Genomic DNA, 48,193 nt, shown 5'->3' with positions numbered 1-48,193 from the left:
CGGGGGGCGGGCCCCCCGGCCGTCCGTAGTTGCGGTCCATCCCGTACCTTCCCCCCGTTGATCACCCGGGCGCCCGGCGGAGGTCACGATACGCACGGCCGCCGCGTCGCCCTTCCTCGACTCGACGTGCGGGGGTGCGCCGGAAGTTCCGGTCGTCACCAAGTCGACGCGAACCCGCCACCGGGACCGGGGTCACGGGGTGTAGGCGAACCCGCCCGCGATCAGGCGTCGAGCAGCGGCTCGCCCTCGAACCGCCCCAGCTCCTCGCGGTAGAACTCGACGCCCAGCCCGTTCGGGTCGCGGAAGTAGAGGCTGTTGTGCACGCCGCGGTCGGGACCCAGGTACTCGATGCCCTTCGCGTCCAGGGTGGCGCGCATGGCGTCGAAGTGCTCGGCGGTCACCGAGAGCGCCAGGTGCTGCAGTGCGCCGATCGTCTCCACCCAGTCGGGGTGGTCGTGGCCGGGGAAGTCGAAGAAGCCGAGCAGGTTCTGGTGGCCGATGTCGAAGAAGAAGTGGCTCGACCCGGCGTAGTCGCGGTTCTCCACCAGCTCGACCAGCGGGAAGCCCAGCGTCTCCTGCCAGAACTCGATCGTCTTCTCGACGTCGCGGGCGACGAACGCGGCGTGGTGCACGCCCTGCGTGGGCGGTGCGGGCCGCTCCCCCACCGGACGCAGGTACTTCCCCTTCAGCGCGGCGCGACGCTCCCGGACGGCGTCCAGCTCGGCACCCTGTGGCTGCGGCATCGCATCCTCCTGTCGACGGTTCCTACGCGCGGCAACGGTAGTTGCACACGCAACATTCCTTCCCGCTCCCTCCCGCGAGAGGGCGGCGGAGGGGCGAGGGCGGGCGGTCAGAGCCAGGGGGGTGGGGTGGGGAGGGGGCCGCCGGTGGCGGTCAGGTCGGAGCCGTCGGTCCGGCCGATCAGCCAGCCCATCACGGCCGCGGCGGGCCCGCTGACCGCGACCGGGCTGCCGGGCTCGCCCAGCTGCCAGCGCTGCTCCCGGTCGGTCGGCGCGAGCACCGCCGACGGGCAGCCGTCGCGGGAGGACAGGGTGACGGAGGCGTCGTCGAGGAGGGCATCGACCACCTCGGCCGGGAGGTCGGTCAGCTCGGCGCCCGCGTCGAGGTCGACGGCGTGCAGCCAGACCTCGCGGATCCGCATCCACGGCACCTCGGCCGCGGGCAGCGGTCGACCCAGCGCACTGCGCACCGTGGACTGCCAGGTGGTCGCGTCGAGGGCGGCGAGGGCGGCGTCGAGGTCGCGGGCGGTGGAGACGAGCTCCCGGCGCAGGGTCTCGGCCGGGGCCTTGGCCGAGGCCTCGATCTCGGCGGCGCGGGTCTCCCGGTCGGGGTACATGGGCGTCTCGACGCCGGTGCGCGCCCAGGTCGCCAGCCGGGTGAGCGCTTCGGCGTTGCGGGCCAGGTGGGCGACGAGGTGCGCCCTCGTCCAGCCGGGCAGCGCGCAGGGCTCGCGCAGGGCGTCGTCGGGCAGGGCGTCGACGGCCCGGCCGAGGAACTCCGTGCCCGCACCCATCAACGGCAGCGTCTGGCCGATGTCCCGGCGGTCCACCACTGCTCCCCCTCCCGTCGTCCCGTCAGGGGTGACGGTAGCCGCCGGCACGCGGCCCGACACAGACGTCGGGTGGCGCGTCGAGCCCGCGGTCCGCCGCGACCTCCCCCTCGGACCGGGCCGCCGTGCCGCCGCGTTGACGGCCACCACCCGGCCGCACCATGATCCAGCCGTCGATCAGCCCGACCTGCGAAGGAGCAGCCGTGGCCCGCACCTTTGTCCTGATCACCGGCGCGTGGCACGGCGGGTGGGCGTGGCGCCCGGTCGCCGAACGGCTGCGCGCCCAGGGGCACCGCGTGCTGGCCCCCACGCTGCCCGGCCTCGCCGACGGCGACGACCCCACCGCCCACCAGCTGGGCGACGTCGTCGACTTCGTGGTCGACTTCGTCGAGTCGCGCGACCTGCGGGACGTGGCGCTCGTCGGGCACAGCTGGGGCGGGTACGTGATCACCGGCGCGGCGCCGCGGCTGGCGTCCCGGCTCGACCGCCTCGTCTACTGGAGCGCGTTCGTGCCGGCCGAGGGACGCCCGCTCGTCGACGAGGTCCCGCCGCCCTACCAGGAGCTGTTCCGCGACCTGGCCGCCGCCTCGGGCAGCAACTCGGTCGCGATGCCGTTCGAGGTGTTCGCCGGCGCCTTCATCCAGGACGCCCCGGAGCCGGTGCAGCGCACGGTGCACTCACTGCTCGTGCCGCATCCGTTCCAGTACTTCACGACGCCGGTGGCCCCGCTCGACCCCGCCGCGCTCGGTGTGCCGGCGACGTACCTGCTCAGCGTCGACGACATCGCCCTCCCGCCCGGCGAGTACGCGTGGGCGCCGCGGTTCCCCGAGCGCCTCGGCGTCGCGGCCGTGCCGATCCCGGGCAGCCACGAGGCCCTGCTCACCGACCCCGACGCCCTCGCCGCGGCCGTCCTCAAGGCCTGACACCTCCGAGGTCGAACCCCGGGCGGCGTCAGGCGCCGCGCGGCTGGGAGCCGGCGGAGCGGCGCAACGGGGCCCAGCGCCGGCGGGAGGCGCGGCGGGCGGCGGAGCGGCGGGTCTCGATGAGCGCCATGGTCGAGCGCAGGGCGCTCGCGGCGTCCAGCGTCGCGTCGCGGGCCGCCGCGCTGATCGCGGTGAAGCTCGCGTAGCCGTGCACCAGCCCGGTGAACCGGCGCGCCACCACCGGCACCCCGGCCGCCCGCAGCCGCTCGACCAGCTCCTCGCCCTCGTCGCGCAGCGGGTCGAAGCCCGCGGTGGCGATGTAGGTCGGGGGCATGGCGCTCAGGTCGTCGGCGCGCAGGATCGCGCCGCGGACGTCGCCGTCGGGGACGCCGTCGGGCAGGTAGAGGCGTTCGAGCTCGGCGAGCTGCTCGGCGGTGAGCCCGAACCCGCTGCCGAAGGCCTCCCGGGAGCCGCCCGTGCGCTCGGCGTCGGTGACCGGGTACAGCGCCAGCACGAACGCCGGGACGGCGCCCTCCTCCTGCTGGTGGGCGACGACGAGGGCGAGGTTGGCGCCGGCGCTGTCGCCGCCGACGGCGATCAGCTCGGGCTCGGCGCCGAGCGAGCGCGCCGTGGACCGGGCCCAGCGGTACGCGGCCAGCGCGTCGTCGACGGCGGCCGGGTACGGGTGCTCCGGGGCGAGGCGGTAGTCGACCGACAGCACGCGGACCCCGGACTGGGCGGCCAGCAGCCGGCACAGCGGGTCGGTGGAGGCCAGGCTGCCCACGACGAACCCGCCGCCGTGGAAGTAGACCAGCAGCGCGCGGCTCTCCGGCTCCGACGGCGGGACGTAGAGCCGGGCCAGCAGCGGGCCGTCGGCCCCGGGGACCTCCCAGTCGGTGGTGACCACGTCGTCGAGGCCGGGGTCGGCGACGGCCTCGGCGGCGATGTCGGCCTGCCGGCGCTGCTCGGCGACGGCCGCGGCGTCGAGCGCGTCGGAGCCGGACCCGGAGAGGACCTCGCTGACCCGGCCGAGGAGCTGGAGGTCCTGGTCGAGGGTCTGGCCGTCGTGCTGGACGGGGCGCCCGGCGAGCAGCCGCTTCATCCCGCGGGGGAGCCCGAACAAGGTGCGGATGCCCACTCGCATCAGCCGCACCCGCGCCTTCGCGCCGATCACGGCACCGAGGTTACCCCGGGGCGGGCGCCCCGGGCCGGGACCGGCGGAGCACATCACCTGCGGTGCTACTCATCGGTGGAGAGCACCGCCCACCCGTGTCCGGGCACCGCCACCCGACCACCCGGCAGCACCGTCGCCGCGCCGGCCAGCGGCGCACCGGCTCCGGGTGCGGGCAGCTCGGCCGGGTCGTCGCCGAGGTTCAGCGCGACCAGCAGGGCGCGGTCGCCGTCGCGGACCTCGTAGCAGAGCCGCTCGTTCGCCAGCTCGACGGCGCGGGTGCGGGCCCGGTGCATCCAGGGATGCCGGCGGCGCAGGCCGATGAGGTCCTGGTGCAGCCGGTAGGTCGGCCAGCCGAAGGGCGCCAGGTCGTCGGGCGAGTCGGGGAAGGCGGGGCGCACGGCCTCGTCGCCGCCCTCCCGGTCCTCCTTGACGCCGCGGAAGGCCTGTTCGTCGCCCGCGTAGACCGACGGCGTGCCGCCCACCGTGAACAGCACCGCGAGCGCGTGCGGCAGGTGGCGCTCGTCGGTGAGCCGGCTGGCGATCCGGGTGACGTCGTGGTTGCCCAGGAAGGTCAGCGGCACGAACGAGTCGAGCAGCTCGTTGTGCCGGTCGAGCGCCCAGGACAGCTCGAACAGGTTGGCGTCGTTGAGCGAGCTCCAGACCGCCTTCCACAGCTCGTACTGGGTCACCGAGTCGATGCCGCTCTCCGCGACGAACCCGGCGTAGTCGCCGTGGATCACCTCGCCCACCAGGTAGGCGTCGGGGTGCGCGGCTCGCACGCGTGGCACGACCCGCGCCCAGAACGACGTCGGCACCGCGTAGGCCGCGTCCAGCCGCCAGCCGGCCGCGCCCCGGTCGAGCCAGTGGTTCATCACCGCGGCGACGTGGTCGGCGACGGCGGGCTCGGCGTGGTCCAGGGCGACCAGCTGCCGATGGCCCTCGAAGGTCGCGTACTCCGGCTCGGCGCCCGGCCCGTCCGGCCAGCTCAGCCGGAACCAGGACGCCGTCGGCGCCGTCGGGCCCTCCTCCAGCACCTGGCGGAAGGCCGGGAACCCCCGCCCGACGTGGTTGAACACACCGTCGAGCAGGACGCGCAGCCCGCGCTCGCCCGCCGCGGCGACCAGCGCGTCGAAGTCCTCGTCGGTGCCCAGGCGCGGGTCGATGCGGAAGTGGTCGACGGTGTCGTAGCCGTGGGTGCCGGAGTCGAACACCGGGCCCAGCGCCAGGCCGGACGCGCCGAGGTCGCGGGCGTAGTCGAGCCAGTCGACGAGGCGGCGCAGGCGGTGCACCGGCGGGCCGTCCGTGGCCTGCTGCTCGGCCCCCAGGAAGCCCAGCGGGTAGACGTGCCACCAGATGGCGTGCCGCTCGCGATCGGTCATTCCGGGCCTCCTACTGAGTCGAGCTCAATAAGAGGGTAGCGTTCGCCGGGTGACCCGCGCCGACCGCCGTCCCCGCCGCCGCCTCGACGTCGAGCAGCGCCGGGCGGCGATCCTGGCCGCGGCCCAGGACGCGTTCGGCGCCGCGGCGTACCAGCAGGTCGCGCTGAGCCGGGTGGCCGAGGCGGCGGGCGCGTCCGAGGCGCTCGTGCTGCGCTACTACGGCAGCAAGGCCACGCTCTACGTCGAGGTCGTGCGGTCGGCGATCGCGCTGCTGCTGCAGCGCCAGCGCGCCGCCGACGCCGCGCTGCCCGCCGGCACCGCGCCCCTGGACCGGGTGGCCGCGTCGGCGCGGACCTACCTCGGGTTCGTCGCCGAGTTCCGGCACGGCTGGGCCGGACCGCTGCGGACGCCGTGGGGCGAGCCCCCCGAGGCCGAGGCCCTGCGCGTCGAACTGCGCACCCACTACGTTGACCTGCTGCGCGCGCTGCTCGGCCCGGGCCCCGACCACGCCTTCCGCGGCTACCTCGGCTTCCTCGACGCCGCGTGCCTGGCCTGGGTCGAGGCCGGCTGCCCCGATGACGAGCGGGAGCCGCTGGTGGCCGCCGCCGTCGGCGCCCTGCGCGGCGCGCTCACCGATTGAACCACCACTGGCTTATATAACCGCAGGCTGCAACGCTGGGGGGCGTGCACGCCTTCGACGTCCTCGGCGACCCGGTCCGGCGCCGGATCCTCGAACTGCTCACCGACGGCGAACTGCCCGCCGGCGAGGTGAGCGCGGTCGTGCAGCGCGAGTTCGGCATCTCCCAGCCGGGGGTCTCCCAGCACCTGCGGGTGCTGCGGGAGAACGGCTTCGCGACCGTCCGCGCCGACGGCGCCCGCCGGCTGTACTCGGTCGACCCCGAACCGCTGCGCGAGATCGACGCCTGGCTCGACCGCTACCGCCGGTTCTGGCAGCAGCCGCTCGACGCGCTGGCCACCGAGCTGGCCCGGGGCAGGCGGGAGCGGCGCGCCGCGGAGTGAGCGGTCAGCGGCCGAGGCGCAGCTCCGTCACCCGCAGACCGGGCTCCGGCTCGAACGTGCCCGTCTCGGCGAACCCCAGCGAGCGGTACAACCGCAGCGCCGGCTCGTTCGCCGCCCCGGTGGAGACCAGCACGTCACCGGTGGGCTCGGCGGCCAGGACGTGGCCGAGCAGCCGGCGGGCGATGCCGCGGCGGAACCACCGCGGGTCGACGCAGAGCCGCACGAGGTCGAGCTCGTCGGCCGGACTGCGGATCCAGGCCAGGAAGCCGACCGGGCGGCTGCCGTGCACGGCGCCGAGCCAGCGCAGCGGCGACGCGCGCATCTCGTCGAGCGACTCGGTGAGGGCGGGGATGCCCGGATGGCCGATGAGCTCGGCCTCGACGGCGTACGCGCGCAGCCCGATCCCGTGCACCTCCCGCGCGGTGCGGTCGTCGCCCAGGTCGAGTTCGCGCAGCTGCCACACCGGGTGAGCCAAGCACACGTGGCGAGGGGCCCGCGCCGTCCGACGCGGGCCCCTCGCACCCCCCTCAGGTGCGCCGCGTCACCAGCAGCAGCACCCCGGCCGTCACGACCGCGGCCGCGACGAAGACCAATCCCCCGGGCACCGACCGGGTGACGGCCAGCAGCGTCAGCGACATGTTCCCGGCGGTGTGCACCACGACCGCCGCGGGCACCCCGCCGCGCAGCCGCTCGGACACGAACCAGTACCCGACCGACAGCGGCAGCATCGCCGCGAAGAACAGCAGCGCGGAGGGCGAGAACAGGCCCATCGCCGACTGGCTCGTCCCGATCAGCAGGAACAGCGGGACGTGCCAGAGCGCCCAGAACGCGCCGACCACCGCGGACGTCGCGGCGGGCGACAGCGCGCGACGCAGCCGCGGCTGCAGGTGCCCGCGCCAGCCGAACTCCTCGGCCAGCGGCCCGGTGATCAGGAACAGGCCGAGCATGGGGAGCAGGCCCCCGACGCTCGCGGCCAGGTCGCCGAGCGCGGACGGATCGACCGGCGCCGCGCCGAACAGGGGTGCCACCGCGGCCGCCAGCACGGCGGGCCCGGCCCCGACCAGCAGCGCCACCGGCAGCCACCTGGCCGCCGCTGCCCACTCGACCCGCCGCCCGGTGCCGCGGCCGAGCAGCGCGAGCACGCCCGCGGCGAGGGTCGGGCCGAACCCGCCGAAGCCGTAGAGCGCGTACACCAGCGGGTCGGCGATGTCGCCGCCGAGGGCGACGGCCACCGCCCACGGCACCCAGCTCAGCCCGAACGCCAACGCCAGGAACGGGCCGATCTCCCGGACAAGGGACCCGCTCCCCGCGGTGCGGGGGCGGCCCGGAGTCGTCGTCGTCATGGGGGCCAGCCAACCGGCGCGACCCCCGCCGGACAGCCCGGTCCACCTCCGCGCTCGGGGTGGGGTTCTCCCTACCCGGGCTCCGTCGAGAACGAGGTTGCGGCCGATGTGGACCGGTCCAAAGAACGGCAACGTCGTTCTCGACGGGGTTGTCAGGCGAGGGTGCGGACGGAGAGGTCCCAGAGCCGGGCGGCCGCCTCCGGGTCGAGGGCGTGCGCCGCGACGCCGGTGCGGGTGCCCGGCTCGTGCGGGCCGGCCTCGACGCAGTCCTCGAAGTAGCGCCCGCTCACCCCGTCCACCAGCGGCGACGCGGCCAGCAGCACCGAGGTCGCGGCGCCCTGCTGCGGGGTCTTCCAGGCGGCGCCGCTGCCGCCGATCGCGGTCCGCAGGCGGGCCGGCCCCACCCGGTCGGCACGGCGTCGGACGTCGGTGCGGACCAGGCCGGGCGTCAGGGCGTTCGCCACGATCCCCTCGTGGCCCCACCGCCGCGTCGCCTCCACCGCGAACAGCACGTTCGCCGTCTTCGACTGGCCGTGGGCCAGCCACGGGTCGTACGCGCGGCGCTCGAAGTGGATGTCGTCGAAGTCGACGCCGGCGCGCAGGTGGGCGCAGGAGCTGACGGACACGATCCGCGCCCCGTCGGCGGCGACCAGGTTGCGGTGCAGCCCGCAGGCCAGCTCGAAGTGGCCCAGGTGGTTGGTGGCGAACTGCATCTCCCAGCCGGCGGGCGTGCGCGCCAGCGGCAGAGCGGTGGCGCCGGCGTTGTCGACCAGGATGTGCAGCGGCCCGCTCCACGCGGCCACGAACGCCGAGACCGACGACCGGTCGGCCAGGTCGAGCGGGGTCATGGTGATCTCCCGGCCCGTGTCGAGCGCGATGTCGGTGGCGGTGCGCTCGCCCGCGGTCATGTCGCGCACGGCGATGGTCACGTCGGCGCCCGCGCCGGCCAGCGCGCGGGCCGTCTCGGCGCCGATGCCGGACGCGCCGCCGGTGACGATGGCGCGGCGGCCGGTGAGGTCGATGCCGGAGATCACGTCGGCCGCGGTCGACGCGGCGGTGAACGGGGTGCTGGTGAGGGTTGAGCCGGTCATGTCGTCCTCTCCGTCCAAGCGGAGGAACCTCCGCGTATGCCCCGACACAACCGGAGGTGCATCCGGTTCATTCCGGCCTACGCTGGCACCGACGACGATGGTCCGACGACGAGCGGGAGGGGCGATGGTGACCGGCGAACGGCCGTTGCGCGCCGACGCGCGCCGCAACCGCGACAGCCTGCTCGCCGCCGCCGTCCAGGCCTTCTCCGCACCGGACAGCGCCGAGGTCACCCTGGAGGCCATCGCCAGAGCGGCCGGCGTCGGCATCGGAACGCTCTACCGGCACTTCCCGACCCGCGAGGCGCTCGTCGAGGCCGCCTACCGCAGCGAGCTCACCCGGCTCTGCGACGCCGTCCCCGGCCTGCTCGCCGACCAGCCCCCCGACCAGGCGCTGCGCACCTGGATGGACCGCTTCGTCGACTACATGACGACCAAGCGCGGCATGGCCGACGCGCTGCGCGCCGTCATCGCCTCCGGCACCAACCCCTACGAGCAGAGCCGAGCGCGCCTGCTCGACGCGATCACCACCCTGATCGACGCGGCCGCGGCGGCCGGTGCCGTGCGCCCCGACGTCGACCCGGGCGACGTGCTGACCGCGCTGAGCGGGGTCTCGCTCGCGGCCGGGGCGCCCGAGCAGCGCGAGCAGGCCGGCCGCCTGCTCGATCTGATCATGGACGCCCTCCGCTACCGCCCCGCCTGACCGCCCCGCCGTCCTCCGGGAGCGCGGCGACGAGAACGGCTTCGACCACCCGGGCCGAGACGGCGGCCACCTCGTCGGGGGTGCGGCCGAAGTCGCCGGCCAGCGACTGGGTGCAGAAGCTCGACAGCTGCACCGCGACCGCGTCGACCAGCCACTCCGGCGGCTCTCCCGGCCCGCCGCGGGCCTGCCACACCCGCGCGGTCACCTTCGACGCGAACTGCTTGCGGCTGGCCCGCCGCTCCGCCGCGGCCTCGGCCAGCTCCCCCGAGAGGTCCTCGGGCGGGAGCACCGCCAGCTCCCAGTAGACGCGGCCGTTGCGGGCGTTGAGCCGGTGCGTGACCTGCAGCAGGTCGAGCAGCCACGCGCGCAGGTCGCCGTCCGCGGGGGCGGGCGGGATCTGCTGGGCGTAGCGGCGCACGCCCTCCCGGATCGCCGCGGTGAACAGGGCGTCGCGGGTGGTGAAGTGGCGGAAGACGGTGCGCCGGTTGACCCCGGCCGCGTCGGCGACGTCGTCGACGGTGGCGGCGAGGCCGCGGTCGGCCAGCACCACGCGGGCGGCGTGCAGGATCCGGGCGCGGGCGGCGTCGCGGTGCTCCACGGCGAGCGGGGTCGTGGTGGCGTCCGGCACCGGGGGATCGTAGCGGCGGTCCTTGTCCGATGTCACTGATGAGTGACATGCTGGCACTCATCAGAGGCGACAGGGCGACCAGCGGAGCGTGCATGAGCGTCACGGAGGGTCCGACCAGGCCGGACGGCACCGCCATCGACACCGCCATCGACACCGCCATCGACAAGGAGGCGATCCGCAGGCGGTACCTCCAGGAGCGCGACAAGCGACTGCGCGCCGACGGGAACGACCAGTACGTCCGGCTCGCCGACGGACCGTTCGCGCACTACCTGGACGATCCGCACACGCCCTTCGTCGAGCGCGAGCCGCTGACCGACCACGTGACGGTCGCCTTCATCGGCGGCGGCTTCGCCGGGCTCGTCACCGGGGCGCGGCTGAAGGAGGCCCGCGTCACCGACGTCCGGATCGTCGAGAAGGGCGGCGGCTTCGGCGGCACCTGGTACTGGAACCGCTACCCCGGCGCCCAGTGCGACACCGCGTCGATGGTCTACATGCCGCTGCTCGAGGAGACCGGGCACATGCCGTCGGAGAAGTACGCCCACGGCCCGGAGATCCTCGACCACTGCGGGCGGATCGCCGACCGGTTCGGGCTGCACGACGGTGCCCTCTTCCACACCGAGGTCACCGACCTCACCTGGGACGACGACGCGTCCCGCTGGGTCGTCGGCACCAACCGGGGCGACCGGTTCACCGCGCAGTTCGTGGCGATGGGCATCGGGCCGCTGCACGTGGCCAAGCTGCCCGGCATCCCGGGCATCGCCGACTTCGCCGGCCACTCGTTCCACACCAGCCGCTGGGACTACGACTACACCGGCGGCGACCACCGCGGCACGCCGATGGACCGGCTGGCCGACAAGCGGGTGGCGATCATCGGCACCGGGGCGACGGCCGTGCAGGCCGTGCCGCACCTGGCCCGGGCCTGCCGCGAGCTGCTCGTCTTCCAGCGCACGCCGTCGTCGATCGACGTGCGCGACAACGGGCCGATCGACCCGGAGTGGTTCGCCGGGATCGCCACGCCCGGCTGGCAGCAGCGCTGGCTGGACAACTTCACGCTGAACCAGGCCGGCGGCACCGCCGACGTCGACCTGGTGATGGACGGCTGGACCGAGATCTCCCGGCGGATGCGCTCGAAGTTCGCGTCCCTGCCCCGCGAGGAGCGCACGCCGCTGGCGATGCTGACCGCGTTCGAGGACGCCGACTTCGAGAAGATGGAGCAGATCCGGGCCAGGGTCGACGCGATCGTCGCCGACCCGGCGACCGCGGCCCGCCTCAAGGCCTGGTACCGCCAGCTGTGCAAGCGGCCCTGCTTCCACGACGAGTACCTGCAGGCCTTCAACGAACCCGGCGTGCGGCTCGTCGACACCGACGGCCGGGGCGTCGAGCGGATCACCGAACGGGGCGTGGTCGCGGCCGGCGTCGAGCACGAGGTCGACCTGATCATCTACGCGTCCGGGTTCGAGGTGGGCACCGAGTGGACCCGCCGCGCCGGCTACGAGGTCACCGGCCGCGGTGGCGTGCGGATCTCCGACTACTGGGCCGACGGCATGCGCACGCTGCACGGCCTGCACGTGCACGGCTTCCCCAACATGTTCGTCGTGCAGCCCACCCAGGCCGCCAACCTGATCTCCAACGTGCCCAGCAACCTCACCGACCACGGCCGCACCGTGGCCGCGGTGATCGCCCACGCGCTGGAGGTGGGCGCCACCGAGGTGGAGAGCACCGAGGAGGCCGAGAACGCCTGGGTCGAACTGCTGCTCACCGGGCCGGGCCGGATGATGGCGGGCGCGCTGGACTGCACGCCGGGCTACTACAACAACGAGGGCCAGGACCCCGGCCCGCGCGCCCGGCTCAACGTCGGCCACCCGCAGGGCCCCGCCGCGTACTTCTCCCACATCGAGAGGTGGCGGCGGTCGGGGACGTTCGACGGCCTGGTGTTCAGGTAGCCGTCCCCGCCGCCTTGCGCGCGCGCCGGGTGGCGAGGCTGCAGCGCAGCAGGTAGGCGGGGCTCGGCGGGACCCAGCCGAGCTGCAGCGCCAGCGACTGGTCGTCGCGCACGGCCCAGTGCTCGACGACCATGCCGTCGCGGAAGCCCAGGAAGTGCGCCTGGTGCACCTCGAAGCGCTTGCCGGTGGGCGCGAACGCGCGCTCCACCGTCGCCTGCGGCGTCCAGATGACCATGTCGCCGGTGTGCCGGCCGGTCATCGTGCCGTGGGTGACGGCCAGGTCGCCCTCGACCACGACGGTGGTGACCGGGAACGCCATGTCGCGGAACGCCGAGCGCAGCCACTGGGCGGTGCCCCAGAAGGCCCGCGGGCCGCGGCCCCGGCAGTTCGGCGGCTCCGAGGAGGCCTCCCGGTTGATCGCGTCGGGGTGCACGACCCGGCGGAAGTCGTCGAGGGTGCCGTCGACCATCAGGCGGATGAAGCGGGTGGCCGTGTCGGCCATCGCGGTGCGGTCGGTGGTGGTCGTCATGCCGTCCTCCAGTTCGGTACAGCTTGCTGTATCGAGTTGATACAGTAAGCTGTATCGAAATTCCCCGCAAGCCCTGGAGCCCGATGACCTACGACAACAGCACCCGCGCGGCCGCCGCCGCGGCGACCCGGACCAAGGTCCTGGCCGCCGCCCGCGACGCCTTCCTCGCGCGCGGCTACGCCGCCACCACCATCCGCGGGATCGCCCGGACGGCCGGGGTGTCCCAGGAGACGGTCTACAAGCGGTTCGGGAACAAGGCCCGGCTGCTCAAGGACGTCTACGACGTGGCGATGGCCGGCGACGAGGAGGCCGCACCGGTCAGCGCCCGACCCGAGGCCGTCGCCGTCCGCGACGCCGACAGCCCCGCGGAGGCCGTCGCCGCGTACGCGGCGCTGTGCCGCGGGCTCACCGCCCGGGCCGGCGGCCTCATGCGGATCGTGGCCGGCGCCCGGGGCGGCGACCCCGACCTCGACGCCTTCGTCGCCGCCGTCGACGCGGAGCGCCTGAAGGGCGCCGACCTGGTCGCCCGGCTGTGGGCCGACCGCGGCTGGCTGCGGCCCGGGCTGGACTCCCAGCACGCCCGCGACGTCATCTGGACGCTCAACTCGCCCGACGTCTGGCTGCTGCTCACCCAGCGCGGCTGGTCGTTGGCGGACTACGAGTCCTGGATCGCGACCGGCCTGCGCTCGATGGTCCTGCGCCTGGACCGGTGATCCGCTAGGCCGGCCCGGTCTTGTCCAGGATCTCCAGGTAGTGCGGGTTGTACATGATCCCCAGGACGTTGCCGAACGGGTCGACGACCGAGGCCGTCACGAAGCTCGCGCTGCGCTTGGTGACCGGCTCGTACTCGGTGGCGCCGAGTTCGAGCAGCCGGGCGAAGGCGGCCTCGATGTCGTCGACGTGCCAATTGGCGAGCGCGCCGCCGGCCGGGTTCCCCGCCCCGGGCGGGGCGAAGCGGCGGTCGATGAAGCCCAGCTCGTGCTGGTAGTCGCCCAGCCGGAACTCGACGTAGGCCGGCTTCCCGTCGGGGCCGGGCACCGAGTAGTACGGCTCGACGCCGAGCAGGTCGGCGTACCAGCGGGCCGCCTCGGTGACGTCGTCGGCGTAGAAGTTGACGGTCGCGAGTCCTCGCAGCATCGGTGTTGCCCTTCCGGTCGATTCGCTGTTGGAGCCATCATGCCGAGGTGAAGTGCTCATCGAATGAGCACTTTTCCGGGCAGAATCGGCGATATGCGCGCAGACCGCCTCGTGGCCGCCCTCCTGCTGATGCAGGCCCGCGGCCGGGTGACCGCCGCCGAGCTGGCCGCCGAGTTGGAGGTGTCGGTCGCGACCGCCCGCCGCGACCTGGAGGCGCTCTCGGCCGCCGGGGTGCCGGTCTACCCGCAACCCGGCCGGGGCGGGGGCTGGCAGCTGATCGGCGGCGCGCGCACCGACCTCACCGGGCTCACCGCCGGCGAGGCGCAGGCGCTGTTCCTGCTGCTCGGACCCACCACCGGCAACGCGGGCGCCCCCGCGCGGTCGGCGCTGCGCAAGCTCGTGCGCGCCCTGCCCGACACCTTCCGCGCCGACGCCGAGGCCGCCGCGGACGCCGTCGTCGTCGACCCGACGCGCTGGGGCGAGCACGGGCGCGAGCGCTCCGAGCTGGTCGAGCTGCTGCAGTCGGCCGTCGTCCGGCGGCGGCGCGTCGAGCTGGCCTACGCGCGACCCGGCCGGGAACCGACCACCCGCCGCGTCGACCCGCTCGGCCTCGTCGACAAGGACGACATCTGGTACCTGGTCGCCGGCACCGACGCCGGGCGGCGCACGTTCCGCGTCGACCGCGTCGTCCGGGCGACCGTCACCGACGAGCCCGCCGACCGCCCGGACGACTTCGACCTGGCCGCCGAGTGGGAGCGGGTGGTCGATCGGGTCGAGCAGCGGCGCGCGGGCTTCGACGCCGACGTGCTGATCGGCGCCGAGGTGTTGCACGTCCTACGCGACCACTTCGGCCGCCAGTGCGAGGTCCTCGGCCCCGCCGACGACGGGCAGGTGCGCGTGCGGCTGTCGGCGCCGACCCCGCTGATGATCGCCCAGCGGCTGGCCGGGTGGGGCGGCCAGGTCGAGGTCGAGGACTCGCCGCCGCTGGCCGCCGAGCTGGCCCGGATCGGCCAGGAGCTGGTCGCCCGCTACGCGGGGTCAGTGGGCGGGTTCGTCGGCCCGGCGGGGGGCGAGCGGTAGCGCGACGACCAGGACGAGGGCGGCCGCGGCGAGCACGGCGGCCAGGCCCGTCGTCCGGTCGGGGACGGCGAGCAGCAGCCAGCCGAGTGCGGCCGCGCCGATGGCTCCGCCGAGCTGGCGGGCGAAGGTCAGGGCGGCCATCGCGGCGCCGAACGCCTCCGGGGGCGCGCAGGCCTGCCCGAGCAGCGTGTAGGCCTGCAGGCAGAGCCCGAGCGCGGCGCCGGTGAGGGCCATCCCGGCGAGCGCGACGGCCAGCGCGGCGGGGCCGCCCGTCCGCGGCACGACGGCCAACGCGGCCAGGCCGGCCACCCCGGTGGCCAACCCGAGCCGACCCCACGGGACCATCCGCGACCAGCGCCGGGCCAGCGCGGCGAACACCAGGCCGATGACCAGCTGCCCGCCGGTCAGCGCGACGAGCGACGCGCCGACGGCGCCGGTGTCGAGGCCGGTGCCGGCGGCGACCGCGGCGGGGACGAACGTGAAGCTGCCGAACAGCGCCACCCCGCCGAGGCCGGTGACGGCGATCGTGCGAGCCAGGCCGGGTGCGGCGAGCAGCGCGGGCGGGAACAGCGGGGCCGGGGCGCGGCGCTGCCGGCGGGCGAAGAGCGCGCCGGCCAGCAGCGCGCCCACCACGAGCGGCACCGCGGCGGGTCCGGTGGCCAACGCCTCGGACGAGCCGAGCAGGACGACGCAGCCGCCGCCGAGCACGACGAGCACGGCGCCGGCCACGTCGAACCCGCCGGCGGCGTCGGCCCGACGGCCCGGCAGGCCGCGCAGGCCGAGGGCCAGCGCGAGGGCGCACAGCGGCGGGTTGATCACGAACGCCCAGCGCCAGCCGGGTCCGGCGGCCAGCAGCGCGCCGACCGGTGGGCCGGCCAGCGCCGACACGCCGAAGGCCGCGGTCACCCAGACCTGGCGGCGCACCCGCTCGGCCCGGTCGAACATCTCGCCGAGCGCGGTGACGGCCGAGACGACCAGCCCGCCGCCGCCGACACCCTGCAGCGCCCTGGCCGCGACCAGTGCGCCGAGCGAGGGCGCGAGGGCGCACAGCGCCGAGCCGACCGCGAACACCAGCACCGACGCGGCGAACGCCGCCCGGCGGCCGAACAGGTCGCCGAGCCGGCCGTGGACGGGGGTGGCGGCGGTGACGGTCAGCAGGTAGGCGGCCGTCACCCCGGCGATCGCGTCCGGGTCGCGGAGGTCGGCGCCGACCGCCGGCAGGGCGGCGACGACGATGTTGCCGTCGAGTTGGGCCATGAGCATGCCGAGCAGCAGCGCCGCGAAGGCCGCCTCGGTCGCGCGGCGGGGCACGGCCCCGACAGATGCGTGCATTTCGCACACGTTATTGTGTGCGAATCGCACGCACAAGGGAGGGTCGATGACCGACGACCGGCACGGCGGGGGGCCCGCGCTGTTCCGCCTCGTGCGCTTCTGGTCGCGGCGCGGGCCGCTGCGCGTCTCCGCGGAGCTGACCGGCGAGGAGCGCAGGCTGCAGGACATCCAGGTGCTGGAGGCCGTCGCCGCCACCCCGGGCGACCAGGCGTCGGTGGCCGACGTGGCCCATCAGCTGGGGATCGACCGGTCGGGGGCGAGCCGGTTCGTCGCCGACGCCGTCGCCCACGGCTACCTGGTCCGCGGCGCGGCCGCCGACGACGCGCGTCGGGCCGTCCTGACCGTCACCCCGGCCGGTCGTGAGCTGCTCGACGGCGCACTGGCCTGGCAGGAGCGTGTGTTCGGCGAGCTGACGGCGCACTGGCCGGCCGCCGACGCCGCCGATTTCGCCCGCCACCTGCGCAGGCTCGCCGAGGAGCTGCCCGGTCAGTAGCCGTGGCGCAGGCCCGGCCAGGCCGCCGCCCAGGACGGCGGGGCCGCGCAGCGGGAGACGACGGTGCCGTCCTCGTCGTTGTCGGCGCCGTCCGGGCTGCGGTGCGTCGCGATCGGCGCGCAGCCGGTGAAGCGGGCCGCGGCCTCGCCGACCACGAGCACCGGGCCGGTCGCGGTCTCCGGCGGCGGGCCCCAGTCGGCGTAGGACATGTGCCCGGAGTGCGCAGGCGGCAGCCCGTGCTCGGGGCCGTAGTGGTCGAGGGCGCCGGCCTGCCCGTAGTTGCTGGTGAAGACGACGGCGGAGGTGCGCTCGCCGGGTGGCAGGGCGGCCCACGCGGCGGCGACGGTGTCGGCCAGCTCCGGCCAGCCGACCTGCTCCCCCGCCTCCTTGTTCACCGCCAGCACCGGCCCGAACTGCGCGGGCGGGAGCACCGGCAGCCCGATGAACGCCGACACCACCACCCCGACCGTCGCGGCCACCGCCGCCCACGCCCGGCGCGACGCGCTCCCGGCCAGCCACCGCACGGTGGGCTCCGCGCCCGCCGCGAGCAGCACTAACGCCGGCGGCACCACGTAGTACGGCTTGCCGCCAACGACCAGCGCCACCGCGGCGACGAGCGGGTACACCAGCACCGCCGCCCGCGCCCAGCGCAGCCCCGGCTCGCGCCACACCCGCCGCACCCCCGCCACCAGCGTGGGCACGAGCACCGGCGACAGGTAGGCGATCTGCATCGGCACCAGCAGGACCCGGTTCTCCGCGCCGTCGGACCCGCTGATCCCGGAGGCCAGGCCGAGCTGCGGCCAGCCGTTCGCCGCCTGCCACAGCAGCGACGGCGCGGCCACCGCGAGCGCGACGACCACGCCGACGGCCGGCCAACCGCTGCGCAGCACCCGGCGCGGCCCGACGGCCAGCAGCGCCACCGCCCAGCCCGCGCACAGCAGCAGCACCAGCCACTTGTTCTGCAGCCCGACACCGGCCAGCAGACCGGCCGGCACCCACCACCGCCCGTCGCCGGTGCGGGTGAGCCGCAGCAGCACCAGCGCCAGCGCCGTCCAGATCACCAGGTCGACCGAGGTCGTCGACAGCATGTGGGTCACGACCAGCACGAACGTGCCCAGCGCCGTGCCCGCCGCGGCGAGCACCTGCGCCCCGCGACCCCCGCCGAGCTCGCGGGCGAGGAGCGCGACCAGCAGCGCCGTCGCCATGCCGCACAGCGTCGCGACGACCCGCAGCCCGGTCGGCGTCGCCCCGAGCAGGTCGGTGGCCAGCCGGGCCAGCGCCGGGGTGAGCGGGGGCTGGTCGACGTAGCCCCAGTCCAGGCGCCGGCCCGCGGCCAGGAAGTACAGCTCGTCGCGGTGGAAGCCGTAGCGCCCCGACGACGCCGTGAGCACGACCGCCTGCACCGCCAGCACGACCGCCACCGACCGCCACGCCACCGCCGGCAACGCCGCGACGACCCCCGCCCGCTCCCGCGTCCCCACCAGCACACCCATCCACATCGGACCGACCGCGGCAAGCCCCCGAATGCGAGTTCGACACCCGGTAGAAGTAATCCGGACGGATGGTGCAGAGTGGGAGCGAGCAACCGCCCGACGAGATCCGTGGAGCCGCTACCGATGACCGCTCAGGACACCCCCGCCGCCCTCGCCGCGACCCGAGCCGGGCAGGTGTTCCGCGTGGTCGCCGTCGCCGAGGCCTGCTCCTGGACCGGGCTGCTGATCGGGATGCTGTTCAAGTACGTCGTCGTCGGCAACGAGATCGGCGTGAACGTGTTCGGGCCGATCCACGGCGCGCTGTTCGTGGCCTACCTCGTCGTCGCGGTCTGGGCGGCCCGCGCCCTGCGCTGGCCCTTCTCGACGCTGGCCGTCGCCCTGCTGTGCAGCATCCCGCCGCTGGCCACCCTGTGGTTCGAGCGCCGCGCCCGCCGGGCCGGGCAGTTGGGGGCCGCGCTCGCGTGAGGCGGGCACGACGGCGGCGAACGGGCTGAGCGTCCCCCAGCCCGCGAGCACCCGGTGCAGCCAGGGCGGCCCGTCGACCTCCATCGCGCCGTCGCGCTCGGCCCGCCCGAGCGGGAGGTGCCCGCAGTGCCAGTGGTACAGCGCCGCCGTGCCGGTGCGCACGACGCCGTCCTCGGCGAAGCCCGGCGGGGTCACGCAGACCTCGCAGCCGCTCGGCTGGGCGACGATCCAGTACCGGTCGGGCGCACGGCCGTCGACGAGGTCGAAGCGGACGACCACCCGGGGGTGCGGCAGCGCCTCCGGGTGGATCAGCCGCGACAGCCCCCACAGCATCAGGTACGGGTCCTGCCGCTCGGGGACCACCTCGACCCAGCGCGCGGCCCACGCCCCCAACGCCAGCACCACCTCGCCCAGCTCCCGGCCCGCCGCGGTGAGCCGGTAGCGCCGGTCGCGGCCGGCACCGCTGCCGGCGACCACCCCGGCCCGTTCGAGGCGACGCAGCCGCGCGCTCAGCACGCTGCGCGACAGCCCCGGCGCGCCGTCCAGGATCTGCCCGAAGCGCTCGCAGCCCACCATCAGGTTGCGCAGCACGATCGGCGTCCAGCGCTCGGCGAAGACCTCCGCGCCGAGCGCGATGGGACAGTACTGGCCATAGCCGCCCATGCCGGCAGGGTCCTCGGTCGCGGCCCGCGCGAACAGTCCTGTTCCCGAACTTCCCCCGGGGCCGGCGCGGGTCGACCGTGGCCGCCATGACCAGTACCGACGAGTCCACCCGCGCGTTCTGGGCGCTGGGCGACTACCACGCGATCTCCCTGCTCATCGCCGACCTCGGGCCGGCGCTCGTCGTGGCGGCCGGGGTGCGGCCGGGCCTGCGGGTGCTCGACGTCGGCGCGGGCTCCGGCAACGCGACCCTGCCCGCCGCCCGCGCCGGGGCCGCCGTCACCGCCGTCGACCCGACACCCGAGCTGATGGCGATCGGCGAACGCGCCGCGGCAGGCGAGGGCCTGTCGATCGACTGGGTCACCGGGGTCGCCGAGGACCTGCCCTTCCCGACCCACGCCTTCGACGTCGTGCTGTCCAGCGTCGGCGCCATGTTCGCCCGCGACCAGGCCGCCACCGCGGCCGAACTGCGCCGCGTCTGCCGACCCGGCGGCACGGTCGCGATGGCGAACTGGACGCCCGACGGCGCCGCCGGCCGGTTCTTCGCGGTCCTCGGCCGGCACGGAGCGCCCACCACCGACCCGCCGCCGACGGCGTGGGGCGACCCCGACAGCGTCCGCGCCCTGCTCGCCCAGGGCTGCGCGGCGGTGCGCACCACCGAGCGGGAGTGCGCGGTGCGGTTCACCGGGACGGCGGCCGAGCTGGCCGCCCACTACCGCCGCGACTTCGCCCCGGTGATCGCGACCGCCGCCGCCCTTGACGACGACACCGCCCTGCTCGACGACCTGGCCGCGCTGCTCGCCGGTGCGGACCGCGGGCCGGCCGGCGGCCCGCCGCGCTACGTCTACGAGTACCTGGAGGTGGTCGCCACGACGGGGGCGTGAGCGGAAACCCGGTTGCCGGGCGGGCGGCGGTCGGGTGGACTGCCCGTCGCCGTCCGTCGATCCGGGGAGGACCCATGCGAGCTGTGCCCGTGTCCACGCACTCCTCCTCCCCCAAGGACATGACACGGCATGGCTTCGCTCAACCTCGGCATCCTGGCGCACGTCGACGCCGGTAAGACCAGCCTCACCGAGCGGCTGCTGCACGCCGCCGGCGTGATCGACGAGCCGGGCAGCGTCGACCGCGGCAGCACCCGCACCGACACGCTCGAACTCGAACGCCGCCGCGGCATCACCATCAAGTCGGCGGTGGTGTCGTTCGCGGTGCACGGCGTCACCGTCAACCTGATCGACACCCCGGGCCACCCGGACTTCGTGGCCGAGGTCGAGCGCGTGCTCGGCGTGCTCGACGGCGCCGTGCTGATGGTCTCGGCCGTCGAGGGCGTGCAGGCGCAGACCCGGGTGCTCATGCGGACGCTGCGCCGGCTGGGCATCCCCGCGCTGGTCTTCGTGAACAAGATCGACCGGCCGGGCGCCGGCGAGGCCGGGGCGCTGCGGGCCATGGCCGCGCGGCTGACTCCTGCGCTCGTCCCGATGGGCACGACCTCCGGCGCGGGCGACCGGGACGCCCGGTTCGTGCCGTTCGACCGCGAGCGGCTGGTCGCCGAGCTCGTCCCCCGCCTCGCCGAGCACGACGACGACCTGCTGGCCGCGTTCGTCGACGACACCGCCGTGGCACCGCAACAGGCGCGCCGCGCTCTCGCCGCCCAGACCGCGCGGTGCCTCGTGCACCCGGTGTTCTTCGGCTCGGCCATCACCGGCGCCGGCGTGGCCGAGCTGGCCGAGGGCGTCGCGACGCTGCTGCCGGCCTCCGGCGGCGACCCCGACGGCCCCGTCTCCGGCACCGTGTTCAAGATCGAGCGCGGGGCGGCGGGCGAGCGGATCGCCTACGCCCGGCTGTTCTCCGGCACCGTCCGCGTCCGCGACCGGCTGCCCGCCGGGCGCATCACCGGGATCCGGGTGTTCGACGACGGCGACGCCGCACCGAGCGGCGCCCTGGCCGCCGGCCGCATCGGCACCCTCGTCGGGCTGCGCGACGTCCGCATCGGCGACCCGATCGGCGCACCCCCGCCCGGGCCGGCGGGGCGCGGCCAGTTCGCGCCGCCCAGCCTCGAATCGGTCGTCGTCCCCGACCACCCCGGCGACCGCGGCGCCCTCTACGCCGCGCTGGCCCAGCTCGCCGAGCAGGACCCGCTGATCGACCTGCGCCAGGACGACCGCGACGCCGAGCCCGCAGTGTCGCTCTACGGCGAGGTGCAGAAGGAGGTCATCACCACCACCCTGGCCGAGGAGTTCGGCATCGGCGTCACCTTCCGGGAGACGACGACGCTGTGCGTCGAACGCGTCGTCGGCACCGGCTCGGCCGAGGAGGTCATCGACACCGCCACCAACCCGTTCCTGGCCACCGTCGGGCTGCGGATCGCGCCCGGCCCGCCCGGCTCCGGGGTGCGCCTCGCGCTGGAGGTCGAGCTCGGCTCGATGCCGCCTGCGTTCTTCACCGCCGTCCGCGACGGCGTCACCGCCACCCTCCGCCGCGGCCTGCGCGGCTGGCAGGTCGGCGACTGCGTCGTCACCATGACCCGCTCCGGCTACTGGGCGCGGCAGAGCCACTCGCACGGCACCTTCGACAAGTCGATGTCCAGCACCGCCACCGACTTCCGCAACCTCGCCCCGCTCGTCCTGCGCCGGGCGCTCGCCGAAGCCGGGACGACCGTGCACGAGCCGGTGCACCGGTTCCGGCTGGAGGTCCCCGCCGACGCGCTGGTCGCGGTGCTGCCCGTGCTCGCCCGTCTCGACGGCGTGCCGGGACCGCCGCGCGTCGACGGGACGACCTGCGTCATCGACGGCGAGATCCCGGCCGCCCGGGTGCACGCGCTGGAGCAGCGGCTACCCGCGCTCACCCGCGGCGAGGCGCTGCTGGACGCCGAGTTCGCCCGGTACCTGCAGGTGCGCCGGCGACCGCCGACCCGGGTGTCGACGGCGTCGGGCCCGCTCGACGGCGACCCGCTCGACCCCGACGACTACCTGCGCCGCCTCCGCCAGGGTCCCGGCCTCCGCTGATTCCCCTCCCTCCCGCCCCGCCGGTGGCTGCGGCCGAAATGGGTGGAGGTGCGGGTCGGGGGACGGCAGGGTGGCGGGGTGAACGAGCCGTTGAGCCCCGCCGAGGTCGAGCAGTTCGTCGCCGACGGGTTCGTCCGCCTGGAGGGGGCCTTCCCCGCCGAGCTCGCGGACGAGTGCCGCGCGCTGCTGTGGGCGCAGGTCCGCGCGGAGACGGGCGCCGACCCCGACGACCCGAGCACCTGGACGAACCCGGTCGTGCGGATCGCCGGGCGGGGCGACCCGCCGTTCCAGGCGGCCGCCACCACTCCCCGGCTGCACGCCGCGTTCGACCAGCTGGTCGGGCCCGGTGGGTGGCTTCCCCGGCAGGGGCTGGGCACGTTCCCGATCCGGTTCCCGCACCCGGACGACCCGGGCGACGCCGGCTGGCACGTCGAGGGCAGCTTCGCCGACCCGGACGACCCGGCCCGCTTCCGGCTCAACCTGCGCTCGCGCGGGCGGGCGTTGCTGCTGCTGTTCCTGTTCTCCGAGGTCGGCGAGCGGGACGCGCCGACCCGGGTGCGGGTGGGCTCGCACCTCGACGTGGCGCCCCTGCTGGCCCCGCACGGCGATGCCGGGGCGGAGTTCTTCGCGTTCGCGGGCGAGGCCGTGCCGGCCACCGAGCACCGCCCGACGGCGCTGGCCACCGGAGCCCCCGGCGACGTCTACCTGGTGCACCCGTTCCTGGTGCACGCCGCCCAGCCGCACCGGGGCACCGCGCCCCGGTTCATGGCCCAGCCCCCGCTCCTACCGACCGGCGAGCTCGACCTGGACGCCCCCACCCCCGTCGCCGAGGCCGTCCGCCGCGGCCTGCGCGCCCCCTCCTGAGTTCAGGAAAGCCACGATGCTGCCCTCTGCGGGCAGCATCGTGGCTTTCCTGAACTCTTCCCGGGGGGCGGTGGGGTCGGTGGCGCGGCCGGCTGAGGCCGATCACGGGCCGGGCGGCAGCAGGCGGTCGAGCGCGTCGGCGAGCCAGCCGGCGAACTCCTCGCCCGTCCAGCCGCAGTCGGCGGTGAGCCGGCGGTGCACGACCGGGTCGAGCAGGGCCCAGACCGCGTCGACGGCCCGGTCCCGGTCGACGCGCAGGCCGGCCCGCCGGTCCACGCCGTCGACGAGCCAGGAGGCGACGGCCCGGCGCTGCGCGTCGATCTCCCGGGCCAGCCCGGCGATCTCCGCGTCGCCGGCCGCGGCGGCGGCCAACACCGCCTGCACCGCCGATGCCCTGGCCGCGACCGCGCCGATCTCGGCGGTGGCCGCGGCCAGGAACTCGGCTGCGGTGGCGGCCGCCTCCGCCGCACGGGCCGGCGCCCGGTCGAGCAGCGCGACGGGCTCGTCGTCGCCGGCCCTGGCCACGTCCACGACGTGCGCGAGCAGGCCGCGCTTGGTGCCGAAGAGCTGCTCGACCGTCGGCACCGAGACGCCGGCCGCCGCGGCGACCGCGCGCATGGTGGTGGCCGCGTAGCCGTGCGCCACGAACAGCTCGTGGGCGGCGGCCAGGACGGCCCGCCGGGTGCGTCGCGCCCGTTCCTCGCGCAGGGGCGACCGGTAGGGCCGGCGGTTGCCACCGCCGGTCCCCGCTGCCATGCTCGACACATTCACTAGGGAAACACCATAGTCGATGTGAGGTGCCGCCGTGCCGCCCACGTTCGCCCCCGGCAAGATCAGCTACCTGCAGCTGCCCGCCACCGACGTCGAGGAGTCGGCGGCGTTCTACTCGACCGTGTTCGGCTGGCGGTTGCGCCGCAAGGAGGACGGTCGGGTCTCCTTCGACGACGGGGTGGGCGAGGTCAGCGGCCACTGGGAGACCGGTCTCCCCGCGGCCGAGCGGCCGGGCCTGCTGGTGCACGTGCTCGTCGTCGACGTCGAGGCGACCCTGGAGGCGGTGCGGGCGGCGGGCGGCCGGGTGGTCGAGGCGGCCCACGGCGCGCCGCCGGAGGTGCACGCCCTGGTCGCCGACCCGGCCGGCAACGTCATCGGCGTCTTCGCCCAGGGCGGGTGGTGACCCGGGTCAGCCCGACGGCGCCGCCACCCGGGTGGCGAGCAGGCAGAACTCGTTGCCCTCCGGGTCGCTGAGCACGTGCCAGCCCTCGTCGCCGGTCTGCCCGACGTCGGCGGGCTTCGCACCCAGCCCCAGCAGCCGGTCGAGCTCCGCGGCCTGGTCGCGGTCGGTCGGGTTCACGTCGAGGTGCAGCCGCAGCTTCTCCCGCTTGGGCCCCGCGCTGGCGCCGAACACGATGGTGGGCTGCCACGGCTCGCCCGACCCGATCTCCACGCTGCCGTCGTCCTCGCGCCCGACGACCCGGTAGTCGAGCACCCGGCACCACCACGCGGCGAGGGCTTCGGGGTCGCGGCAGTCGAGCACGAGCTCGGTGATGCGGCAGGCCATGCGCGGACGGTAACCGCCGGCCGGGAGGATCGCACCCGTGCAGCTCCCCGCCCCGGTCGGCGACGCCGTCCACGCCCTCCTGCGCGAGCTCGATCGCGCGGTCCCCGGACTGGTGGAGGGCCTGTACCTGACCGGATCGGTGGCCATGGGCGACTTCCGCACCGGCCGCGGCCCGGCCCGGTGGGCACCCTCCGGGGCCACCCGCAGCGACGTCGACTTCGTCGCGGTCGTGACCGCGCACCCGGACGACGACGCCGTCGAGGCGCTGCGGGCCGTGCACCGCGGGCTCACGGCCGGGCCCGGGTCAGGTGGACGCCCACCGGTCGAGGGCGTCTACCTGACCCGGGCCGACCTCGCCGGGGACCCGGCGGACGCGACCGGGCTGGTCCACGTGCACGGGGGCCGGACCGGGCGCGACGGCGCGGGCCAGCCGGTGCTGTGGCAGGAGATGGCCCAGCTCGCGGTGGCCGTCCGCGGCCCGCACCGCGACGAGCTGGCCGTGCGCGCCGACCGCGACCAGCTGACCGGCTGGCTGCGCGGCAACCTCGACGGCTACTGGCGCCGCTGGCACGCGGCCTGCTCGCGGCGGCTGTCGCCGGCCGGCGCGCTCGGCCTGACGCATTGGCCGCCGGTGTGGGGCGTGCTCGGCGTCGCTCGCATCCAGCACACCCTGGACACCGGGCTGGTCTGCTCGAAGTCCGCCGGGGCGCGGTACGCGCTGCAGACGTTCGACCGGCGCTGGCACCGCATCCTCGACGAGTGCCTGCGGCTGCGCACGGGGGCAGGTCGCCCGCGCTACGCCAACCCGGTGGCCCGCCGCCGCGACGCGCTGGACCTCGTGGCCGAGGTCATCGCGGCGGGGACAGCCGGCCCGGGGCCGGGGTCCCGTCCGGCTCCCTGATCGAACCGAGCTGCTCGTGGTGAACATCCACTCGGACAGCTATCGGATCGTCAAGTCGCCGACCGCCATGCAACTCGCTGGCAGCACGCGTTCGAAGTAGCGCAGTCAGCTAGGTAGCAGTAAGCTCACTTCAACACGCGAGCAGTCCTCATGCACTCTTAGCAAGGTCTGAAGGCCCTGTGCAGAACCGGGCCACGCGCGGAGGCACTGGCCGGGGGGCCGACGCCTCTCGAGGGGGTTTGTCGGATGGACGTCGGGATGATCCTGATCGGAGTCGTGCTGCTGGCGCTGCTGGCGGGGGCCATCGGGTTGCGCAGCCGGGACGAGTCGGTGCACCGCGACCGCGCCTGGCGCGAGATCGCCACCGAGCGCCGGCGCATCTGGGAGGAGCGCCAGCGCCTGGAGGACCTGTTGGAGAGCGTCGATCTCTGTGAGGAGTGCGCCCACCGGCACCGCGCCTCCCACAACCCCTTCGGCTGACCCTCCCCGGTCGACCGGGTCGGCGGCGGGCGGGCACAGTTCGGGGGTGCGCCCGCCCGCCCCGTCCCGGTCGACCGCCCTGGCCGCGATCGCCGCGGGCGGGGTGGTCGGCTGCCTGGCCCGCTACGGGCTGGGCCAGGCCCTGCCCACCCCGCCCGGCGGCTGGCCGACCGGCACCTTCCTGGCCAACCTGTCCGGCTGCCTGGCGCTGGGGTTCCTGCTGGAGCACCTGGCCCGGCGCGGTCCGGACGTCGGCCGGCGCCGGGTGGTGCGGCTCGGGCTGGGGACCGGCCTGCTCGGCAGCTACACCACCTACAGCACGTTCGCCGTCGAGGTCGACCTGCTGATCCGCGACGGCGCCGCGGCACTCGCGGTGGGGTACGCGGCCGCGAGCACCGCGGGCGGCCTGCTCGCGGTCGGCGCCGGGGTGGCCGCCGCCGGAGCGCTCGGGAGCACCCGGTGATCGTGGTGGCGCTGGCCGCGGCCGCGGCGGCCGGCGCGCTCGCCCGCTACGGGCTCGACCAGGCACTGCGGCGACGGTGGCCGCCGCCCTCGACGGCGCCGATCCTGGTGGTCAACGTGACCGGCTCGCTGCTGCTGGGCGCGCTCACCGGGCTGGCGCTCGCGCACTCGGCACCGGGCGCGCTGCTGACGGTCGCCGGCACGGGCTTCTGCGGCAGCTACACGACGTTCTCCACCGCCTGCTGGGAGACCGTGGGACTCGTCCGGCGGCACCGGTGGGGCGCGGCGGCCGGGCACCTGGCCGCGACGGTGGGCGCGAGCACGGCGGCCGCGGCGGTCGGCCTGTTGGCGGTGCTGGGCTGATGGCGGACGGGCCGTCGGGGCGGTTCGTACCCGGCCGGGAGCTGAGCGCGGCCTTCCACGCCGAGGTCGTCGGGCCGCTGCTCGCCGACCTCCCGCACTCGGCCGCGCTGCTGGGCACCGGCTCCGACGTGCTCGGGTACGACACACCCGTCTCCACCGACCACGGCTGGGGACCGCGGATGCAGGTCTTCGTCGCCGCCCACCTCGTCGACCGGGCCCGCCGGGTGCTCGACGCCGGGCTGCCGGACAGCTTCCGCGGGTGGCCCGTGCGGTTCGGCTGGGACGCCGTCCCGGTGCGCCACCACGTCGAGGTCGCGGAGCTCGGCGCGTGGCTGCGGGACCGGCTCGGCTTCGACGCCCGCGACGGCGTCACCACTACGGACTGGCTGACGACCCCGCAGCAGGCGCTGCTGGAGGTCACCGCGGGCGCCGTCCACCTCGACCACGACGGCGGGCTGCGGCGGGTCCAGGAGGCGCTGGCGTGGTTCCCGCCGCAGGTGCACCGCTGGCTGCTGGCCTGCCAGTGGACGCGGATCGGCCAGGAGGAGGCGTTCGTCGGGCGGACCGCCCAGGTCGGCGACGAGCCCGGGTCGCGGCTGGTGGCCGCCCGGCTGGTGCGCGAGTTGATGCGGGCAGCGTTCCTGCTGGACGGGAGGTACTGGCCGTACACCAAGTGGTTCGGCACCGCGTTCGCCCGGCTGCCGATCGCCGCCGCGCTCGGGCCCGCGCTCGACCGGGTCCTCGCCGCCGACGCCTTCCCCGCCCGCGAAGCCGCGCTCGTCGAGGCCTACGGCGTCGTCGCGCGGGCCCACAACGCGGCCGGCGTGACCGAGCCGGTCGACCCGGCGGTGCGCCCCTTCCACGGCCGCGGGTTCGCCGTGCTCGGCGCGGAGCGCTTCGCCGCGGCCTGCCGGCGCGGGCTCACCGACCCGTGGCTGCTCGGCCTGCCGCCGGTGGGGTCGGTGGACCAGTTCGCCGACAGCACCGACGTGCTCAGCACGGCCGGGGTCGCCCGCCGGCTCCGGGCCGTCTACTCGACCTGACGCCGTTCCGGTGCGAACCTCACCGGCGGCGCCGGCGGACGAGCGCGAACCCGACCGCGGCCGCCGCGGCGGCCAGCACCACCTTGCGCCGGCCGCGCGGGGAACCCGGCTCGTCGGCGGGGGCCCGCCCGTCGTCGTCGAGGAGGGTGACGGTGCCCGCGTCGCCGTCCACCCGGACCTGCTGGCCCGTGCGGATGCGCGCGGTCGCCGAGCCGGTGCCCAGCACCGCGGGGATCCCGTACTCGCGGGCCACGATCGAGCTGTGGCTGAGCGGGCCACCGACGTCGGTCACGACGGCGGCAGCCATGGTGAACAGCGACGTCCAGGCCGGCGTGGTGATGCGGGCGACCAGCGCCTCCCCCGGGCGCATCGCGGCGAAGTCGGCGGGGCCGGTGAGCACCCGGGCCGGGGCGGTGACCGCCCCGGAGCCGCCCGCGACCCCGCGGATGGTGGCGCCGGTCTGGTTCTGGTCGCCGGCCGGCAGGACCCCCCGCAGCCACCGCTCGGCCAGCTCGGAGCGGGGCAGCATCTGGGGCGCGGTCGCCCGCTTGCGACCGCGCCACAGCATCCGGCGCTCGTCGATCGCCGCCGGGAGCCCGTCGGGTGCGCTGCCGTCGATAGCGCTGCCGTCGATAGCACCGCGCAGCTCGTCGTGGCGCAGCCAGAACACGTCGTCGACCGCGGTCACAACGCCGTCGGCGACCAGCCTGCGGCCCAGCTCGCGCAGCATCCGCCGCATCGGCGGCCAGGCCAGCCCCATGTCGGCCAGCGCGTCCTCGCGCACCGGACCGGTCTCCTGCGCCCAGCGCAGGAGGCGGTCGAACACCGCGCGGCGGGCAGGATCGAGCCGGGCGCGCACGACAGCGGTCTGCGCCTCGCGGCGCTCGACCGTGCGCCGCTGCCGCTCGTGCGGATCGGTGCCCGCACCGCCCAGGTGGAACCGGACGGTGTCGAGCAGGGGGCCCGGGGCGTCGGCCGGCACCGGGTCGGCGAAGTCGAGGTTGTAGACCGTGTGGCCGAAGCGGTCGAGGTGGGCGCAGAAGCCTGCGCTCCACGCCGTCCAGGCCGCCTTGTCGACGCCGTCGGGCGCCACGTCCCGCAGGACGCCGTCGACCAGCACGTCCGCGGGCGCCGAGGTGAGCGCGGCGGCCAGCCGCGGCTCCTCACCGGCGGCGGCGGCCAGGTCGTACAGCGACTTCTCGGCGCGGATCGGCTGGCTGTCGAAGCCGAGCAGGAACGTGTCGCCCGCGGGGTCGCCGGGCCGGCGCACCAGCCGGTCGTAGAAGGCGCGGAACATCAGCTCGCTTGCCGCGGCCAGCGGGATGACCGACTGGACGGCCGTGTAGTAGGCGGTGCCGGCGTCGAGCAGCTCCTCGACCCCGCGCAGCAGCCGCTCCGACGCCAGCGCCGCGGGCTCCTCGCCCGTCCAGCTCTCGACCGTCCGCACGTACCGGGGGTGCGCCCGCTCCCGCCACCCCACCGGGCCGAGGGCGCCGGCGGCCTCCCCCGAGTCCGCGACGAGCGCCCGCAGGGCGGTCGGCGTCCCGGAGACCATCCGGAGCATCCCGCGGTTGCGGTAGAAGTAGTACGCGTACCCGTTGATCGTCGGGAAGTCGATGTCGCCGGCACGCAGGTCCGACCCGAACACCTCGGCCATCAGCGCGGTGAGCGAGCGGACCACCGATCCCCCGATGAGGTCGGCGAACAGCGGGGTGAGCGGGTCGGGCATCTGCTCGACGATGCTGGCCCGGAAGTACAGCCCGCCCCGGTGCGGCACCGGCCACGAGGTCGGCGGGTCGGCCGACGGCTCGGGCAGCGCCGTGATCGGCCGCGACTGCACGACGGACGCGCGCCCGGCCGTCCACACCCACTCGATGTCCTGTGGCGCGCCGTAGTGCTCCTCGATGTGCCGGGCCAGCCCGACCAGCTCGGCCAGCGCCCCGTCGCCGAGCACGGGCGCGCGGCGGCGCCCGGGCGGTACCGGCTGCTGCCGCGTCCCGGTGCCGGCGTAGACGGTCATCTCCGCCTTGTCGGCGACGTGGCGGGACACCACCTGACCGCTGCCCTTGTCGACCACGTGGTCGTCGGTGCTCACCACCCCGCCGACCACCGACTCGCCGAGCCCCCACGCCGCGCTGACCACGACCCGGTCGCGGCGGCCGGTGGCCGGGTCGGCGGTGAACATGACGCCGGAGACCTCCGCGTCCACCATCTCCTGCACCACGACGGCCAGGCTCACCCCGCCGGGCGCGATCCCCTGCCGGCGGCGGTAGGCCATGGCCCTGGCCGTCCACAGCGACGCCCAGCAGTCCACGACCGCGCCCAGCACGGCGTCCTCGCCGCGGACGTTGAGGAAGGTGTCCTGCTGGCCGGCGAAGCTGGCCCCGGCCAGGTCCTCCGCCGTCGCCGACGAGCGGACCGCCACCGGCGGGCCGCCCAGGTCGCGGTAGGCGGCGCGCACGGCGTCGGCGATCGGGGCGGGGACGTCGCCGCCGGCGAAGAGCCCGCCGATGCGCGCGGCGGACCGCTCGAAGGCGGCGGTGTCGTCCGCGTCGGGTTCGCCGGCCGCGTCGACCACGGCGCGCGCGAGGTCGTTGGCCGCGACGAAGGCGTCGTAGGCGGCCGTGGTGACGACGAAGCCCGGCGGCACCGGGAGGCCGGCCCGGGTGAGCTCGCCCAGGTTGGCCGCCTTGCCGCCGACCAGGGCGACATCGGCCGCGACCACCCGGTCGAAGCCGGTGGTGAGGATGGCGTGATCGTCCATCGGGCGCTCCAGGGACGCGGGTGCGCACCCGATCCTCCGCCCGTGCCCGAACCCCCGGCCACCACCGCGCGCCGAACGGCGCCTACCGGGTCGCGTCGAACCGCCGGACCTCGCGGGAGGCCGTGGCGGCCGCGCCGCCGACCAGGCTACCGATCGCCAGCCCGATGACCAGGTGGATGATCGACTGGGCCAGTACCTCGGGCAGCGGGCGCCCGGACAGGAACGGCAGCACCGCCGCGATCGCGGTGACCAGCCCGATCATCCAGCCCAGGTACGCCAGCGGGCGCGGGGCGCCGAGCAGCAGCAGGTGGGCCAGGCCGGTGGCGGCCAGCGCCGCGACGGCGGCCGTCACGCACAGCACCACGGTGCTGGAGTCGCCCACCGCGCCGGCCTCCCGCGATCCGGAGAACGCCACCTGGAACACCGCCCGCACCACCAGCACGCCGACCAGCCCGATCAGCGCCGCGACCACCGCCGTGGCGGCCCCGCCGGACCACAGCCGGGCGGCGTCGATCCGCGGCCGCGACGGCGGGGCGTCCCACGCTTCCTGGCGGACGGTCTCGTCCTCGTAGCCATGCATCCGTCTACTCCACCGTTCGTCGCAACAGAACTCCGCAGTCTTGCCCCTTCTCGGTCCGACGAACAGCGGTCGTCCCCCTGTGGGTGACCGTCGAGAACGACGTTGTCGTCCGTTGGACCGGTCCACTTTCACGACAACGTCGTTCTCGACGGCGAGGGGTCACGACAAGGCCGCGCGGACGACGTCGGCGAGCGGGGTGACCGGGCGGCCGAGGAGGCGGACCAGGTCGTCGGTCTCGACGTGCAGCCCGCCCTTGGCCGCGCCGCGGTCGGCGTCGGCGAGGACCGCCGCGAGCGCCTCCGGCAGCCCAGCGCCGACCAGCGACGCGGCGTACTCGTGCTCGGGCAGGTCGGTGTAGGTGACATCGCGACCGGACTGCCGGGAGACCTCGGCGGCCAGCTCGGCCAGCGTGAACGACTCGCCACCCAGCTCGTAGACCCGGCCGGCGTGGCCGTCGCCGACGAGCACGGCCGCGGCGGCGACGGCGTAGTCGGCCCGGGGCGCGGCGCTGATCCGGCCCTCGCCCGCCGCGCCGAACAGGCCGTGGGCCACGGCGGCGGGGATGTCGTAGTTCTCGACGTACCAGCCGTTGCGCAGCAGGACGTGCGCCAGGCCGGACTCGGCGAGCATCCGCTCGGTCCGCGCGTGCTCTGCGGCCAGCACCAGGTCGGAGGTGTCGGCGTGCACGATGCTGGTGTAGGCCACCAGCCCGACGCCCGCCCGCGCCGCGGCCGCGACGACCGCGCGGTGCTGCTCGATGCGCTTGCCGGTCTCGTTGCCCGAGACGAACAGCAGCCGCTCGGCCCCCGCGAACGCGGCCAGCAGCGACTCCGGATCGCCGTAGTCGGCCCGGCGCACGACGACCCCGCGCTCGGCCAGGTCGCTCAGCCGCTCGACGGCGCGCCCGGTGGCCACCACGTTCCCGGCGGGCACGCCGCGGCGCAGCAACTCCTCGACGACGAGGCGGCCGAACCGCCCGGTGGCCCCGGTGACGACGACGGTCATCTGATCACTCCTCATGCCGGTGGCGCCGCCGATCGGCGGCTCACCGGCGGTAACCGCGCTGGTCGCCGCACACTTCCCGACGGAGAGTGAGCACCTTGAAGTGCAGTACGCACCTGCGGGATAGTGAACTGGTGAAGGGCGACGTCCACGACCGCACCTGCCCGAGCCGCACGCTGCTCGACCGCATCGGCGACACCTGGAGCATGCTGGTCGTCATCGCGCTCGCCGACGGCTCGCTGCGCTACTCCGAGCTCGCCGCCCGCGTCGACGGGGTCAGCCCGAAGATGCTCACCCAGACGCTGCGCGCGCTCGAACGCGACGGCCTGCTCACCCGCACCGTGCACCCGGTCGTGCCGCCGCGGGTCGACTACGCGCTCACCGACCTCGGGAGCAGCCTGCTCGACCTGATGCGCGGCCTGGAGGACTGGGCGGAGACCCACATCGGCGAGGTCGTCGAGGCCCGCAACGCCTACGACGCCCGCTGAGGCTCACCCCAGCACCAGGATCGCCAGCCGGGAGCCGGCCAGGGCCACCGGGACCCGGCGCTCGACCCGCAGCCCGGCCACCCCGGCCCCGTCCGGGACCAGCGCGACGGCCGACCCGCCCGGCGCCAGCACCCGCCGGACCTCGCGCCCCAGCTGGTCGGGCCGGCGCGCCAGCATCCCGGCCGGCTCCACCCGCCGCCCCCACGGCGGGTTCAGCAGGACCCGGCGCACCGACCCGGCGGCCACCGGCAGCGCCCCGGCATCCGCCCGCAGCCAGCGCACGGCGCTGCCCCGCCCGTTGCGCGCCGACGCCGCCACCGCCACCGGGTCGAGGTCGGCACCCAGGGCCACCGCCCCGGCCCGCGCCGCCTCGACCGCCACCGTGCCCGCCCCGCAGCAGGGGTCGAGCACGACGTCGCCCGGGCCGACGCCGGCCAGCGCCACCATCGCCGCGGCCAGCGGCGGGTGCAGCGTCCCGGGCACCGAGGCCACCTTCCACGCCCTGCGGTGCAGCGGGCGCGCCCCCACCCGCACCGCCACCGACGCCCGGTCGTCGACCAGGGTGACGCGCCAGCTCACCCCGCCCTCCGGCGGGCGCCGCCCGTCGCGCCGCGAGTGGTAGGCCAGGCGCAGCCGCGCGGCCAGCGCCGCACCGACGGCGTCCTCCACGTCAAAGCGGGTGAACGAGCGGCGCCCCAGGAACGACGCCGACACCTCGACCGTCGTCCCGGGCGGCCCCCCGCACTCCGCCCGCACCGCCAACCCGGCGTCCAGGTCCGACGCCGCGACCGCGGCCGCCAGCCGGGCCAGGCCCGCGCGGGACCGCCCGATCCCGTCGACGTCCGCGACCAGCACGAACACATCGTCCGCCGTGGCCAGCCCGGCCACGTCCGCGGCGCGGCGGGCGCGGAAGCGGACCTCGCGGTGGCCGGTCGCCACCACCTCGCCCACCCCGCGCCGGCCGATCTCCGCGGCCACCACGTCCTCGATGCCCCGCACGCTCCGGGCGACCAGGAACGCTCCACCACCCACCGTCGTTCTCCCACGCCGCGACCCGGGACGACCGTCGGTCGTCCCGCATCACCCGCGGCGGGGTGCGTCCCGTGGACCGCGAGCGGCGCTCAGCGGAGGCGGAAGAAGTACATGCGGCGGATCGTAGGGAGCGGCCGCACCGGAGGGCCACCGAGTTGCCCTGCGCGCCGGGCCCGGCCGTGCCAGGCTCCGAGGCGTGACCGACGACGCCACCTACCCCGTGCTCAGCACGACCGTCCTCGACGCCACCGACGTCCGCGCCCTGGCCGAGTTCTACCGGCAGCTGCTCGGGCTGCACTACCGCCCCGGCGACGAGCCGCCGGCCCCGGGCGAGCCGGACACCGCCGACTGGCTGGTGCTGCGCGGCGGCAGCTTCCCGCTGGCGTTCCAGCAGGTCGACAAGCTGCCCGTGACGACGTGGCCGTCCAACGACGTGCCCCAGCAGCTGCACCTCGACATGACCGTCCCGGACACCGACGAGCTGGCCCGCCAGCACGAGCGCGCGCTCGCACTGGGCGCGCGCGTGCTGCTCGACCGCACCGACGACCCCGACGAGCCGCTGTGGGTGTACGCCGACCCGGCCGGGCACCCGTTCTGCATCTTCGTCGGGTAGCCGCCGTGACGTCCTGCGCCAACCTTCCCGGATCGGTAGCAACACCGATGTGCCCGACGGGGTGCGGTTCCTACCATCGCGGTATGCCGACCTTCCCCGCCTCCGGCGCCGGGGCACCGTGATCCGCGCGATCCCCCCGGTGCCCGGCACCCGGGCCGCCGGGGTCTGCGCGACCGCGGCCGGGTTGATGCTGCTGGCGCTGGGCCTGACGGCGAGCGCGTTCCCGCTCGCGACCCACGGCTTCTCCCCGTGGATGGCGCTGAGCGCCGTCGCGCTGCTGCTGCTGGTCGCCGCGCTCGGCGGGCTGGCGGCCTCCGAGCTGGCCGGCTCCGGCCGGCTGGCGATCGTCGGGCTGGCCGTGGCCATCGCCGGCGCGGTGACCGACCTGCTCGCGCACTCCATCGCCGCGATCGACGCGTCGCGGTCGGTGTCGCCGCTGTTCCCGGTCGGGGCCGTGGGCACCTGGGCGGGCATGGTGCTGACCGGGGCCGCCGTGCTGCGCGCCCGGCGCTGGGCCGGGCGCGGGCGCTTCCTCCCGCTGGCCTGCGGGACCTACCCCGTCCTCGCGGTGCTGCCGGCCTACGCCATCGGCAACGGTCTGGCCGGGCACCTGGCCGGGGCCGGGCTGGGGCTGCTGTGGGTGGCACTCGGGGTGAGCCTCTCCCGCGCACCGCGCTCGTGGCTGCCGCCGGTCGCCCCGACGGTCCTGCCGCTGCGCTGCGACCGCTACGACGACCCGGCCCACCGCTCCTGATCGCCGGCAAACCGCCCAGCGGGGCATGAAACGCATCCGGTTCGGGAACGGACCGGAGTGCCCCGCCCCGACGCGTACGCGGTCGAACCCTGGGTCCTGCGCGAACCCGCCGGTCCCCGCCACGACGACCTCGCCGAGACCGAGACCACCTTCGCCCTGTCCAACGGCTGCCTCGGCATCCGCGGCGTGCTCGACGAGGGCGAACCCGTCGCCCAGGCCGGCACCTACCTGGCCGGGCTGCACGAGCTGCGCACCATGGTCTACACCGAGGAGCGCGCCGGCGAGCCGGAGGCCACCCAGACCCTGGTCAACACGATCGACGGGGCGCTGGTGCGGCTCTTCCTCGACGGCCACGCCCTCGACGTGCGCGAGGGCGAGCTGACCGGCCACGAGCGGGTCCTGGACATGCGGGCCGGCACCCTGCGCCGGGAGCTGCGGTGGCGCTCGCCCGGCGGCGAGGTCGTCGACGTCACCTCCGAGCGGCTGGTGTCGTTCCGGCACCGCACGGCCGCCGCGGTCCGCTACGCGGTGCGCGCCGTCGACCGGGCCGTCGACGTCGTCCTGCAGTCGGCGCTGGTGGCGAACGAGCAGCAGCCGCTGCGCCCGTCGCACCTGAACACGAAGGACCTGCTGCGCCACCCCCTCGAACCGCTGGAGCACCGCACCTCCGGCGACCGGCTCACCCTGCTGCACCGCACCCGCCGCACGGGGTTCGTGCTCGGCGCCGCCGCCGAGCACGAGATCGACGCGCCCCGCGACGTGGAGGTGCACAGCGAGAGCGAGGAGGACGCCGCCCGGTTCACCGTCGCGGTGCGACTGGAGCCCGGCGAGGAGCTGGTGCTGGTCAAGTACCTGGGCTACGCCTGGTCGGAGCACCGGGCGCTGCCTGCCGTGCGCGACGAGGTGGCCGCGGCGGTCACCACCGCGCGCGCGGCCGGGTGGGACGGGCTGGTGGCCGACCAGCGCGCCATCCTCGACGAGTTCTGGGAGCACGCCGACGTCGAGGTCGACGGCGACCCGGAGCTGCAGCAGGCCGTGCGCTTCGCGCTGTGGCACCTGCTGCAGGCCACCGACCGGGCCGAGGGCCGCGCGGTCGCCGGCAAGGCGCTCACCGGCACCGGTTACGAGGGGCACTCGTTCTGGGACACCGAGATGTTCGTGCTGCACGTCATGACCGCGCTGCGCCCGCACGTCAGCCGCGACGCGCTCCGGTGGCGGTACGCGACGCTGCCCAAGGCCCGCGCCCGGGCCGCCGAGCTCGACCTGCGCGGCGCCGCGTTCCCGTGGCGCTCGATCGCCGGCGAGGAGTGCTCGGGCTACTGGCCGGCCGGCACGGCGGCGTTCCACGTGAACGCGGCGGTGGCCGAGGCGGTGATCCGCTACGTCGACACCACCGAGGACGAGGAGTTCTCCCGCACGGTCGGGTTGGAGCTGCTGGTGGAGACCGCGCGGTTGTGGGCGTCGCTGGGCCACACCACCCGCGACGGCGCGTTCCACATCTACGGCGTGACGGGCCCCGACGAGTACAGCGCGATCGGCGACGACAACGTCTACACGAACCTGATGGCGCAGCGGAACCTGCGCGGCGCCGCGCACTGGGCGGGCCGCTTCCCCGACGAGGCCGCCGGGCTCGGCGTCGACGACGACGAGCGCCGGCAGTGGCTCGCCGCCGCGGACGCGATGTTCGTCCCGTACGACACCGACCTCGGCGTGCACCCGCAGTCGGCCGGGTTCACCGACCAGCCGGTGTGGGACTTCGACGGGATGGACGCCGACTCCTACCCGCTGCAGTCGGGGTTCCCGTACTTCCAGCTCTACCGCAAGCAGGTGGTGAAGCAGGCCGACCTCGTGCTGGCGATGTTCGCCCGCGGCGACGCGTTCACCGCCGAGCAGAAGGCCCGCAACGTCGACTACTACGAGCGGATCACGGTGCGGGACTCGTCGCTGTCGGCGTGCGTGCAGGCGGTGCTCGCGGCCGAGGTCGGGCACCTCGACCTGGCCCACGACTACGTCGCCGAGTCGGCGCTGGCCGACGTGCGCGACGCCGACCACGACAGCGGCGACGGCCTGCACCTGGCCGCGCTGGCCGGGGTGTGGATCGCGCTGGTGGCCGGGTTCGGCGGCCTGCGCCAGGTCGACGGGAGGCTGTCGTTCCGGCCGGCGCTGCCCGACGGGCTGTCCCGGCTGGCGTTCCGGTTCGGGTTCCACGGCCGGCGGATGCGGGTCACCGTGCGCCACGACGGCGCCACCTACGAGGTGCTCGACGGCGAGCCGCTGGCGATCCGGCACGAGGACGAGGAGATCGAGGTGGCGGCCGGCGCCCCGGTGCGGCGCCCGCTCACCCCGCGGCCGTCGCGACCGGCCCCGACGCAACCCAAGACCCGCCGCCCGCAGCGGCGCTCGCGCCCGCCCTCGACCTGACCCTCCCGTCCGGCCCCCCGTCGAGAACGAACTTGTCGTGATCAACAGGGCTGGATGATCACGACAAGTTCGTTCTCGACGGCGTCTGCCGGGAGACACTGGGTCGGTGGGGACGGCGGTGCGGGTCGGGGCGGTCGCGCTCGTGGTCGCCGTGCTGGTGCTCGCGCTGGCCTGGGCGTTCCAGCGGCGGCTGGTCTACCTGCCCTCCGGCGCGCCCACCGCGGCTGCCGAGCAGGTGCTCGACGGCGGCTCGGCGGTCGTCCTGCGCACCGACGACGGCCTCGACCTCACCGCCTGGTACGCCCCGCCCACCGCGCGCCCCACCGGGGCGACGGTGCTCGTGCTGCCCGGCAACGCCGGCAACCGGGCCGTCCGCGCCCCGCTGGCCAGGGCGATCGCCGCCACCGGGTCGGCCGTGCTGCTGCTGGACTACCGCGGCTACGGCGGCAACCCCGGCTCGCCCACCGAGGACGGGCTGGCCGCCGACGCCCGCGCCGCGCACGCCCACCTGGTCGACGAGCGCGGCGTCGACCCGGCGCGGCTGGTCCTGTTCGGGGAGAGCCTCGGCGGCGGCGTCGCCACCCGGCTCGCCCTCGAACGGCCCGTCGGCGGGCTGGTGCTGCGCAGCCCGTTCACCTCGCTGGCCGACATGGCCGCCGTGCACTACCCGTTCCTGCCCGGCGCCCTGCTGCTGCGCGACCGGTTCCCGGTCCGGGACGCGATCGGCGCGGTCGCCGCGCCGGTCGTCGTCGTGGCCGGGCCGGACGACGCGACGGTGCCGTTCACCCAGAGCGCCGCCGTCGCCGACGCGGCCGGCGCCGCCCTCGTGGAGGTGCCCGGGGTCGGGCACAACGACCCCGACCTCGGCTACGGGCCGCGGGTCGTCGCGGCGGTGGTGGGGCTGACCGGGCGCTGAGTCCCGACCGGCCGTGAGCTGGCGTCCGACACCGTCCGCGGGTGGTCAGCCGCGTACGAGCGCGGTGACGAGCCGGGCGAACCAGGGGCGGGCACCCGTGCCGAAGCCGGCGGCGAGGGCGTAGCCGACGGCCGCGTCGACGGGCTCCACCCGCCCCGACGGCCGCCAGCGGGCCGACACCTCGGGGTTCGACCCGCTGTGCGGCACCGAGCGGAGCTGGCCCAGCTCACGGCCGTCGCGCAGCAGCCTGCTGCGCCCGCTCGCGCACGGCACCAGCCGCAGCCGGACCGCGCCGCGGCGGGCCTCGACGCGATGGGATCGGCGGGTGAGCCCGCCGCGGGCCGGCGCGACCACCCACCGGTGGCCGGCGGCGAGCAGGTCGAGGCGGGCCGGGTCGCGCGTGCCGATCGGGAAGCGCGCGGAGCACGGCTCGGCCCCGCGGCGGCGCAGCAGCACCCGGGGCACGGCGACACCGGAGACCTCGACCAGCCCCGTCGCGCGGTCGACCTCGACCCGGACGTGACCGAACCGTTCGTCACGTGCCCCCATCGGCCATCCCGTCCGCGCGTGGTTCCGCTCCGCCCGTCGGTTCGGACGCGGACGACCCGGCGTTACTCCGCGTCGATCTCATGGGGTGACGACGAGCACCCCGGCCGCGTCCGCGGCGGTCGCGCCGCCCTTGGTCACGGTGACCTGTCCGCCGCCGCTGCCCACCTCGTAGCCGGCGTTCGGGGCCAGCCCGGTGACCAGCACCCGGTTCACCCCGGACGGGACCGGCACGGTGGTCGCGTCGACCTCCGCGCCGACGTCGACCGGGAAGACCACGGCCGTGCCCGCCACCGCGGCACCCGCGTACGGACGACCGCCGCTGCACTCCACCAGCGTCGCCGGGTCGGCCGCGGCACCACCGTCCGCGCCCTGCACCACGTGCAGGAACCGGACCGACGGCGGCCCGCCGGGCGCCTCGACCCGCACCTGGAACCTCATCGGCTCGCCGAGCGCGGTCGTGCCCGCGTTCGGGGCGGCCGGCTCCGAGGTGATCACCGCCCCGGCCGGCAGCAGCGTCGTGCTGAACAGCTGCTGCCCGCCGGGCGTGCGGACCGTCGCCAGCGGCCCGGCCACCTCGGCCCGGGCCGGCACGTTCAGCCAGAAGCGCTTGAAGCGGTTCGCCGTCGCGGTCTCGGCCCGGTCGTAGACGACCACGTGGTCGGGCTGCAGCCAGACCACCGACCGGCTGGCGTGGCGCACGTCGTCGCGCTGCGCGTCGTCCCAGTTGTAGAGCGGCGTGGCGTCGCCGAGCGCGTAGAACCAGCCCTCCCCTGGCCCTGCGCGATCAGCGTCGGGTCGGTCGCCGAGACGATCGGCGTCTGGGAGCCGCGCGCGGCGATGTCGTCGAACGGGTCGCCCAGCGGCTCGACCGGCGGGTCGTTCCCGATGGTCAGCGTGTTGTGGTGGTCGGTGTACCAGGGCGTGTCGTATCCGGAGTGCTTCTTGGTCAGCCACTCCCCGCGCCGGTGGAGCTCGAGGCCCGTCGAGAACGACGTTGTCGTGAAATTGGACCGGTCCAATCAACGATGACGTCGTTCTCGACGGAGCGGGCGGGAGGCTCGCGCTACGTCCGGTACCGGAACAGGATCCGGCCCCGGTTCAGGTCGTACGGGCTCAGCTCCACCAGCACCGGGTCGAGCAGCACGATCCGGATGTAGTGCTTGCGGATCTTGCCGCTGATGTGGGCGAGCACCTTGTGCCCGTTCTCCAACTCCACCCGGAACATGGCGTTGGGCAGGCACTCCACGACCGTGCCCCGGACCTCGATGGCCCCGGCTGCCTTCGCCATCAGCCGCGCCCCAGTTCCACGACGCCACCCACGTGCCGGGCGCCGATGCCGCCGAGCAGCGCCGTGGCCGCGCTGTTGGACGCGTCGACGTCGGCCGTCGCCGCCTCGATCCCGCCACGGTGCAACCCGCCCAGCACCTCGGCCAGCAGCGCCCGGGCGATGCCGCGGCGGCGCTGGCCGGCGCGGACCGCGACCAGCCCGATCCGGGCGTGCCGGCGGCGCGCGACCACCCGGGCCAGCCCCTCGTACCGGTCGGCGCCCGCCGCCACGGCGTACGTCGACGCGCCCAGGGGCGCCCCGGCGGGTCGGGGCGGCATCTCGACCGGCATCGTGTCCCAGCCCGGGCCGGCGTCGACCTCGGCGCGGATCGCCTCGTACAGCTCACGCAGCGGGCGCTCGTCCGCGTCGCCGAGGGGCAGGATCGTCACCCCCGACGGCGTCGGCGCGGTGTCGAGCCCGGTGGCCGGCGGGTCGGTGGCCACGAGGTACTGCCGTTCACGGCGCCGGACCGCCAGCCCGGCCCGCTCCCAGCGGGAGGTGATGTCGTGGTCGGCTTCGTCGACCAGCGTCCGCACCGGACCCGCCAGGTCCGCCAGCATCGCGGCCGCGAGCCGATCGAAGACCGCCCCGAGCCAGGTGTCGATGCTGAGGAAGACCCGGCCGTCGGGCCGGTGCGACGCCTCGCCGCGGCCGACGACCCGGTCGTCCTCCACGGCGTGCCACCGGGTCCCGTCGACGCGGGTGATCAGCGCACGGCTGCCGATCGTCGCCGGTGCGCCCGCGCTGAACTGCGCAGATTCCATAGGTTCGCCCTCTCAGGAGTGCCTGGTGGGGCGCTCCTGGCGACACCTACGTCAATCGCCCGATCGAGACGGAGAGGGGAGCACCCACGTGCTTGCACCGAACATGGGTCTCACCTCCAAGGGCCGGGTCGCGATCGCGAGCACGGTAGCAGCGGGTGCCCCGGCGCCCGCAACCCGTTTGCGCTGCGAGCGGTCCTCAGCGGCCGTGCACGGCAGCGGCCAGCCGGGTGGCCAGCTCCTGCACGTGCGCCACCAGTTCGGGCGGTTCGTGCACCTCGAACGGGAACCCGAACAGCCCGACGTAGAGCAGCAGCTCGTCGAGCGAGTTCGATCCGGCGTGCAGCGTGCAGGAGTGCTCGTCGACCGCTTCGAGCACGCCGACGGTCGGCGCGATCCGGTCCGCGGCCACCTCGACCGGCACCCGCAGGGTGAACCGCGCGCGGTAGCGGTACGGCCGGGTGGTGATCCCGCCGGCCACGAACAGGGGCAGGTCGTCGGGCAGGGCGCGCGGGGTGAAGCGGGGCCCGGTGGGGACGCGGGGGTGCAGCCGGTCGACGCGGAAGGTCCGCCAGTCGTCCCGGTCGAGGTCCCAGGCCACCAGGTACCACCGCCGCCCGGTGTGCACCAGCCGGTGCGGTTCGGTCCGCCGGACGGTCGCGGTGCCGTCGTGACCGGCGTAGTCGAACCGCAACTGTTCGGTGGCCCTACAGGCCGTGGCCACCGCCACCAGCACGTCCGGCGCCACCGAGGGGCCGCCGCCGGGCAGACTCACGGTGACCGAGGCCAGGGTGGCGACCCGGTGCCGGAGCCGGGCGGGCAGCACCGCCTCCAGCTTGGCCAGCGCCCGCACCGAGGACTCCTCGGTGCCGGTCACCCCACCGGTCGCCGCGGCGCGCAGGCCGACCGCCACCGCGATGGCCTCGTCGTCGTCGAGCAGCAGCGGGGGCAGCCGGGTGCCGGCGCCGAGCCGGTAGCCGGCAGTCCCCGCCGTGGCGTGCACCGGGTAGCCGAGGGAGCGCAGCCGGTCGACATCGCGGCGGACCGTCCGCACGTCCACCTCCAGGCGCTCGGCCAGCTCGCCACCGGACCAGGTGCGCTGGGTCTGCAGCAACGACAGCAGGCGCAGCAGCCGCGCCGAGCTCTCCGCCATGTCGACGATTCTGGCATCCGGTTAGGACACAAGCTGTCCTAACCGGCTCCTACTGTCATCGGTATGAGCGACACCGAGGACCTGCACCCGTTCCGCGTCGACATCCCGCAGGCCGAGCTCGACGACCTGGCTGCCCGGCTCGACGCCACTCGCTGGCCCGCCCCGCTGCCCGGCGACGGCTGGGACACCGGGGTCCCCACGACCTGGCTGCGCGGCATGGTCGGGCACTGGCGGCACGGCTACGACTGGCGGGCGGCCGAGCGCGAGCTCAACGCGGTACCGCAGTTCACCACCGAGATCGACGGTCAGCGCATCCACTTCCTGCACGCCCGCTCGGCACACCCCGGCGCGCTCCCGCTGGTGCTCACCCACGGCTGGCCCGGCTCGGTGGTCGAGTTCCTCGACCTGGTCGGCCCGCTGACCGATCCGGTCGCGCACGGCGGCGACGCGTCCGACGCGTTCCACGTGGTCATCCCGTCGCTGCCCGGCTTCGGCTTCTCCGGTCCGGTGTCCGACGGCGGCTGGACGACCGAGCGGATCGCCCGGGCCTGGGCCGAGCTGATGAGCCGGCTCGGCTACCAGCGGTTCGGCGCCCAGGGCGGCGACGTGGGGGCGGGGGTCTCCACGGAGCTGGGACGGGTGGTCCCGGACCGGGTGGTCGCCGTGCACCTCAACGGCGGGACCGGCCTGCCGTCGATGCCGCAGTCGGCCGAGGAGCGCGCGGCGCTGACCGACCTGGAGCGCGACCGGGTGGCCCGGATCGAGGCGTTCATGCAGGAGGAGTTCGGCTACATCGCGGTCCAGTCGACCCGCCCGCAGACCCTCGCCTACGGGCTGGTCGACTCCCCGGTCGGGCAGCTCGCCTGGATCATGGACAAGTTCCGGGAGTGGACCCACCCGCGGTCCACGCTCCCGGAGGAGATCGTCGACCGCGACCGGCTGCTCACCGACGTGATGCTCTACTGGCTGACCGGCACGGCGGGCTCGGCGGCCTACGTCGGCTACGCGCAGCCCCGGTCCTGGGAGCCCGCGGTGAACTCCGGCGTCCCCACCGGGGTGATCGTGTTCGCCCACGACGTGGCCATCCGGCGGTACGCGGAGTTGGACAACACCATCGTGCGGTGGACCGACGTCGACCGCGGCGGCCACTTCGCCGCGCTGGAGGAGCCGGAGTTGCTGCTCGCCGACGTCCGGGAGTTCTTCGGCACGTACCGCTGACCGGGCACGGTTGACCACGCCCGGCTCCGGTTCGACTGGCGCGGCCGACTCGGCCGGGCGGTCCCCAACCGCCCGGCCACACCGTCGAGAGCCTGCTGGAGCTGCTCTCGGCGGGCATGACGGTCGACGAGGTGCTCGAGGACTACGCGGACCTCGAACGAGACGACGTGCTGGCCGCGCTGGAGTATGCGGCGGTGGCCGTCGGCCGCCAGCGGGTGGTCCCCCTCGGCGCGTGAAGTCCCTCGTCGACGCTCAGCTTCCGGCTCGCCTCGCGACATTCTGACCGAGGCGGGCCACGACGCCGTCCACACGACTCAGCTACCCGACGGCAACCGCACCACCGACGCGACGACCGGGTCGTGGTGACCAAGGACCGGGACTTCCGCGACGGGCACCTGCTCGGCGGGTCGCCCACAGCGCCTGCTCGTAGTGGCGACCGGCAACATCACGAACGCGGCGTGGCGTCTGCATCAGCAAGTGCCCCCGCTCGCTGGGCCGAGGCCCGCCCCTGGAGGCTCGGACCTGGTACGCCACCGCGCACCGTTGCCGTCCTGACCGACAAGAAACCGCAGGCGATCGCTGTCTGGACGATCTACCTGCGGCTTCGTGGCGCGCCCGAAGGGATTCGAACCCCTAACCTTCTGATCCGTAGTCAGATGCTCTATCCGTTGAGCTACGGGCGCATGATCTTCAGTTATCGGCGGCCGACTCAGCCGGCCGCCGGCGCGGAGGCTCCGGGATTTGAACCCGGGATGGGGGGTTACCCCAAACCGCATTAGCAGTGCGGCGCCATAGACCAGACTAGGCGAAGCCTCCCGGGGCCTCTCGGCCCTCCAACGCTCACCAGGGTACACAGGCCCTTCAAGCCCGATCACGGGGGCCCGGGGTCCGCAGGGCGAGGAACGGGGCGAGTGCGTCGGGGTCCTGGAGGGCGTCGCGGCTGACGGCCCGGTCGGGGTCGGCGCCCGCGAGGATCTTCTTGACCGGTACCTCGCACTTCTTGCCGTTGAGGGTCCTGGGGACGGCGTCGATGACGACGAAGCGGTCGGGGACGTGGCGGGGCGAGAGTTCGGTGCGCAGGGCGCGGCGGAGCTCGGGCTCCACCCCCTCGAGTGACGCGCCCTCGTCGAGGACGAGGAAGCACAGCAGGGCGCCTTCGTCGCGGGCGCCGAGCTCGGTGGTGTCGATCACCAGCGAGTCGAGCACCTCGTCGAAGCCCTCGGTGACGGCGTAGAAGTCGGCGGTGCCCATGCGGACTCCGCCGCGGTTGAGGGTGGAGTCGCTGCGGCCGTAGATGACGTAGGAGCCGCGGGGGGTCCTGCGCACCCAGTCGCCGTGGCGCCACACGCCCGGGTAGTCCTCGAAGTAGGCGGCGCGCAGGCGGCTGCCGTCGGGGTCGTCCCAGAACGCCACCGGCATCGACGGCATGGGCCGGGTGATGACGAGTTCGCCCACCTCGTCGACGACCTCGCGGCCCTCGTCGTCGTAGGCCACCACGGCGGCGCCCAGGGCGGCGCAGGACAGCTCGCCCAGCCAGACGGGAACGGTGGGGGCGGCGGCGACGAAGGCGGCGCAGACGTCGGTGCCGCCGGAGACCGAGCAGATCTGCACGTGCTCGCCGACGGCGTCGCCGATCCAGCGGAAGCCCTCGACCGAGAGCGGGGCGCCGGTGGAGCCGATGGCGCGCATCGCCGACAGGTCGACCTCGTCGCGGGGGCGCAGGCCGGCCTTGAGGCAGGACTGGACGTAGGGCGCGGAGACCCCGAAGTAGGTGATCCGGTGCTCCTCGGCGAGCCGCCAGAGGGCGCCGAGGTCGGGGTGGCCGGGGCTGCCGTCGAACAGCACGACCGTGGCGCCCACCAGCAGGCCGGCGATGAGGAAGTTCCACATCATCCAGCCGGTGGTGGTGAACCAGAAGAACCGCTCCCCCGGCCCCAGCTCCATCTGCAGGCGCAGCGCCTTGAGGTGCTCCAGGACGATGCCGCCGTGACCGTGCACGATGCCCTTGGGCAGGCCGGTGGTGCCCGACGAGTAGAGCACCCACAGGGGGTGGTCGAAGGGCACCGCCTCGAACTCCAGCGGGCCCGGCTCCGCGACGAGCGACGCCCACGCCTCGGCGCCGTTCAGCGTCGCCGACTCGTCGAGGTAGGGCAGCAGGACGGTGGTCCGCAGGGTCGGCATCTTCGCGCGCAGGGCGTCGACCGTGGGTCGGATGTCGTACGCCTTGCCGCCGTAGCGGTAGCCGTCGACGGCGAGCAGCACCACCGGCTCGACCTGGGCGAAGCGGTCGTGCACGGCGCGGGCGCCGAAGTCCGGCGAGCACGACGACCAGATCGCCCCCAGGCTGGCCGCGGCCAGGAACAGCACCAGCGTCTCGACGCAGTTCGGGGCGAGCGCGACGACCCGGTCGCCGCGCCCCACGCCGAGCCGGCCGAGCCCGGCACGGGCCCGGCCGACCTGTTCGCGCAGCTCGGCGTGGGTGACCTCGCGCTCGAGGCCGTCCTCGCGGGCGAACAGGACCGCGACGTCGGCGTCCTCGCGGCCCGGGCCGGGGGTGAGGGCGTGCTCGGCGTAGTTCAGGGTGCCGCCCGGGAACCACTCGGCGCCCGGCATGGCGCGCGAGCCCAGGACGGCGGTGGGCTCGTCGTGCCAGCGGACGCCGAGGAACTCCGCCGCGGCCGACCAGAAGCCCTCCAGGTCGGTCACCGACCACTCGTGCAGGGCGGCGTAGTCGGGCAGGTCGACGCCGGCCCGCTCCCGCACGCGGGCCGCGAACTCGGTGATCGGGCCGCTGTGCGCGGGGTCCGGGGCCCACAGGACGTCGGGGGTCTCGGCGGTCGTCATGCCGGCCAGCATGCATCAGCCGGCGGGCGGCAGACAGTGCCCGCGACCCACGTCGCACCCGCGGTGGGTGTGGCTCAGCGCAGGTGCGAGTCGAACCAGTTCAGGGTGCGCTGCCAGGCGTCGTCGGCGTGGGCGGGGTCGTCGTCGAAGCGGTGCCCGGTGCGCGGGTAGACGACGACCTGGGTGGCCACCTCGGACGCCTGCGCGGCCTTGCGCAGCCGGTCGATGTCGCCTTCCTCGGTGGTCCCGTCGGGCTCGCCGTAGAGGCCCAGCCACGGGCAGGTCAGCCCGGAGGCCACCTCGATCAGCGAGTCGAGCCGGCCGGCCGGGGTGTGCACGCCCCCGCCCCCGACGGTCACGGCAGCGCCCAGGGTGCGCTCGGCGGCGATCATGACGGCCACCGAGCCGCCCAGGTCGAAGCCGATCACGCCCATCCGGTCGGCGGTGACGTCGTGGTCGGCGAGCCAGCCGAACGCGGTGTCGGTGTCGGCCAGCACCTGCTGGCCGTCGAGCCGGTCGACGTGCTCGCGGACGTGCGCGTCGGTGGCGCCGTCGAGCTCGTCGGCGCCGTCCCGGTGGTAGAGGTGCGGCGCGACGGCCAGCCAGCCGTCCCCGGCGAGACCCGATACCAGCCCGCGCACGGTGTCGGTCACACCCCGTGCCTCGTGCAGTACGACGATCCCCCCGCGGATCGAGCTGACCGGCTCCGCGATTGTGAGCCGGAGGACGCTGCCGTCGACGAGCGGAACGGCCTCCGTACGGATCTCGGTCATGACCACAGAGTCGCACGGGCCCGGGCCCCGGTCGGCGCCGGGCAGCTACCGTTCGACCCATGACCTCCATCCGCGCCGACCTGGACAGCCTTCCGGCGTACGTGCCGGGCCGCACCATCCCGGGAGCGATCAAACTCGCCAGCAACGAGGTGTCCCTGCCGCCGTCGCGAGCGGTGTTGGAGGCGATCGCCGAGGCCGCCGCGGGCGGCAACCGCTACCCCGACCTGGCCGTCACCGGGCTGACCGGGCGGCTGTCGGAGAAGCTGGGGGTGGCGCCGGAGCGGATCGCCGTGGGCTGCGGGTCGGTCAGCCTGTGCCAGCAGCTCGTGCAGGCCACCTGCCTGCGACCCACCGATGAGGTGATCTTCGCCTGGCGGTCGTTCGAGGCCTACCCGATCGTGACCCAGATCGGCCGGGCCACCGCGGTGACGGTGGGGCTGGACGGCGGGTTCCGCCACGACCTCGACGCCATGGCCGCGGCGGTCACCGAGCGCACCCGGCTGGTGTTCGTCTGCAGCCCGAACAACCCCACCGGGACGGTCGTCACCCGCGAGGAGATGGAGCGCTTCCTGGCCGCGGTCGGGCCGGAGGTCGTGGTGGCCCTCGACGAGGCCTACCACGAGTACGTCACCGACCCGGACGTCGTCGACGGGCTCTCCCTGGTCGACCGCCACCCCAACCTGGTGGTGCTGCGCACGTTCTCCAAGGCCTACCGGCTGGCCGCGCTGCGCGTCGGGTACGCGGTGGGCGGCGTCGACGTGATCACCGCGCTGCGCAAGGTCTGCTCGCCGTTCAGCGTCAGCTCGCTGGCCCAGGCCGCCGCGATCGCCGCGCTGGGCGACGCGGAGAACCTGCTGGCCTCCTGCGCCGAGGTGGTCGAGGAGCGGGTCCGGGTGCGCGACGCGCTGGTCGCGGCCGGGTTCACGGTGCCGCCGACGCAGTCGAACTTCGTCTGGCTGGCGCTGGGCGAGCAGGCGGCCCCGTTCGCCGCGCACTGCCTCGACCACAAGGTCGTCGTCCGGCCGTTCCAGCCCGACGGGGTGCGGGTGACCGTGGCCTCCCGCGCGGAGAACGACACGTTCCTGGCCGCCGCGCTCGCGTTCTCCCCCGGCGGCTGAGCGCGCGCAGGCCAACCTGACCGCAGCTGTCAGGTAACCGGGCGCACGCTGCGGGCATGCTCGATCGCGACACCGCCCAGCCGCCCGACACCGACCCGCGCCCGCTGCTGCGCCGCACCGCCGACCAGGCGGCGGCGCTGCTCGGCGCGCTCACCCCCGACGACCTGCCCCGCCCCACCCCGTGCGACGGCTTCGACGTGCGCGCCCTGAGCGGGCACGTGCTCGGGGTGCTGCGCGGCGCCGCGGC

General features: G+C 75.4%; 52 protein-coding genes, 2 tRNA genes and 1 pseudogene. 27 read left to right on the top strand and 28 right to left on the bottom strand.

Annotation, left to right across the window (positions count from 1 at the left end; genetic code table 11):
* Positions 1–221 precede the first annotated feature (221 nt).
* Both KIK08_RS10830 and KIK08_RS10825 read right to left on the bottom strand, forming a co-directional pair.
* Positions 222–743, bottom strand: a complete 522-nt coding sequence (locus KIK08_RS10830; RefSeq protein ID WP_214402922.1) for a VOC family protein — start codon at positions 741–743, stop codon at positions 222–224.
* A 107-nt stretch (positions 744–850) separates the two neighbouring features.
* Positions 851–1,570: a maleylpyruvate isomerase family mycothiol-dependent enzyme gene (locus tag KIK08_RS10825; RefSeq protein WP_308257565.1), complete on the bottom strand. Its 720-nt coding sequence runs from the start codon at positions 1,568–1,570 to the stop codon at positions 851–853.
* A gap of 203 nt (positions 1,571–1,773) precedes the next feature.
* On the opposite strand from KIK08_RS10825, the gene KIK08_RS10820 reads away from it, so the two are divergent.
* Positions 1,774–2,493 (top strand): alpha/beta fold hydrolase, encoded by a 720-nt coding sequence (locus KIK08_RS10820; RefSeq protein WP_308257564.1) that lies wholly within the window; start codon positions 1,774–1,776, stop codon positions 2,491–2,493.
* Positions 2,494–2,521: 28 nt separating this feature from the next.
* Here the strand turns inward: KIK08_RS10820 and KIK08_RS10815 are convergent, their stop codons facing one another.
* Together KIK08_RS10815 and KIK08_RS10810 are read right to left on the bottom strand one after the other, a co-directional pair.
* Positions 2,522–3,667, bottom strand: a complete 1,146-nt coding sequence (locus tag KIK08_RS10815) for an alpha/beta hydrolase (protein ID WP_214402920.1) — start codon at positions 3,665–3,667, stop codon at positions 2,522–2,524.
* A gap of 65 nt (positions 3,668–3,732) precedes the next feature.
* Positions 3,733–5,046 carry an alpha-amylase family protein gene (locus tag KIK08_RS10810; protein WP_214402919.1) on the bottom strand — a complete coding sequence of 438 codons (1,314 nt, stop codon included), beginning with the start codon at positions 5,044–5,046 and terminating at the stop codon, positions 3,733–3,735.
* Between the two features lie 49 nt (positions 5,047–5,095).
* Here KIK08_RS10810 and KIK08_RS10805 point away from each other — a divergent pair, with 49 nt between their 5' ends.
* Together KIK08_RS10805 and KIK08_RS10800 are read left to right on the top strand one after the other, a co-directional pair.
* Positions 5,096–5,686 carry a TetR/AcrR family transcriptional regulator gene (locus KIK08_RS10805; RefSeq protein ID WP_214402918.1) on the top strand — a complete coding sequence of 197 codons (591 nt, stop codon included), beginning with the start codon at positions 5,096–5,098 and terminating at the stop codon, positions 5,684–5,686.
* A 44-nt stretch (positions 5,687–5,730) separates the two neighbouring features.
* Positions 5,731–6,066: an ArsR/SmtB family transcription factor gene (locus KIK08_RS10800; RefSeq protein ID WP_214402917.1), complete on the top strand. Its 336-nt coding sequence runs from the start codon at positions 5,731–5,733 to the stop codon at positions 6,064–6,066.
* 4 nt (positions 6,067–6,070) lie between these two features.
* On the opposite strand, the gene KIK08_RS10795 is transcribed toward KIK08_RS10800, so the two are convergent.
* The 3 genes from KIK08_RS10795 to KIK08_RS10785 all read right to left on the bottom strand — a co-directional run bounded on the left by KIK08_RS10795 (position 6,071) and on the right by KIK08_RS10785 (position 8,500).
* A complete protein-coding gene (locus tag KIK08_RS10795) occupies positions 6,071–6,529 on the bottom strand; it encodes a GNAT family N-acetyltransferase (RefSeq protein WP_214402916.1) in 459 nt (152 codons plus the stop codon).
* 64 nt (positions 6,530–6,593) lie between these two features.
* Positions 6,594–7,409, bottom strand: coding sequence for a CPBP family intramembrane glutamic endopeptidase (locus KIK08_RS10790; RefSeq protein ID WP_214402915.1), 816 nt, complete (start codon positions 7,407–7,409; stop codon positions 6,594–6,596).
* 152 nt (positions 7,410–7,561) lie between these two features.
* A complete protein-coding gene (locus KIK08_RS10785) occupies positions 7,562–8,500 on the bottom strand; it encodes an SDR family NAD(P)-dependent oxidoreductase (RefSeq protein ID WP_214402914.1) in 939 nt (312 codons plus the stop codon).
* 124 nt (positions 8,501–8,624) lie between these two features.
* On the opposite strand from KIK08_RS10785, the gene KIK08_RS10780 reads away from it, so the two are divergent.
* Positions 8,625–9,200, top strand: a complete 576-nt coding sequence (locus tag KIK08_RS10780; protein WP_214402913.1) for a TetR/AcrR family transcriptional regulator — start codon at positions 8,625–8,627, stop codon at positions 9,198–9,200.
* Here the strand turns inward: KIK08_RS10780 and KIK08_RS10775 are convergent.
* The gene (locus KIK08_RS10775; protein WP_214402912.1) at positions 9,169–9,828 is read right to left on the bottom strand and encodes a TetR/AcrR family transcriptional regulator; all 660 of its coding nucleotides are present in this window, start codon (positions 9,826–9,828) and stop codon (positions 9,169–9,171) included. The genes KIK08_RS10780 and KIK08_RS10775 overlap by 32 nt on opposite strands.
* A gap of 92 nt (positions 9,829–9,920) precedes the next feature.
* On the opposite strand from KIK08_RS10775, the gene KIK08_RS10770 reads away from it, so the two are divergent.
* Positions 9,921–11,771 (top strand): flavin-containing monooxygenase, encoded by a 1,851-nt coding sequence (locus KIK08_RS10770; RefSeq protein WP_214402911.1) that lies wholly within the window; start codon positions 9,921–9,923, stop codon positions 11,769–11,771.
* On the opposite strand, the gene KIK08_RS10765 is transcribed toward KIK08_RS10770, so the two are convergent.
* Entirely contained in the window at positions 11,764–12,300 is a 537-nt protein-coding gene (locus KIK08_RS10765; protein WP_214402910.1) for an ester cyclase, read from the bottom strand. The two genes, KIK08_RS10770 and KIK08_RS10765, sit on opposite strands and share 8 nt — an antisense overlap.
* 83 nt (positions 12,301–12,383) lie before the next feature.
* Here KIK08_RS10765 and KIK08_RS10760 point away from each other — a divergent pair, with 83 nt between their 5' ends.
* Positions 12,384–13,013: a TetR/AcrR family transcriptional regulator gene (locus KIK08_RS10760; RefSeq protein WP_214402909.1), complete on the top strand. Its 630-nt coding sequence runs from the start codon at positions 12,384–12,386 to the stop codon at positions 13,011–13,013.
* A gap of 4 nt (positions 13,014–13,017) precedes the next feature.
* Here the strand turns inward: KIK08_RS10760 and KIK08_RS10755 are convergent, their stop codons facing one another.
* Positions 13,018–13,437: a VOC family protein gene (locus tag KIK08_RS10755; RefSeq protein ID WP_214402908.1), complete on the bottom strand. Its 420-nt coding sequence runs from the start codon at positions 13,435–13,437 to the stop codon at positions 13,018–13,020.
* 93 nt (positions 13,438–13,530) lie between these two features.
* On the opposite strand from KIK08_RS10755, the gene KIK08_RS10750 reads away from it, so the two are divergent.
* Positions 13,531–14,517 (top strand): helix-turn-helix transcriptional regulator, encoded by a 987-nt coding sequence (locus KIK08_RS10750; RefSeq protein ID WP_214402907.1) that lies wholly within the window; start codon positions 13,531–13,533, stop codon positions 14,515–14,517.
* On the opposite strand, the gene KIK08_RS10745 is transcribed toward KIK08_RS10750, so the two are convergent.
* Positions 14,476–15,849 (bottom strand): MFS transporter, encoded by a 1,374-nt coding sequence (locus KIK08_RS10745; RefSeq protein ID WP_250556733.1) that lies wholly within the window; start codon positions 15,847–15,849, stop codon positions 14,476–14,478. The genes KIK08_RS10750 and KIK08_RS10745 overlap by 42 nt on opposite strands.
* Before the next feature lie 46 nt (positions 15,850–15,895).
* Between KIK08_RS10745 and KIK08_RS10740 the strand changes: the two genes are divergently transcribed.
* Entirely contained in the window at positions 15,896–16,342 is a 447-nt protein-coding gene (locus KIK08_RS10740) for a MarR family winged helix-turn-helix transcriptional regulator (RefSeq protein ID WP_214402906.1), read from the top strand.
* Here the strand turns inward: KIK08_RS10740 and KIK08_RS41335 are convergent.
* Complete coding sequence (locus KIK08_RS41335) at positions 16,336–17,841, bottom strand: ArnT family glycosyltransferase (RefSeq protein WP_305849577.1); 1,506 nt, start codon at positions 17,839–17,841, stop codon at positions 16,336–16,338. The genes KIK08_RS10740 and KIK08_RS41335 overlap by 7 nt on opposite strands.
* A 117-nt stretch (positions 17,842–17,958) precedes the next feature.
* On the opposite strand from KIK08_RS41335, the gene KIK08_RS10730 reads away from it, so the two are divergent.
* Positions 17,959–18,300 (top strand): DUF3817 domain-containing protein, encoded by a 342-nt coding sequence (locus KIK08_RS10730; protein ID WP_214402925.1) that lies wholly within the window; start codon positions 17,959–17,961, stop codon positions 18,298–18,300.
* A 375-nt stretch (positions 18,301–18,675) separates the two neighbouring features.
* Here KIK08_RS10730 and KIK08_RS40975 read toward each other — a convergent pair.
* Positions 18,676–18,963: pseudogene (locus tag KIK08_RS40975) on the bottom strand (winged helix-turn-helix transcriptional regulator); the annotation flags it as partial.
* Positions 18,964–19,049: 86 nt separating this feature from the next.
* On the opposite strand from KIK08_RS40975, the gene KIK08_RS10725 reads away from it, so the two are divergent.
* The 3 genes from KIK08_RS10725 (at position 19,050) to KIK08_RS10715 (ending at position 22,826) form a co-directional block, all read left to right on the top strand.
* Positions 19,050–19,844 (top strand): class I SAM-dependent methyltransferase, encoded by a 795-nt coding sequence (locus KIK08_RS10725; RefSeq protein WP_214402905.1) that lies wholly within the window; start codon positions 19,050–19,052, stop codon positions 19,842–19,844.
* A 129-nt stretch (positions 19,845–19,973) separates the two neighbouring features.
* Complete coding sequence (locus KIK08_RS10720) at positions 19,974–21,962, top strand: elongation factor G (protein ID WP_214402904.1); 1,989 nt, start codon at positions 19,974–19,976, stop codon at positions 21,960–21,962.
* A 78-nt stretch (positions 21,963–22,040) separates the two neighbouring features.
* Positions 22,041–22,826, top strand: a complete 786-nt coding sequence (locus KIK08_RS10715) for a phytanoyl-CoA dioxygenase family protein (RefSeq protein WP_214402903.1) — start codon at positions 22,041–22,043, stop codon at positions 22,824–22,826.
* A 102-nt stretch (positions 22,827–22,928) separates the two neighbouring features.
* On the opposite strand, the gene KIK08_RS10710 is transcribed toward KIK08_RS10715, so the two are convergent.
* A complete protein-coding gene (locus KIK08_RS10710; RefSeq protein WP_214402902.1) occupies positions 22,929–23,582 on the bottom strand; it encodes a TetR family transcriptional regulator in 654 nt (217 codons plus the stop codon).
* 49 nt (positions 23,583–23,631) lie between these two features.
* Here KIK08_RS10710 and KIK08_RS10705 point away from each other — a divergent pair, with 49 nt between their 5' ends.
* Positions 23,632–24,000 (top strand): VOC family protein, encoded by a 369-nt coding sequence (locus KIK08_RS10705; RefSeq protein ID WP_214402901.1) that lies wholly within the window; start codon positions 23,632–23,634, stop codon positions 23,998–24,000.
* A gap of 6 nt (positions 24,001–24,006) precedes the next feature.
* On the opposite strand, the gene KIK08_RS10700 is transcribed toward KIK08_RS10705, so the two are convergent.
* The gene (locus KIK08_RS10700) at positions 24,007–24,384 is read right to left on the bottom strand and encodes a VOC family protein (protein WP_214402900.1); all 378 of its coding nucleotides are present in this window, start codon (positions 24,382–24,384) and stop codon (positions 24,007–24,009) included.
* Positions 24,385–24,421: 37 nt separating this feature from the next.
* Between KIK08_RS10700 and KIK08_RS41640 the strand changes: the two genes are divergently transcribed.
* The 5 genes from KIK08_RS41640 (at position 24,422) to KIK08_RS10675 (ending at position 27,633) form a co-directional block, all read left to right on the top strand.
* Positions 24,422–25,285: a nucleotidyltransferase domain-containing protein gene (locus tag KIK08_RS41640; RefSeq protein WP_214402899.1), complete on the top strand. Its 864-nt coding sequence runs from the start codon at positions 24,422–24,424 to the stop codon at positions 25,283–25,285.
* Between the two features lie 258 nt (positions 25,286–25,543).
* Entirely contained in the window at positions 25,544–25,765 is a 222-nt protein-coding gene (locus KIK08_RS10690) for a hypothetical protein (RefSeq protein ID WP_214402898.1), read from the top strand.
* A 46-nt stretch (positions 25,766–25,811) separates the two neighbouring features.
* The gene (locus KIK08_RS10685) at positions 25,812–26,228 is read left to right on the top strand and encodes a FluC/FEX family fluoride channel (RefSeq protein ID WP_214402897.1); all 417 of its coding nucleotides are present in this window, start codon (positions 25,812–25,814) and stop codon (positions 26,226–26,228) included.
* The gene (locus KIK08_RS10680; RefSeq protein WP_214402896.1) at positions 26,225–26,590 is read left to right on the top strand and encodes a fluoride efflux transporter FluC; all 366 of its coding nucleotides are present in this window, start codon (positions 26,225–26,227) and stop codon (positions 26,588–26,590) included. The genes KIK08_RS10685 and KIK08_RS10680 overlap by 4 nt, the downstream gene beginning before the upstream one ends.
* Entirely contained in the window at positions 26,590–27,633 is a 1,044-nt protein-coding gene (locus tag KIK08_RS10675) for a DUF4037 domain-containing protein (protein ID WP_214402895.1), read from the top strand. The genes KIK08_RS10680 and KIK08_RS10675 overlap by 1 nt, the downstream gene beginning before the upstream one ends.
* Positions 27,634–27,652: 19 nt before the next feature.
* Here the strand turns inward: KIK08_RS10675 and KIK08_RS10670 are convergent, their stop codons facing one another.
* The 3 genes from KIK08_RS10670 to KIK08_RS10660 all read right to left on the bottom strand — a co-directional run bounded on the left by KIK08_RS10670 (position 27,653) and on the right by KIK08_RS10660 (position 31,982).
* Positions 27,653–30,397: a PEP/pyruvate-binding domain-containing protein gene (locus KIK08_RS10670; RefSeq protein WP_214402894.1), complete on the bottom strand. Its 2,745-nt coding sequence runs from the start codon at positions 30,395–30,397 to the stop codon at positions 27,653–27,655.
* A gap of 82 nt (positions 30,398–30,479) precedes the next feature.
* Positions 30,480–30,977 carry a DUF6069 family protein gene (locus KIK08_RS10665; RefSeq protein WP_214402893.1) on the bottom strand — a complete coding sequence of 166 codons (498 nt, stop codon included), beginning with the start codon at positions 30,975–30,977 and terminating at the stop codon, positions 30,480–30,482.
* Between the two features lie 159 nt (positions 30,978–31,136).
* Positions 31,137–31,982, bottom strand: coding sequence for an NmrA family NAD(P)-binding protein (locus KIK08_RS10660; protein WP_214402892.1), 846 nt, complete (start codon positions 31,980–31,982; stop codon positions 31,137–31,139).
* A 131-nt stretch (positions 31,983–32,113) separates the two neighbouring features.
* Here KIK08_RS10660 and KIK08_RS10655 point away from each other — a divergent pair, with 131 nt between their 5' ends.
* The gene (locus tag KIK08_RS10655) at positions 32,114–32,467 is read left to right on the top strand and encodes a winged helix-turn-helix transcriptional regulator (RefSeq protein ID WP_214402891.1); all 354 of its coding nucleotides are present in this window, start codon (positions 32,114–32,116) and stop codon (positions 32,465–32,467) included.
* Between the two features lie 3 nt (positions 32,468–32,470).
* On the opposite strand, the gene KIK08_RS10650 is transcribed toward KIK08_RS10655, so the two are convergent.
* Positions 32,471–33,499: a methyltransferase domain-containing protein gene (locus tag KIK08_RS10650; RefSeq protein WP_308257563.1), complete on the bottom strand. Its 1,029-nt coding sequence runs from the start codon at positions 33,497–33,499 to the stop codon at positions 32,471–32,473.
* Between the two features lie 196 nt (positions 33,500–33,695).
* On the opposite strand from KIK08_RS10650, the gene KIK08_RS10645 reads away from it, so the two are divergent.
* The 4 genes from KIK08_RS10645 to KIK08_RS10630 all read left to right on the top strand — a co-directional run bounded on the left by KIK08_RS10645 (position 33,696) and on the right by KIK08_RS10630 (position 38,203).
* Complete coding sequence (locus KIK08_RS10645) at positions 33,696–34,112, top strand: VOC family protein (protein ID WP_214402890.1); 417 nt, start codon at positions 33,696–33,698, stop codon at positions 34,110–34,112.
* Positions 34,113–34,251: 139 nt separating this feature from the next.
* On the top strand, positions 34,252–34,866 hold the full coding sequence (locus tag KIK08_RS10640; RefSeq protein WP_214402889.1) for a hypothetical protein: 615 nt from the start codon (positions 34,252–34,254) through the stop codon (positions 34,864–34,866).
* Positions 34,867–34,923: 57 nt separating this feature from the next.
* Entirely contained in the window at positions 34,924–37,287 is a 2,364-nt protein-coding gene (locus tag KIK08_RS10635; RefSeq protein WP_214402888.1) for a glycoside hydrolase family 65 protein, read from the top strand.
* 106 nt (positions 37,288–37,393) lie between these two features.
* Positions 37,394–38,203, top strand: coding sequence for an alpha/beta hydrolase (locus KIK08_RS10630; RefSeq protein WP_308257562.1), 810 nt, complete (start codon positions 37,394–37,396; stop codon positions 38,201–38,203).
* 45 nt (positions 38,204–38,248) lie between these two features.
* On the opposite strand, the gene KIK08_RS10625 is transcribed toward KIK08_RS10630, so the two are convergent.
* From KIK08_RS10625 to KIK08_RS10605, 5 genes are all read right to left on the bottom strand, one after another.
* A complete protein-coding gene (locus tag KIK08_RS10625) occupies positions 38,249–38,752 on the bottom strand; it encodes a hypothetical protein (RefSeq protein ID WP_214402887.1) in 504 nt (167 codons plus the stop codon).
* 78 nt (positions 38,753–38,830) lie between these two features.
* A complete protein-coding gene (locus KIK08_RS10620; protein WP_214402886.1) occupies positions 38,831–39,451 on the bottom strand; it encodes a hypothetical protein in 621 nt (206 codons plus the stop codon).
* A gap of 364 nt (positions 39,452–39,815) precedes the next feature.
* Positions 39,816–40,040, bottom strand: coding sequence for a translation initiation factor IF-1 (gene infA, locus KIK08_RS10615; protein WP_214402885.1), 225 nt, complete (start codon positions 40,038–40,040; stop codon positions 39,816–39,818).
* Complete coding sequence (locus KIK08_RS10610) at positions 40,040–40,843, bottom strand: GNAT family N-acetyltransferase (protein WP_214402884.1); 804 nt, start codon at positions 40,841–40,843, stop codon at positions 40,040–40,042. Before KIK08_RS10610 ends, infA begins: the two co-directional genes overlap by 1 nt.
* A gap of 196 nt (positions 40,844–41,039) precedes the next feature.
* On the bottom strand, positions 41,040–41,993 hold the full coding sequence (locus KIK08_RS10605; RefSeq protein WP_214402883.1) for a helix-turn-helix transcriptional regulator: 954 nt from the start codon (positions 41,991–41,993) through the stop codon (positions 41,040–41,042).
* A 63-nt stretch (positions 41,994–42,056) separates the two neighbouring features.
* On the opposite strand from KIK08_RS10605, the gene KIK08_RS10600 reads away from it, so the two are divergent.
* On the top strand, positions 42,057–43,211 hold the full coding sequence (locus KIK08_RS10600) for an epoxide hydrolase family protein (protein WP_214402882.1): 1,155 nt from the start codon (positions 42,057–42,059) through the stop codon (positions 43,209–43,211).
* A 35-nt stretch (positions 43,212–43,246) separates the two neighbouring features.
* On the top strand, positions 43,247–43,447 hold the full coding sequence (locus KIK08_RS40970) for a DUF433 domain-containing protein (RefSeq protein WP_256446189.1): 201 nt from the start codon (positions 43,247–43,249) through the stop codon (positions 43,445–43,447).
* A 371-nt stretch (positions 43,448–43,818) separates the two neighbouring features.
* On the opposite strand, the gene KIK08_RS10590 is transcribed toward KIK08_RS40970, so the two are convergent.
* The 4 genes from KIK08_RS10590 to KIK08_RS10575 form a co-directional block, all read right to left on the bottom strand.
* Positions 43,819–43,894, bottom strand: a tRNA-Arg gene (locus KIK08_RS10590).
* A 43-nt stretch (positions 43,895–43,937) separates the two neighbouring features.
* Positions 43,938–44,027, bottom strand: a tRNA-Ser gene (locus tag KIK08_RS10585).
* 45 nt (positions 44,028–44,072) lie between these two features.
* Positions 44,073–46,055 carry an acetoacetate--CoA ligase gene (locus tag KIK08_RS10580; protein WP_214402880.1) on the bottom strand — a complete coding sequence of 661 codons (1,983 nt, stop codon included), beginning with the start codon at positions 46,053–46,055 and terminating at the stop codon, positions 44,073–44,075.
* A gap of 74 nt (positions 46,056–46,129) precedes the next feature.
* Positions 46,130–46,828: a dienelactone hydrolase family protein gene (locus tag KIK08_RS10575; protein WP_214402879.1), complete on the bottom strand. Its 699-nt coding sequence runs from the start codon at positions 46,826–46,828 to the stop codon at positions 46,130–46,132.
* Positions 46,829–46,887: 59 nt separating this feature from the next.
* Here KIK08_RS10575 and hisC point away from each other — a divergent pair, with 59 nt between their 5' ends.
* Positions 46,888–47,946, top strand: coding sequence for a histidinol-phosphate transaminase (hisC, locus tag KIK08_RS10570; RefSeq protein WP_214402878.1), 1,059 nt, complete (start codon positions 46,888–46,890; stop codon positions 47,944–47,946).
* A gap of 56 nt (positions 47,947–48,002) precedes the next feature.
* Positions 48,003–48,193 (top strand): maleylpyruvate isomerase N-terminal domain-containing protein (locus KIK08_RS10565; RefSeq protein ID WP_214402877.1); only part of this gene is annotated, 191 nt, incomplete at its 3' end.

It is taken from the genome of Pseudonocardia lacus (assembly GCF_018531445.1).
GTDB lineage: Bacteria > Actinomycetota > Actinomycetes > Mycobacteriales > Pseudonocardiaceae > Pseudonocardia > Pseudonocardia lacus.
This window is presented reverse-complemented; position numbering and strand designations above follow the sequence as displayed.

Excerpts from the sequence above, each read along its gene's own strand:
- KIK08_RS10830 (WP_214402922.1), bottom strand. The coding sequence starts at position 743 with ATGCCGCAGCCACAGGGTGCCGAGCTGGACGCCGTCCGGGAGCGTCGC.
- KIK08_RS10810 (WP_214402919.1), bottom strand. The coding sequence starts at position 5,046 with ATGACCGATCGCGAGCGGCACGCCATCTGGTGGCACGTCTACCCGCTG.
- KIK08_RS10790 (WP_214402915.1), bottom strand. The coding sequence starts at position 7,409 with ATGACGACGACGACTCCGGGCCGCCCCCGCACCGCGGGGAGCGGGTCC.
- KIK08_RS10785 (WP_214402914.1), bottom strand. The coding sequence starts at position 8,500 with ATGACCGGCTCAACCCTCACCAGCACCCCGTTCACCGCCGCGTCGACC.
- KIK08_RS10780 (WP_214402913.1), top strand. The coding sequence starts at position 8,625 with ATGGTGACCGGCGAACGGCCGTTGCGCGCCGACGCGCGCCGCAACCGC.
- KIK08_RS10770 (WP_214402911.1), top strand. The coding sequence starts at position 9,921 with ATGAGCGTCACGGAGGGTCCGACCAGGCCGGACGGCACCGCCATCGAC.
- KIK08_RS10765 (WP_214402910.1), bottom strand. The coding sequence starts at position 12,300 with ATGACGACCACCACCGACCGCACCGCGATGGCCGACACGGCCACCCGC.
- KIK08_RS10760 (WP_214402909.1), top strand. The coding sequence starts at position 12,384 with ATGACCTACGACAACAGCACCCGCGCGGCCGCCGCCGCGGCGACCCGG.
- KIK08_RS10755 (WP_214402908.1), bottom strand. The coding sequence starts at position 13,437 with ATGCTGCGAGGACTCGCGACCGTCAACTTCTACGCCGACGACGTCACC.
- KIK08_RS10750 (WP_214402907.1), top strand. The coding sequence starts at position 13,531 with ATGCGCGCAGACCGCCTCGTGGCCGCCCTCCTGCTGATGCAGGCCCGC.
- KIK08_RS10745 (WP_250556733.1), bottom strand. The coding sequence starts at position 15,849 with ATGCACGCATCTGTCGGGGCCGTGCCCCGCCGCGCGACCGAGGCGGCC.
- KIK08_RS10740 (WP_214402906.1), top strand. The coding sequence starts at position 15,896 with ATGACCGACGACCGGCACGGCGGGGGGCCCGCGCTGTTCCGCCTCGTG.
- KIK08_RS41335 (WP_305849577.1), bottom strand. The coding sequence starts at position 17,841 with ATGTGGATGGGTGTGCTGGTGGGGACGCGGGAGCGGGCGGGGGTCGTC.
- KIK08_RS10730 (WP_214402925.1), top strand. The coding sequence starts at position 17,959 with ATGACCGCTCAGGACACCCCCGCCGCCCTCGCCGCGACCCGAGCCGGG.
- KIK08_RS10725 (WP_214402905.1), top strand. The coding sequence starts at position 19,050 with ATGACCAGTACCGACGAGTCCACCCGCGCGTTCTGGGCGCTGGGCGAC.
- KIK08_RS10720 (WP_214402904.1), top strand. The coding sequence starts at position 19,974 with ATGGCTTCGCTCAACCTCGGCATCCTGGCGCACGTCGACGCCGGTAAG.
- KIK08_RS10710 (WP_214402902.1), bottom strand. The coding sequence starts at position 23,582 with ATGGCAGCGGGGACCGGCGGTGGCAACCGCCGGCCCTACCGGTCGCCC.
- KIK08_RS10700 (WP_214402900.1), bottom strand. The coding sequence starts at position 24,384 with ATGGCCTGCCGCATCACCGAGCTCGTGCTCGACTGCCGCGACCCCGAA.
- KIK08_RS10690 (WP_214402898.1), top strand. The coding sequence starts at position 25,544 with ATGATCCTGATCGGAGTCGTGCTGCTGGCGCTGCTGGCGGGGGCCATC.
- KIK08_RS10675 (WP_214402895.1), top strand. The coding sequence starts at position 26,590 with ATGGCGGACGGGCCGTCGGGGCGGTTCGTACCCGGCCGGGAGCTGAGC.
- KIK08_RS10670 (WP_214402894.1), bottom strand. The coding sequence starts at position 30,397 with ATGGACGATCACGCCATCCTCACCACCGGCTTCGACCGGGTGGTCGCG.
- KIK08_RS10665 (WP_214402893.1), bottom strand. The coding sequence starts at position 30,977 with ATGCATGGCTACGAGGACGAGACCGTCCGCCAGGAAGCGTGGGACGCC.
- KIK08_RS10660 (WP_214402892.1), bottom strand. The coding sequence starts at position 31,982 with ATGACCGTCGTCGTCACCGGGGCCACCGGGCGGTTCGGCCGCCTCGTC.
- KIK08_RS10625 (WP_214402887.1), bottom strand. The coding sequence starts at position 38,752 with ATGGGGGCACGTGACGAACGGTTCGGTCACGTCCGGGTCGAGGTCGAC.
- infA (WP_214402885.1), bottom strand. The coding sequence starts at position 40,040 with ATGGCGAAGGCAGCCGGGGCCATCGAGGTCCGGGGCACGGTCGTGGAG.
- KIK08_RS10610 (WP_214402884.1), bottom strand. The coding sequence starts at position 40,843 with ATGGAATCTGCGCAGTTCAGCGCGGGCGCACCGGCGACGATCGGCAGC.
- KIK08_RS10605 (WP_214402883.1), bottom strand. The coding sequence starts at position 41,993 with ATGGCGGAGAGCTCGGCGCGGCTGCTGCGCCTGCTGTCGTTGCTGCAG.
- KIK08_RS10600 (WP_214402882.1), top strand. The coding sequence starts at position 42,057 with ATGAGCGACACCGAGGACCTGCACCCGTTCCGCGTCGACATCCCGCAG.
- KIK08_RS10580 (WP_214402880.1), bottom strand. The coding sequence starts at position 46,055 with ATGACGACCGCCGAGACCCCCGACGTCCTGTGGGCCCCGGACCCCGCG.
- KIK08_RS10575 (WP_214402879.1), bottom strand. The coding sequence starts at position 46,828 with ATGACCGAGATCCGTACGGAGGCCGTTCCGCTCGTCGACGGCAGCGTC.
- hisC (WP_214402878.1), top strand. The coding sequence starts at position 46,888 with ATGACCTCCATCCGCGCCGACCTGGACAGCCTTCCGGCGTACGTGCCG.